Below are 57,671 nucleotides of genomic sequence, written 5' to 3'. Positions count from 1 at the left end.
AGCCCGGCTGGGACTGGCTGAGCGTGTTGCGCAGATCGTACCAAATGCGGCTGCGCCAGTTCCAGTCGGCGCGCAGGCTCACATCGCCGGCGGAACCCAGGTCAATGTCATATTGCGCCGCGACGGCATAGTTGAACGCCGGGGCGCCGACCGGCTCGCAGGTCGGGCAGGGGCCGTTCGGAACCGCTGCTGCCGCACCGAGATCGGTATAGTCGAACTTGTTGTAGCCGAGCATGCCGTTCATGGTCAGGCCCTGCGCAGGGCGCGCCGTTACCTCCGCCTCCACGCCACGAATGCGGGCGCTACCTGCATTGGTGCGCAGCGAGTTGGGGACACCGTTGAGGTCCGGCACGATGGCGGTGACCTGGCGATTGGTGAAGTTCGTCTGGAAGACCGCGAAATTGGCCTGCAGCAAGCGATCGAACAGATTGAGCTTCGCGCCCAGTTCGTAGGACGTCACCGTTTCCGGCAACACCGCAGTAACCTGCGCCGCGCTGAGCGGACGCGGATTGAAGCCGCCCGAGCGGAAGCCGCTGGAAACCGCGCCGTAAAGGAACACGTCTTCGCTGGCCTTGAAGTCCAGACCGACGCGATAGTCGACACGATCATAGGCGACATCGGCCGTGGTGTAAGCGAAGGGCCGCGTGCCGGTCTCGTAATAGAGACGGTCGAACACATAGTCCTTCTTCTCGTTGCTGTAGCGCAGGCCACCGTTCAGCTTGAGCTGATCGGTGAGCGCAAAGGCGACATGCGCGAAGGCCGAGTAGTTCTTGCTCTTCGAGATATCCTTGGTGAACTGGGTCAGGTTGAGCGTAGCGAAGTAGACCCAGCTGTCATAATTGCCGGTGGCGGTGTAATAATAGCCGCCCAGCGTCCAATCCAGCCGGTCATCGATCATCAGGCCCGACAGGCGGACTTCCTGGCTGAACTGGTGGTGGCCCAAAGTCTCCGCGCTGCCGCCCAGGTCCATCGGCGAGCCATCGCCATCGCGCCCGAAGAAACCGTCATATTTTCGCCACGCCGTGATCGAGGTGAGGCTGATATTCTCGCCGAGTTTCCAGTCGATCTTGCCGGTGATGCCCCACTGATCGAGATTGCTCTCATTGGGCAGGGCCAGACCGTTGCGGCCGGGCTGATAGGCGGCATAGGTCGTGTAGGGCGAGTTGGTGATGAAGCGGCTGTCGTAGGGAATCCCGTACAGCGGCACGCCGATGGTGGCATTGTATGACGTCAGCGTCGGGCTGATGGTGAGCAGCTTGTAAGCGCTCTGCGCCGTATGATCACGGGAATAATCGCCCGTCACGGTCACTTCGAGATCATCGCTCACCAGCGCGCGCAGAGAGGCCCGCGCCGCCTTGGTGTTGATGTTGCCGAGCTTGCCGACCTCACATCCGGATTCCGTCGTTCTCTGGCGCAGCAGGTAGGACAGCGGCGCCGTGCCCGCGCCGGTGCTGCCGGGGTTGGCGCAGGCGAAGTCCAGCACGGACATATAGCCCTCGCGGCTCAGCGACGCACCGGAAACGCGCAGGAAGACGCGATCCTTGATGAGCGACGCATCGAAGGCGCCGCGCACGTCCATGCGGTCGTAGCTGCCTGCGGTCGCTTCGACATAGCCGGTGTTGCTGCCGGTCGCCTGCTTGGAAACGAGCCGAAGCGCGCCGCCGAGCGAGTTCTTGCCGAACAGCGTGCCCTGCGGACCGCGCAGAACCTCAGCGCGCTCCAGGTCCAGCAGGCCGAGCACGCCGCCGAACACCGTGCCGTGATACACGTCGTCAACATAGACGCCGATCGCAGGCTCGATGGTGAACTGATAGTCGGACTCGCCGATGCCACGGATGGTCGACTGGAGCGACTTGCCAAAGGCAGCGCTGCCTTCCCGCAGATAGATGTTCGGCGTGGTGTTGGACAATGCGGTCACGTCCCGCGCATCGCGCGCCACCAGTTCGTCGCCGGTGACGGCGGTGATGGCGATCGGCACGGTCTGCAGGCGTTCCTCGCGGAAGCGCGCCGTCACCACGATGTCACCGTCGGTTCTGGCCGTCTCGGCCGCATCCTGCGCGATGGCAGGCGCCGTGACGCACAGGCTTGCCAGCACGGCTGCCGATGCAGAACAACCAAAAATCGTCTTGAGCCCCATATCACTCTCCCTTGAAATCGCTGCTACTCTAAGCGCCGCTCTTTGGGCGGTAGCTTGGCTGGCGCGTGGGCCGCGGCTGACGAGCCGGCGGCGTGTCGATCCAACGATGGGCGGATATCATCGCTCATGAACAGCGGCCATGAGGGCGCGGCGATAACCGTTATTCAGCTTGTGCATATCGACCCCCCACGGCGGCGCTGATCAGGTCCGCCGCGCCTCGATCGCTGACATTTCCTCGCCATATTCACAAATGGTCGAGCGACGCAGGTCGCGCTTCACACCGAAGTAATCGAACGGGCGGGCGCGATGCAGGGTGCACCGATTGTCCCAGATGAGCAGGTCTCCCTGCTGCCACCGGTGGCTGTAGATAAATTGCGGCTGGGATGCGAAGGCGACGAGGGCGTCCAGCAAGGCGCGACCCTCGGCTTCATCCATGCCGATGATATGGTCCGCATGCGAGCCGATCACGAGGCACTTTCGGCCGGACGCGGACAGGCCAACAATGTCATGGGTGACCGCCGGATACATCTCCTTGAGCGCCAGCGTGCCCTCAAAGCCGATGCGCTGGCGCGAGATCCAGACATTATGCTCGGCAATGCGCCCGTCGATACGGCTCCGTAGATCCTCGGGCAGCGCGTCGTACACGGCACGGGTGTCGACCAGCTCCGTCTCACCGCCCTCGCTGGTGACGCTGTGGCCGAGCAGGAGTGACCATTTGGTTGGCATGGCGTGGAAGGAACTGTCCATGTGGAACAGCTCATTGCCCTTGTTGTTGGCGACCGCCTTGTCGTCCGGCGCCATGATCTCTCCGTCCAGCCGAAGATTGGAGGCATCGTACAGCAATGGGCTGATCCGCTTGCGGGGAGCGGCGCCATCAGAGCGCGTGCCATGCGGCAATTCCAGCGGGCCGAACGCCCGGCTGAAGCGAATGTGATCCGCGTCATCGATGTGCGATTGCCCGCGGATGACGAGCACGGCATGTTGCGCCATCGCCTCTTCGACGAAGTCGACCAGCGCCTGATCCGGCTCGCTGGAAAGGTCAGCGCCGATAAGTTCCGCTGCAAACAGCGGATGAAGCGGATTGATCTCCATGCATCGTCTCCCGATATTTTTATCGAGACTTATGGCGTGGCCTGACGAGGGCAACGGTGTGGTGGCGCATGGGGCTTATCGGCTCCGTGCATAACGCCATCACGAAGTGGAGCTTGAGCCCGCCCCATTAGCCACTCGCCGTTACAGGCCGCGCCGCGGCTTTATGTTTGACTACAGCCCTTCGCTTGGCGCAGTTGCGCTGCGGGTGCGAAGAGAGATCTCATGAGAATCGTCATCGTCGATGATAGCGGCGCGCGCGCGACGGTCCTTGAGGAAGGGCTGCATGATGCCGGCTATGACGACATCCATGTCGTTCCCCCACGCGGCGCCTTCGTCGCGCGGCTCGAGCGCATGGCGCCGGACGTGGTGCTGATGGACCTCGGCAACCCCAGCCGCGATACACTGGAAGAAATGCTCACCGTCAGCCGTGCGCTGGCCAAGCCGATCGCGATGTTCGTCGACCAGTCGGATGACAGCATGATCGAGGCCGCGATCGATGCCGGCATCTCGGCCTATGTGGTGGACGGGCTGCGCAAGGAGCGGATCAAGCCGATCCTCGATCTGGCGATCCGTCGCTTCAATGCCTTCGCCCGGATGCAGGCTGAGCTGGACGATGCCCGCACGCAACTGGCCGACCGCAAGACGATCGACCGCGCCAAGGCCATCCTTATGGCCCAGCGCGGCCTCGGCGAGCCGGAGGCCTATGCGCTGCTCCGCTCCAGCGCGATGAACCAGGGGAAGAAGATGGTCGATATCGCCGCGGCCCTGATTACCGCGCATGACCTGCTGGGAGGCACGCCGTGACGCCGATCCGCATTGCTTTTTTGGGCCTGACCGATGCCGCCGTGCTCGTCGCCGCGCGCGAAAAGGGATTCGCGCAGGCCGAGGGCGTCGCGCTCGATCTGATGCGCGATACCAGTTGGGCGACGCTGCGCGACCGGCTCGTCTACGGCCAGGTGCAGGCCGCGCACATGCTGGCCCCGCTCGCGGTGGCGGTCACGCTGGGCTTGAGCCAGCAGCCTTGCGCGCTTTCCGCGCCCTACAAGCTCAACGTCAATGGCAATCTCATCGTCATGGCGCCCGGCTTTTCCGCCGCGCTGGAGCCGGGCACGTCCGCGCGCCTCAACGATCCGCTGGCGACCGCGCATGATTTCGCCACCGCCATCGGTCTGCATCATCGCAAGCCGATCATCGGCGTCGTCCATCGCTTTTCCAGCCATGCTCTTGTGCTGCGCTACTTCCTCGCCAGTGCCGGGATCGACCCGGACCGCGACGTGGTGATGCGCGTCCTGCCGCCTTCCTTGATGGTCGAGGCGATGCGCGCGGGCGAGATCGACGGGTTCACGGCGGGAGAGCCATGGGGCAGTGCGGCCATCGAGGCTGGGCTTGCCGAAGCCGTCGCCGCGAGCGAGCGTCTCTGGCAGCGCGGCGTCGAAAAGGTGCTCACCTTCCGCACCGACTGGATGGAAGCCAATCCGGATGCCGTCGATGCGCTGCTGCGCGCCATGGCCAAGGCGGCGCTCTGGTGCGACGATCCCGCCAATCGCGCGGAACTGGCCTTCCTGCTCGCCGGGCCGGCCTATCTTGATCAGCCAATCGCGCTGGTGGAGCGTGGGCTGGCCGGGCGCATCGTTGCGCGGCAGGGCGAGCCGCCGGTCGACCTGCCCGACTTCCTGCTCTTCGCCCGTGAGGCCACGCCCTTTCCCTGGCAGAGCCAGGCGCTGTGGATCTACTCCCAGTTCGTGCGCTGGCGCATGGTGAAGCCGAGCGAGGCGAGCCGCGCCAAGGCCGCGTCCGTCTTCCGCCCGGACATCTACCGCCGCGCGCTGGCCGACAGCGACGCGCCGATGCCGGGCGCCAGCAGCAAGGTGGAAGGCGCCCTCATCAGCCCACTCCCCATCGGCGCCCCGCGCGGCGCGATCACGCTGGGGCCGGACCGGTTCTTCGATGGCCGCAAGTTCGATCCGGATCAGATCGAGGCGTATCTGGCGGGGTTCGAGCGGGGGTGAGGGCGGCTTGATCGAAGTCGGACGCGAGCGACTTCGCGGCGGTCATCTTTTCCGCTCACCCCGTCATTCCCGCGAACGCGGGAATCCAGCAGCGAGCTAGCGATGAAGCGCAGCATCGAACCTTATGTCTACCTGCTGGCGTCGCGCCGCAACGGGACGCTCTATCTGGGCGTGACCTCCAATCTGATGCAGCGCGTGGCTCAGCACCGTACTGAAACCTTCGGTGGCTTTACGGCGGAACATGGAGTCAAGCTGCTGGTCTGGTTCGAGCAGCACGCGACGATGGAACACGCGATTCTACGCGAAAAGCAGATCAAGAAGTGGCGCAGAGCCTGGAAACTTGATCTGATCGAGCAAGCCAATCCCGATTGGCAGGACCTTGCAGTCAGCCTTGGTTTTGCGCCGCTCGACTGACTGGATTCCCGCGTTCGCGGGAATGACGAAGATATGGCGTAAGATGTTGGCTTCCCGCACCGTCTCGCATTACCCGCCTCAGCCTGGCCACGCCGAGAGCGCACCGCCGCCCGAAATTCCTCCAACATGCCTCGCGCCTCCCGCGCAAAATGCCCAACAAGAAGCGCCCCGACCCCATCCAAAATTGTGCCTTGCAACATGAGCCGAATCGGGAGATAGTATCCCCGTTACGCGATGAGGCGTGACCGCTTGGACAGGCGCTCCATTGAGGGAGCGGGCCGCGTCCTCCCAAATTTTGCAGCAAAGCCGCTGGCCAGACATGTGCATTTTTGTGCGCATCGTCTGCCGAGCGGCTTTTTTCGTTTCACCGCCCATCAAGGGGCTTCGTCACTAAGGGGACGTGACATGGCAACGATAATCCGTGACGTACAGGGCATGAGCGCCACACCGGCATCATCCGAGAAAAGCAATTTCTGGCGCGTGGGCCACAAGCCGACGCTGATCGCCTCGTTTCTCTATTTCGATCTCGCCTTCATGGTCTGGGTGATGCTCGGCCCACTCGCGCCGGACATCTCCGCCACGCTGGGCCTGTCGGCTGCGCAGAAGGGGCTGATGGTCGCAACGCCCACGCTGATGGGCGCCATCCTGCGCGTCGTGAATGGGCTGCTGGTGGACCGGATCGGTCCCAAGCTCTCCGGCGCGATCAGCCAGGTCATCGTCATCGTCGGACTGCTGACGGCCTGGATGATGGGCGTGGACAGCTTCGGCGGCACGCTGGCGCTGGGTGTGATCCTCGGCTTTGCGGGCGCCAGCTTTGCCATCGCGCTGCCACTGGCTAGCCGCTGGTATCCGCCCGAGCATCAGGGCAAGGCGATGGGTCTTGCCGGTATGGGCAATTCCGGCACGGTCCTCGCCGCGCTGTTCGCGCCGACGCTGGCCAAGCTCTTTGGCTGGAACGCGGTGCTGGGCCTCGCCTGCATTCCGCTCGCGATCGTCTTCGTGATCTACATGGTGATGGCCAAGGACGCGCCGAATCAGCCCGCGCCCAAGAAGGTCCTCGAATATTTCAAACCGCTCCAGATGGCGGACGCCTGGTGGCTGATGGGCTTTTATGCCGTCACGTTTGGCGGTTTCTCGGGACTTTCCGCCTCGCTCAGCATCTACTTTACCGATCAGTTCCTGCTCAGCCCGATCATGGCCGGCTATTGCACGGCGGCCTGCGTGTTCGCCGGATCACTGGTGCGGCCAATGGGCGGGGCGCTGGCGGATCGGGTCGGCGGCATCAACACGCTTGTGCTGGTGTTCCTCGTCGCCGCGCTGGCCCTTGCCGGGGTGAGCATGGCGACCACGCTCCCCGCCGCTCTCGGTCTCTTCGTGCTGGCCATGCTGGCGCTGGGCACGGGCAATGGCGCGGTGTTCCAACTTGTGCCGCAGCGCTTCCAGGCGGAAATCGGCATCATGACCGGACTGGTCGGCATGGCTGGCGGCGTGGGCGGCTTCTACTTGGCCTCCTCGCTCGGGTTTGCCAAGCAACTCACCGGCAGCTTCTCCTCGGGCTTCCTGATCTTCGCCGGCCTCGCGGTTCTGGCGCTCGCGGGGATGCTGGCGGTCAAGAGCAAGTGGCGCGCGACCTGGACGACCGGCGCGCGCATCTGATGACGTGACGATGGGGCGGGGCCGGTGGCTCCGCCCGTCTCATCAGGGGGAAAATCATGAAATACTTTTCTATCACGGCGGCCCTGCTGGTCGCCGCCGGGCCGGCTTGCGCCCAGGATCTCACAGTCAAGCCGCTCGCTGAGCTGCGCCTGCGCTATGAGAGCGTCGATCAGGACGGGCTGGCCCAGCCCCAAGCCGATGCGGCAACGGCCCGGCTCCGCGCCGGCGCACAAGCCAGCTTTGGCCCGCTCTCCGCGCTGGTGGAAGGGCAGGGCACGCTCCGCCTCGCAGGGGATGCCTTTGACGGGTTGAACGGCGCGGCCAACCGGCCGCTCATCGCCGACCCGCAAAATGTGGCGCTGTCCCGCGCGCAGATTGCCTATCGCACGCCGTCTTTTGCGCTTACCGCCGGGCGGCAGCGCATCATGCTGGATGACGAGCGCTTCGTCGGCGCGGTCGGCTTCCGGCAGAACGGCCAGAGCTTCGATGCCGTGCGCGGGGAATGGACCGGACTTCCGGGCGTTCGCGCGGATGTCGCCTTTGTCTGGCAGGTACGCACCATCTGGGGTGTGGATGGCGCCGGTGCCCGGCCGCGCAGCATCGACGGCGATAGCGTGCTGACCAACGTCTCGGCCAAAACGCCGCTCGGCACCGTTACCGGCTTTGCCTATCTGATCGATCAGGACGAGGCGGCGGTGCAGGGCTATCGGCTGTCGAGCCAGACCTATGGCGTCCGGCTCGCGGGGACGCGCAAGCTCTCGGCCTCCACGAAGCTCGGCTATGCGCTCAGCTACGCGCGGCAGAGCGATTATCGCCGCAATCCCAATGATTATGCGGCGGACTATTGGCTGGCGGACGTGACGCTGGATGTTACGGCCCTCAAGCTCAACGCCGGTTATGAAGTGCTCGGCGCGTCCGGCGGCGCCGCGTTCACCAGCTTCCAGACGCCGCTCGGCACCAATTTCAAGTTTCAGGGGTGGGCGGACAAGTTCCTCACCACCCCGCCCGATGGCCTGCGCGATCTCTACGCGGGCGCGAGCTACGGCCGGCGGGGCGTGACGGTGCAGGCCATCTATCACCGATTCGAGAGTGACCGGCTGGCGCGTCATTATGGCGACGAGATCAATCTCCTCGCCAGTGTGAAGCGTGATAAGGCCACGGTATCTGCGCGTTTTGCACGCTATGCGGCGGACAGCTTCGGGACCGACACCAGCAAGGTGTGGCTGCAACTGGATTGGGCGCTGTGACGATGACGCGCCGGAATCGCTTGCGCGGTCTCGCGAATCGCGCCATGTTGCAGTGCGAAGGGCAAGGACGCCCGACGGATTTCATAGCTGAGACTGGCCCGCGGATGGGCCGTCAGGGCGCGATGTGATGGCAAAGCCGCCATCCAGGCTTCGGTTCAAACACCGGAGCCCGGATGGCGGCTTTTTTTCGTTTTGGAGCAAGGCACATGGACTTCCAGGATTATCGGGGCGGAGGGGCAGCACCGGAGGCGGGACCATCGGAAGGGGCATCGGGCGGCAGCGCTGCGCCGCGCGAACATCTGGTGGTGATCGGCAATGGCATGGCCGGTTGCCGCGCCGTCGAGGAGCTGCTGGCGCGCGATGCCGGGCGCTACCGCGTCACCATCTTCGGCGCCGAGCCGCATGTGAACTATAACCGCATCATGCTCTCCCCGGTGCTCGCCGGTGAGAAGAGCTTTGACGAGATCGTCATCAACACGACCGACTGGTATCGGGAGAACGGCATCGATCTGATCGTGAGCGATCCGGTCATCGCCATTGATCGTGCCGCGCGCACCGTCACCAGCCGCTCGGGCCGGGTCGTCGCTTATGACCGCCTGCTCATCGCCACCGGATCGGACCCGTTCATCATCCCCGTGCCCGGGCATGACTTGCCCGGCGTCATAAGCTTCCGCGACATGAAGGATGTCGACACGATGGTCGCCGCAGCCGATGCCGGCGGCGAGGCCATCGTGATCGGTGGCGGTCTGCTCGGGCTGGAGGCCGCGCACGGGCTTTCCTTGCGCGGCATGAAGGTGACGGTTCTGCACCTGCCCGGCACGCTCATGGAGCGCCAGCTCGATGAAGCCGCGGGCTGGCTGCTCAAGACGGCGTTGGAGGCGCGCGGGCAGACCATCCTCACCGGTGCCGATACCGCTGAAGTCTTTGGGCAGGGCAAGGTCGAGGGCGTGCGCCTGAAAGATGGCCGCGAGATCCCCGCGAGCCTCGTCGTCATGGCCGTCGGCATCCGCCCCTCGGTGGCGCTGGCGCGCGAGGCCGGTTTGGAGGTCGGGCGCGGCATCAAGGTGGACGATCATATGGTCACCTCGGACCCCGCGATTCTCGCGGTCGGCGAGTGCGTGGAGCATGACGGGCAGGTCTATGGCCTCGTCGCGCCCTTGTGGGACATGTGTCGCAGCCTTGCGGACGGTCTAATCGGCAAGGCGAACCCCTATCGCGGTTCGGTCACCTCCACCAAGCTCAAGGTCTCGGGCATCGATGTCTTCTCCGCGGGCGACTTCTCCGGCGCGGGCGCGGGCTGCGAGGACATCGTGCTGCGCGATGCCAGCCGGGGCGTCTATAAGCGCCTCGTATTGCAGGACGACCGGATCGTCGGCGCAGTGCTTTATGGGGATACCGGCGATGGGAGCTGGTATTTCGATCTGCTCCGCAAAGGCGAGAGCGTCGCGGACCTGCGCGATCTGCTGATCTTCGGCCAGGCCTTCGCCTCCGGGGGTGGGCAGGCGGACCCTAAGGCGGCCGTTGCGGCGCTCTCGGACGATGCCGAGATTTGCGGCTGCAACGGCGTGTCCAAGGGCCAGGTCGTCTCCTGCATCGCCAAGGGCGCGCACAGCCTCGATGCCGTGCGCGCGACCTGCAAAGCCTCGGCCAGCTGCGGCTCCTGCACGGGCCTTGTTGAGACATTGCTGGCAATCACGCTGGGCGATGATGTCCAGTCCGGCCCGAAGACGATGTGCAAATGCACCAGCTTCACGCATGACGATGTGCGCCGCGAGATCGTCGCGCAAGGCATGCGGTCGATCCCCGAGGTGATGCAGAAGCTGCACTGGGGCACGCCGGATGGCTGCGCCTCCTGCCGCCCCGCGCTCAATTATTATCTGCTCTGCGCCCTGCCGGGTGACTATGTGGACGACCAGCAGAGCCGCTTCGTCAATGAGCGCCTCCATGCCAACATCCAGAAGGACGGCACTTATTCGGTGGTGCCGCGCATGTGGGGCGGCCTCACCAATCCGCGCGAGCTGCGCGCCATCGCCGATGTGGTCGAGAAATATGACGCGCCGATGGTCAAGGTCACCGGCGGCCAGCGGCTCGACATTTTCGGCATCAAGAAGGAGGATCTGCCCGCCGTCTGGGCCGATCTGAACGCCGCCGGCATGGTCTCGGGCCATGCCTATGGCAAGGCGCTGCGCACGGTGAAGACTTGCGTGGGCAGCGAGTGGTGCCGCTTCGGCACGCAGGATTCCACCGGACTTGGCGTGCGGCTGGAAAAGATGAGCTGGGGCTCGTGGATGCCCCACAAGTTCAAGATCGCCGTCTCCGGCTGTCCCCGCAATTGCGCGGAAGCGACCATCAAGGATTTTGGCGTGGTCTGCGTGGACTCGGGCTATGAGCTGCATGTGGCGGGCAATGGCGGAATCCATGTGCGCGCCACGGACCTCCTCTGCCGCGTCTCCACCGAGCAGCAGGTGCTCGATTATTGCGCGGCCTACATCCAGCTCTACCGCGAGGAAGCCCGCTATCTGGAGCGCACCGCGCCTTGGGTCGAGCGGGTCGGCATCGATTATGTGAAGCAGCGCATCGTCGAGGATGAAGTGGGGCGCGAGGCGCTGTGCGCGCGTTTCCTCTATTCGCAGAGCTTCAGTCAGGACGATCCCTGGGCGGCCCGCGCGGAGGGCGGCGAGCGCGAGCAGCACGCGCATATGGCGCAGTTCAAACCCGTCAAAGCGGAGGAAATGGCATGATCGGCGATTGGCTCGACATCGGCTGGGTGAACGAAATTCCCGTACGCGGCAGCCGCACCGTCACCGTGGATGGCGCGGGGGAGATCGCCGTGTTCCGCACCGGGGACGACAAGGTCTTTGCCCTGCGCAACCGCTGCCCGCACAAGGGCGGCCCGCTGAGCCAGGGCATCGTCCACGGCCACAGCGTCGCCTGCCCGCTGCACAATTGGAACATCGCGCTGGCAACCGGCGAGGCGCAGGGTGAGGACAAGGGCTGCACGCCGACGATTCCCGTGAAGGTCGATGGCGGTCGGGTGCTGATCTGCCGTACCGGCACGCTGCAGGCGGCAGCGTGATGGGGGCGATTGCTTCTCCCTCTCCCCTTCAGGGGAGAGGGCTGGGGAGAGGGGTATTGCGTCGTTGACCCCCGCCAATCCCAGTTCCCCTCTCCCAACCCTCTCCCCTGAAGGGGAGAAGGCTAACATCCGCACCACCTGCGCTTATTGTGGCGTCGGCTGCGGCATTCTCGCGACGCCCATCGGCCCGCGCAGCATGGCGATCAAGGGCGATCCCGATCACCCGGCCAATCGCGGGCGGCTGTGCTCCAAGGGCACGCATCTGGGCGAGACGGTCGGGCTGGAGGGCCGTCTGCTCCACCCGATGATCGGCGCCAAGCGGGCCGGCTGGGACAAAGCGCTCGATCTCGTGGCCCGCCGCCTCCGCGAAACGATCGCGCGCCACGGGCCGGACAGCGTCGCCTTCTACGTATCGGGCCAGTTACTGACCGAGGATTATTACGTCGCCAACAAACTGATGAAGGGGTTCATTGGCTCGGCGAACATCGACACCAATTCGCGCCTGTGCATGTCCAGCGCGGTGGCGGGCCATCAGCGCGCGTTCGGCGAGGATATCGTCCCCGCCAGCTATGAGGATCTCGATGCGGCCGATCTGATCGTGCTCGTCGGCTCGAACACCGCATGGTGCCACCCCATCGTCTATCAGCGGATCATGGCTGCGAGGGCCGAGCGCGGCATCAAAGTCGTCGTCATCGATCCGCGCCGCACCGAGACGTGCGAGGATGCCGACCTGCATCTTGCGCTCAAGCCTGGCACGGATGTGGCGTTGATGAACGGCCTGCTCGCGCACTGCCGGCGCGAAGGGCTGGTGGATGCGGCGTTTCTCGCCGATCATGTCGCCGCACCGGATGGTTTCTGGGAAACGCTTGAGCGCGACCATGATCTGTGGAGCATCGCAAAGACCTGCGACCTTCCCCCTGCCGATCTCCAGCGCTTCTACGACCTTTTTGCGGCCACGCCGCGCACCGTCACCCTATTCAGCCAGGGCATCAACCAGTCGATCCGCGGCACTGATCAGGTGAATGCGATCCTCAATGTCCATCTCGCCACCGGCCGCATCGGCAAGCCGGGCGCGGCGCCCTTTTCGATCACCGGCCAGCCCAATGCCATGGGCGGGCGCGAGGTCGGCGGGCTGGCGACGACGCTGGCCGCGCATCGCGGTTTTGGCGAGGAGGACGTCGCCGACGTCGGTCGCTTCTGGGCGGCGGAGCGCATGGCGACCAAGCCCGGCCTCAAGGCGGTGGACATGTTCCGGGCCATTGCCGAGGGGCGCATCAAGGCGCTCTGGGTGATGGCGACCAATCCCGCCGTCTCGCTGCCCGATGCGGCGCGCGTGCGCGAGGCGCTGGCTGGCTGCCCCTTCGTCGTCGTCTCGGACGTGATGGCCGATACCGACACCGCCCGCTTCGCGCATGTGCGCCTGCCCGCCGCGGCCTGGGGCGAGAAGGATGGCACCGTCACCAACAGCGAGCGGCGCGTCAGCCGCCAGCGCGCGGTGCTGGCGCTGCCCGGCGAGGCGAAGCCGGACTGGTGGATCATCAAGGAAGTCGGCCGCCGCATGGGCTGGCGTACGGCCTTTGGCTATGCGCATCCGGCGGAAATCTGGCGCGAACATGCCCGCCTCACCACCTACCGCAATGAGGGCGCACGCCTGCTCGACCTGCGGGACAAGGTGGCGCTGGGCAATGCGGATTATGACGCGCTCGAGCCTTTCCAATGGGGCGGCACGCCCTTTGCCGATGGGCGCTTCTCCACGCCGGACGGCAAGGCGCGGCTGGTGCCGGTCGTCCAGCGCGAGGCGGAGGCGCAGTTGCGCGACTGGCCGATGACCCTCAACACCGGGCGTTATCGCGATCAGTGGCATACGATGACGCGCACGGGCCTCAGCCCCAAGCTGGCGCGCCATCGCGAGGAGCCGCTGGTCGAGGTGCATCCCGCCGATGCCGCCGAACTGGGGCTGGAAGACCGCGCACTGGCGCGCGTGGTGACGCCGCAGGGAGAGAGCCTGTTCCGCGTCGCGCATATGCCTGGCCAGCGCCGGGGCGAGGTGTTCACGCCGATCCACTGGACCGATTGCCAGTCCACCGGCGGGCGCACCGGCTTGCTTGCGCGTCCGCTGGTCGATCCGCACAGTGGTCAGCCCGGCTTCAAGATGACGCCCGCTCGCATCGAGCCGGTCGCGGTCGACTGGCGCGGCTTCCTCATCCTCCACGGCTCGGCACTGAGCGCCCCCAGGGCACCGGATTGCCTCTGGGCGACGCGCATCGCCGTGCCCAATGGCGCGCTCTATGAGCTGGCCGGGGAGGGTGATCCCGCCGTGCTGGATGCAGCCCTGCCGCGCGGTCAGCGCATCGAGGCGAGCGATCCCTCACGCGGCACGCGGCGCGTCGCGATCCTGCAGGACGGGCGGCTGGCCGCCGTGCTGTTCGTCACCCGCAACGGCGATCTGCCGGCGCGCGACTGGCTCATCGGCCAGCTTGCCCAGCCGCAGGGGCCGCAGGTGCTCGCCGGTCGCGCGCCGGGCGCTCAGGTCGATCCCGGCCCGATCATCTGCGCCTGCTTCGGCGTAGGCCTCCACGCCATCGTCGCGGCCATTCGTGGGCAGGATGGCGTCGATGTCGCCGCCATTGGCGCGGCGCTCGGCGCGGGCACCAATTGCGGCTCCTGCCGCCCCGCCATTACGCAGCTCATCGCTGCCGAAACGAAGGAGGCCGTCCATGGCTGAGGATTTTCTGCCGGGTGCTGTCTGGCTCGTCGGCGCCGGACCGGGCAATCCCGATCTGCTCACCCGCAAGGCCCTGCGCCTGCTCGAACAGGCCGATGTGGTGTTCTACGATGCGCTGGCCGGGCGAGACATTCTCGATCTTGCCCCGCAGGCCGAGCATGTCAGCGTCGGCAAGCGCTCGGGCCGCCACAGCAAGGATCAGGCGACGATCGACCAGCTGATCGTCGCGGCGGCACTGGCCGGACGGCGGGTGTTGCGCCTGAAGGGCGGGGATCCCTCGATCTTCGGCCGCTCGACAGAGGAGCTGACGGCCTGTGCCGCGCATGGCATCCCTGTCTACATCTGCCCCGGCATCACGGCGGCCAGCGCCGCGGCCGCCAGCGGCCTCGTCTCGCTTACGCTGCGCGGGTCGGTACGGCAACTTACCTTCCTCACCGCCCATGCGCGCGGCAAGGAGCCGCTCGATGTCGATTGGTCACGCCTCGCTGCCGGCGAAGCGACGCTCGCCATCTATATGGGCCGCGACGCCGCGCCGGAAATTGCCCGCAACCTGATTGCGGCCGGACTGCCCCCGGAGACACCGGTCATGGTCACCGTCAATGTCTCCCGTCCGGATGAGCGCCTGCTGCGCGGCCGGCTCGATGCGCTGGCCTTTCTCGTGCGCACCATCGGGCGCGACGATCCCACCCTGCTGCTGATTGGCGATGCGCTGCTGTGCCCGGGGAGCGAGCGCAAGCGCGCCGCGGCGTTGGCGCAGATAGGACAGGCTACCACGCAGGATTGATCTATCGCTCAGATAACAGGGTCGAAATGGCAGCGTCCTTTCGCAACAGGACGCTGTGTCAGGCGATTTTTCCTGATCTGAACTTAAACGATTGTGTAGCATAACCAATGTCCAGACGCTTGATTTCTCAGGTGTCTGAGGGCGCAGTATCTTCAAAGTTTATGCGCTGCTGAATTTTGGTAGCGATGCAATCACGACGCCCGCCTTGCTTTCACCTTGCAATTGCAGAAAATGGGTTCCAACGAACTCCCGCATGCCAGTGGATCGAATAGCTGGCAGGCGGCCAAATCCTCCCTAAGGACTGCATCAGATGTTTAGAAGACTGTCGCTTGAGACGGGTCTGAAATCGATCGGTACCCGCGTTGAGGAGTATGCCATCATCGCAATAGTCTTAGCCGGCCTTAGCTGGCCGGCTTCACTTTTGGCGGCTCCAACTCCGACTCCGACGGCACCTGTTGAATCGGTCAGGCTTTTGCCGCGTACCGGGCCGTTCACGGTGACGATGGAGACGGTGCCGAGCTTGCCCAACCACGTCATTTACCGTCCTGACGGCGTCAAAGGCCGTATGCCGATCGTCGCCTGGGGGAATGGCGGCTGCGCGGCGGTGGGCAATCGCTACCGCAGGTTCCTGACGGATATCGCATCGCGGGGCTTTTTGGTGATTGCGGTCGGGCAGATCGGCGATGCGCGATACGAGACGGATCATGATGCCGAGCCCTACATGCCGACGGGCCCGATCGATTTCAACGCGCCTGGCCCTTCCGAATCCGTGGAACTGAGCAGGGCGATCGATTGGGCTACGGCGGAGAGCCAGCGTCGCGGTAGCGCCTATTTCAAGCGGGTCGACACGCGCCATGTTGCCGCGATGGGGCATTCCTGTGGCGGGCTGCAGGCGCTGGCAGTGACGGTGGCCGATCCTCGGGTGACGACGGCGGTCATCCTCAACAGCGGGGTTTGGTCCACCGGTCCGGGCGGTCTGCCGGGTGCGCGCGTGACCAAAGCCGATCTGGCGCGAGTCAAAGTGCCCATCGCCTATTTCAGCGGCGATCCGTCCGATGGCGCCCATGCGAACAGCAAGGACGATTTCAGCCGGCTGGGCTCTGTGCCGGCGGTGTGGGCTTATCGCAGCGGCGTGGGGCATACCGCGCAATATTGGGGCCCGCAGGATGAAGACGAATATAGCCGGGTGACCGGCGCTTGGCTGCAATGGCAATTACAGGGCGACAAGAAGGCGGCCCAGGTGTTCCGGGGCGCGGATTGTACGCTTTGCAGCGACAGCAAGTGGACGCTGGCGCGACATGATATTCCCTAGGCGGGACTGATCATCAGTCAGCGCTGATGGCTGCTATAGCGGCTTCTCGTATATGACGAGGAGCCGCTATTTTTTATCCCGGTTTCACCTGGAAGGAGATCGCTCCCGAGCATCTCGCCATCTGGCGTGATGGCTAAGAATGGCCGCCCCCGGGGTGCGCGACGGCATCAACCGATGCCCCCGGGAGCAGCGGCGCCTCGTTATACCATCGCCCAATAAGTGAAGATGGATTGAGACTCACGGCGGTCCGCCTTGCCGACGAAAATCGTGCGGCTCAGCCAGTCGTGCGGGCCAACCGGCGCGTCGAAGCGCGGGGTGAGGCCCATATAATATTCGGAAGGGTCGACCGGCTCATATTTGCGCATCCGTTCCAGCACCTCTTTGCTGCCATAGCGAACGCCGGTGTTGTGCAGCTCGATAATGGTGCCGTCATCGGCCTCGATCAGGTAGCGGGCGTCGAACCGCACCGTGTCGTCCGGCTTCACCGTCGGCCAATCGCCACCGCTGTGCGGGATGATCTTGCCGTTCAGCTTGGGGCCTTTCACGGTGCCGCCGAGAACACCGACATAGCCGCGATCCATGCCCCAGAAGGTCGGGCCGTAACGCAGGCGCTTGCCCAGCTCGATCTTGATTTCGAATGCGAATTCGAAGCTCGGCGGCGTCAGCGCCTTTCCGGTCATGTCGGAGATCTGCTGCTGCCGCGCGGCCGCTGCGCTCGTTTGGGCAGCGGACATGGCCGGGAATGCAGTGGCGACACCAGCAGCGCCGATGCCGGCAGACAACAAGCTGCGGCGCGAAAATGACTCATTACTCATATAGACTTCCTCTCTATCGCCCGAAGGCTCGCAGGCTGACGATGGGGATGCAGAAACACGGGTACCGCAGAATTGTCAGACCATAAACACCAGTCGGGGACCGGTGAGGCGGAGCTTGGTCGCAAAAAAACAGATCATTGGCAAGATTGGCCGTCTTACCCACGGCATGATGGCTCCAATTTCGTGTCCGGTTCCCGCACGGACAGCCGCGCGCAGCGGAAAACGGCTATTAAGAGCCCATATTCCAATCTTCTTAGAGCGTGACGAACGCGGGGACGCCCGGTTCCGGCCCCGCCGCGCCATCGCAGATCGGCCGAGACTTCGTCGTGCCGGCGCATTCCGCATAAGCGGCAAAGGCATAAATTCGCTGCATAATCTGGCAGCTTGTGCGCGCCATGCTGGCTTTCAGGCCGCAATCCGGCTAGCTGACGCTGCAAAACTCGGCGCAACCATGGGTAGGCAATGACAAAATCCGCAACGAACAAGGCGAGCCGCCGGCCGGTGCAGCTGAAGCGGCAGAAAACGAGCCTGCACCGTCGGATCGCGCACGATCTCGGCGTGGCGATCGTAACGGGCAAGCATCATCCCGGCGATATCCTCGCGACCGAGCTCAATGCCAGCGATGAGCTGAGCGTTTCCCGCAGCGCCTATCGCGAGGCGATCCGTGTGCTTGCCGCCAAGGGCCTGGTTGAGTCCCGCCAGCGCACCGGCACCGTTGTCATGCCCATCACACGCTGGGCGTTGCTTGACCCGGACGTGATGGAGTGGATGTTCGAAGGCGGTGCCTCGACATCCGTGCTCGAGGGGTTGGTCGAGATGCGGCTGATCATTGAGCCCGCAATTGCCAGCCTTGCGGCGCAGCGGCGCACGCTCCAGCAGATCGCAAGAATGCGCGAGGCTTTGCAGGATATGGAACGTTTTGGCCTGACAAGCGAGAAGGGACAGGCCGCGAACCGCCAGTTCTATGAAGTGCTGTTGCAGGCGACGGCCAATCCCCCGCTGGTCAATCTGGGCAACAGTCTTGGCACTTTTGTGCTGTGGTATACCGAATTTCAGGGCGGTAGCAGCACGCCGCGCGAAACCGTGCGCGAACATTGGGCGCTGTTTGATGCCGTCGCGGCGGGCGCGGCCGAGGAAGCATCCGCTGCCATGGAAGGCCTGATCCGCAGCACCTGACCTGCGACGCGGGCTACCGGGCCCTGCCAATCATAAAGCGCCCTGCCCGTAGCGCCCGCTGTGGCGCAGTATATGCCATGAGCATTCTGCGTGTTTCCCTGAATTGTCTGTTTTTTTGTAGCCCCGCCCGCGCGATGTTGGTATCGGCGCCGGCGCGTCATGGCCAGACGATCGGCCGGACGGTGAATATTTATAGGGCTGAAGCATCTTAAGATGCTGAAAAGAGATAGATGTGAGGGGCTTGGGATGGCGGGCGGTCAGATAATCGGCGATTCGCTAGATGCGGACCAACTGCGGCGGATTAGCTCTGCCGGAGTCCTGTCATGACCGCTTTTCCTCAGACCATTAATTTCACGGGCCTTAATACGCCTGTTCGCACCGAAGCGTCTGTCCGCAACCTGCTGGTGGAAGGCGAGATCCCGTCCGAGATTGAAGGCGCCTTCTTTCGCGCGGTCCCGGATCCGGCCCACCCGCCCATGTTCGATGACGATCATATCCTGTCGGGAGACGGGATGATCGCGCGTTTCAAGTTCGACCATGGCGCTGTGGATTATGACATTCGCTATGTCGAAACCGCGCGTTATGCGGCCGAGCGCGAAGCCCGGCGCGCGCTGTTCGGCCAGTATCGCAATCCCTTTACCGATGACCCCAGCGTTGCGGGGGTTGATCGCACTGTCGCGAACACGACGCCGCTTTGGCATGCAGGCCGGCTGTTCATGACGAAGGAGGATGGCCGCGCCTATCGCGTGGATCCGACGACCCTGGACACGCTCGGTGCGTGGGATTTCGGCGGCGCCCTCAAATCGGAGACGATGACGGCCCATTCGCGGATCGAATCCGAAACCGGCGAATTGTTCTTCTTCGGCTATGAGGCCGATGGCGAATGTTCGCGGGCGATCGCCTATGGGATTGCGGATCGCGACGGCAACCTCGTTCGCGAGCAGTGGTTCGACCAGCCCTATGGCGGCATGATCCATGACTTTGCGATCACGAAGAGCCGCGCGATTTTCCCGATTTTTCCGACCACCACCGATCTTGAGCGGCTGCGCGCCGGCGGGCCGAAATGGGCCCATGAGCAGGACCTGACCTGCCGCGTTGGAATCATGCCGCGCGATGGCGATGTCACTGCGATGCGCTGGTTCGAAGGCGCGGCTGGCGCGTCCGCTTTTCATATCATGAACGCCTTCGATGAAGGCGATCGGGTTCATCTCGACATCTTTGTATCCGACACGAACGCATTTCCGTTCATGCGCGAAGCGGGCGGAATCCAGCGCGGTCAGCAGGAGATCCGCGGTGCCTTCGAACGCTGGACGTTCGACCTCACCAAGGATGGCTCTTCCTACGAGGTGCGGCCGCTCGGCCCCCCGGGCGACATGCCGCGCATTCGCGATGCCGATACCGGCCTGCCGTACAGCTTCGGCTGGTATCTGACGGTCAATCCAAATGGGCCGCCTCCGCTGCCCGGCGGCCCGGTCGGCATGACCTTCAACATGCTTATCCGCATCGATGTGGCGCATGGCGGGCTCGACGCGCTCGCACTGCCGCCCGGTCACGCAATCAGCGAGCCCGTTCACGTGCCCTCGGCCGCGCCAGGGCATGACGGGTGGCTGCTTGCTGTGGTCGATCGCCAGGTCGGCGATCAGGCCTTCGCCTCGCAGCTATGGGTCATCGATGCTGGCGCGGTCGGGGCGGGGCCGGTTGCCAAGGTGCATGTGCCGCTGCCCTTGCGCGCTCAGGTGCATGGCACATGGGTGCCAGCCACCCAACTGGCGCTGGCAACGACCTGAAACCAAAGCAGTAATTCCGGGCGCCCGGCGCCTTCTTTTTCATTCAGTTTTGCAATCGATTGAAATTCAATGGTTCGGCCCACTCGTCGAGAGCGGTGCTTCTAGGAGGGAAAGAATGAAGACCATGAGCATCTGGCAAATCAACGGCGCGACCTGGTTGCGCAACTCCGTCGCGGTCGGCGCGATGGCAATCGCTTGTGCGGCACCCGCCTTTGCGCAGGAGGCGGCTCCGTCGACGGCACCCGTCAATCAGGCGGAACCGACTGCGCAGGCCGAGGACGGCATCAGCGAAATCGTCGTGACCGCGCAGTTCCGTGGCCAGAGCGCCCAGAAAACACCGCTCGCGATCACGGCCTTGTCGGCTGAGACGATCGCCGCGCAGGGGCTGACCACCGTCAGCGATATCGCAGCCCAGGCCCCTAACGTCGTGCTCCAGCCGGCTCCCGCTGGCGCCGGTCCGTCGGTTCAGTCCTTCATTCGCGGCGTGGGCCAGGTGGACTTCAATCCCGCCGTTTCGCCCGGCGTCGGCACCTATATCGACGACGTCTATTACGGCACCATCGCTGGCGCGAACTTCGATCTGGTCGACCTCGATCGCATCGAGGTCCTGCGCGGTCCGCAGGGCACGTTGGCCGGGCAGAACTCGATCGGCGGCTCGGTGAAGCTGTATTCCAAGAAGCCGACCGGCAATGGCGGCGGGTTCATCTCGCTCTCTTACGGAAGCTACAATAACGTGCGCGTGAATGCGGCAGCGGACATGACGCTGGTGCCCGATCGCCTGTTCATGCGGATCACCGGCGTGACCGACCACAAGGATGGCTATGTCACGCGGTACGATTATGCCTGCACGCATCCGGGTACGCAGGTTCCGTCCTTCGCGCGTGATGCGAACTGCAAGCTCGGCACTGAAGGCGGGAAGGCCGTGGCAGCCGGGCGCGTCCAGCTGCGCTGGGTGCCCACTGATGCGCTCGAGGTCAACCTTGCTGCGGACTATGTCAGCGACAAGTCGGAAGGCACGCCGCAGACGTTGCTTTATGCCCGCAATGACAGCCTGACGCCCAAGAACAGCATCAATGGCGTCAGCGTTGGCACCGCGACCGGCGCGTCGCAATTCATCAGCTATTCCCCGTTCGGGGCGTTCGCTGGCGACAGCTTCAGCACGAGCCCCTATACCAACTACGCGACCTATTGCGACCCGACCCCGAGCAGCCGCTCCGGCGCCTATTGCCTGGATTCAAGCTCGGCGACCAAGGGCGGCGGTGTCTCCCTGACGATCGACTACAAGCTTGCTGACAATGTCTCGTTCAAGTCGATCACAGCCTATCGCAAGCAGAAGATGGAGTTCTCGCAGGATAACGATGCGACGCCGGTCCCGCTGGCGCAGAGCTTCAATGCGCTGACCTATCGCGAGGTGACGCAGGAGCTGCGCGTCAATGCCAGCCTGATGCAGGATGCGGTTAATCTGACGCTCGGCGGCTTCTTCATGGATGAGTTTACTGCGCTGGATTCGCGCATCGACATCCCGCCCTTCGACTTCATCGGGCGGGATCGCGTGCCGGCCAAGACCTATGCCGCGTTCGGCAACGTCGACTGGAGCGTGACCGACAATCTGCAGCTGATCGGCGGGCTGCGCTACTCGAAGCAGGAAAAGACCTTCAAGTTCGGCCGCCTCGGCGTACCGGGCACGCAGCTCGGCGGCCATCCCGATGGCCCGCCCTATCTGCCCTGCCCCGAAGCGGGCGGGACGATCGTTAATGTGGCGGTCTGCCCGGTGAATGGCGCCTCGGGCACCTTCAAGGGCGACAATGTCGATTATCGCATTGCAGCGCAGTATCAGTGGACCCCCACGATCATGACCTATGCGTCGGTCGCGACCGGCTTCAAGGGCGGCGGCGTCAACCCGCGGCCGTACAATATCTATCAGGTCATCCCGTTTGCGCCGGAAAAGCTGACCTCCTATGAGGTTGGCTTCAAGAGCGACCTGTTCGACCGCAAGCTGCGCGTCAACGGCAGCTTCTTCTATGGCAACTACACCGATCTCCAGCTCCCGGTCAGCGCGTGCCCGGCCAACCCGGCTTACCCGGATGTGCCTCTGGCAAGCTATGCACAGCCGTGCAGCGCGCTGCTGAACGTCGGCAAGGCGGTGACCAAGGGCGGTGAACTGGAACTGACCGCTCGCCCGACCAGCAATCTCACGCTGCAAGCGGCGGTCGGCTACATCAACATCGGCTTCAAGTCGCTGCAGGCGACCGCGATCAGCGCCGGCACCACGCTGGACTCCAAGTTCCCGCTGATCTCCGACTGGAAGGGCAGCGCGAGCGCCCAGTATCGCATCGATACGGCCAATTTCGGCACTCTGACGCCACGGCTGGACATGACGTTCCAGTCCAGCTTCCAGACGTCGATCCCCAACACGACGTTCAACAAGGTGCCGGCCTACACGCTGCTCAATGCAGGCCTGACCTGGGATGCTCCGGGCGGCGATTGGCAGGTGATTGCGAACGTCATGAACCTGACGAACAAGCTTTATTACTACGCTTATCTGGATAACCGTGCGACCAATGGCACGGTGAATGGCTTCCCGGCCGCGCCGCGGCAGTGGCGCCTGACTGTGAAGCGTTCGTTCTGATGATCGGCGGCGGGGCTGTGGTTGCGATGCGATCTCTGCCCCGCCGCGAGAACCATAAGATGAAATAGGGTGGAGGCGGCAGGGTGAAAGTCGGTCGGAGAGCGATATTAACGGGCGGCGCCGCGATCGTCGCTGCCAGCACCCAGACCCCTCGCATGGCAGCCGCCGCTGTTGCTCCCTCGCGCACTGGCGGGCAGGCGGTATCCGCAGGCCGGGATACGGCACGCGTGGAAACGCAATCGGGGACGTTGGCCGGCTATCGGCAAGGCGACGTTCTGACGTTCAAGGGCGTTCCCTATGCGGATGACACGGCCGGGCCAAATCGCTTCCTGCCGCCACGTCCGCCCCGTCCGTGGTCGGGCGTGCGTAGCGCACTGAGCTTCGGGCCGGTCTGTCCGCAAGATCGCGGATCAGGTCGGGCCAATGACGAAGAAGCGTTCATTTTTCAATGGAATGACAGCTACGAGCGCGAAGACTGCTTGCGGCTCAATATCTGGACGCGCGGCGATGCCGGTCGCCCCCGACCCGTGATGGTCTGGCTGCACGGTGGTGCATTCATCGCCGGATCGGGCCATGACCTGCCCGCCTTCGATGGCCATAATCTGGCCAACCTGCACGACGTGGTGGTGGTCACCTTGAACCATCGGCTCAACGCGCTCGGGTTTCTCGATCTGTCGACGTTCGATTCCACCTTCGCGGACTCCGGCAATGTCGGCCTGCTTGACATCGTCGCCGCACTGCAATGGGTGCGCGACAATATCGCAGCGTTCGGCGGCGATCCGGCCCGCGTCACGCTGTTCGGCCAGTCCGGCGGCGGACGCAAGGTCGCCGCGCTGATGGCCATGCCCCAGGCGCGCGGGCTGTTCCACCGGGCGATCGTTCAGAGCGGCTATGTCCCCACCGGCGTGACGGTAGACGAGGCCGCGAGCCTGGCCGCCGCAACGCTCGCTGAACTGGGCATTGCGAGAACGTCGGCGCGCGCCGTGCAGGATGTGCCCTATCCGCAATTGCTTGCGGCATCGAATGCGGCAGCCCGGCGGCTCAATCCCAAGCTTGCGGGAAGCCCCATCGATCCGCGAAATTTGCCGCGCTTCTCGTTCGGACCGGTTATCGGCGGGGCCACTCTGCCCGGCGGCGTGCTCTCCGATGGCGCGCTGGCGAATTCCGCGCATGTGCCCCTGATCGTCGGCACCACGCTCAACGAATTCGCAACCGGCATCAACGACCCGGCGTTCGAGGCTTTATCGGCAGCGCAATTGCGGGAACGGGTCACCGGCCTGTTCGGCGATCGTGCGGACGGCATTATCGAGGCCTTCAAAGGTCGCACGCCGCACGCTTTGCCCTGCGATCTATGGTCCCGCATCGCGACCGCTCCGCTGCGCCTCAGCGCGATGGAATTCGCCCGTCGCAAGGCCGCCATCGGCGGAGCAGGCGCATGGCTGTACCAGTTCGCACGCCCTGCGCCGGTGCTAGATGGCCGGCCACGCGCATTCCATTGTGCGGATATTCCCTACGCTTTCGCCAATGCCGAACGCTGCGCCACCATGACCGGAGGGGACGGGGCCGCCCTGAAGCTGTCCAATCTCATGGCCGGCGCCTGGACCCGATTTGCCGGGACCGGCGACCCCAACGGACCGGGTTTGCCGCGCTGGACGCCTGCAAATCGGGACCGACCTGCGACCATGATCTACGACGATCAGACCCGGCTCGACACCGGCAGCGACCACGCCGAACTAGCAACCGTCGCAGCTGCCTTGCGTGACTGAGCAGTCGCGGGAATTCTTAAGGCGGCGCGCGACGGAGCCATCGGGAGCGAGGGCGAAACAGTTGATCAATACTCTGGTTTTTATGGTCGGCGTTCCACGCGCAAAGCCGCTTTCGCTCAAAGATGGTAGAAATCGTTCGCTGCTGGCGCAGATTATCGTCTTTTCATAACAGAGCGTTGCCTCGCCATCCGATCTCTAAACGAGAGGAATTGGCGGCGCTTAAAAGTCCTACCTTTTTCCGCCTCTGTCATGCTAGGCTTCTCCCATGATATCGATCCTGCTCGCTACCGCTTTTGCCATGGCCCCGGACCCAACGCCGGCTGTGGCCCCGCCCTCATCGCATGAAGCGCCGGCAGGAGCGCCGTCCGTTCCCACGGATCACGCTGCCTTGCTCGCCAGCAAGGACCCCAAGCTCGCGCGGAACAAGCGGTTGGTGTACGACATGTATCGGATCGTGCTTGTAGCTGGTCAGGTTGATCGCGCGCACGAGTTCATCGCGAAGGATTACATCCAGCATAATCCCAATGCCGCCCAGGGTTTGGCCGGCGTGATGGATTATGTCCGCTCCTCGCGCCCGCAGCGGCCTGTGGAGGCAAAATTGAGCCTCCCCATGGTCGACATCACGGCGGAGCGGGACAAGGTGGTCATTGCATTTGTGCGCCCCGAAAAGGATGCGAACGGGCAGACCTATTACACGACCTGGTTCGACATGTTCCGGATCGAAAACGGCAAGATCGCGGAGCATTGGGATCCTATGCTGAAGGGCGAGCCCAAGATCGACCCAAATCAGAAGAAGCTCTGACTGCTAAAGGGAATCCCGTGAGCTGCGAGAAGCGCGCGGGTAGCGTTCGGCCGCAATGTCAAGTGTCTCAACTGCGCCTATTGCCCTGCGTCATTTCCAGAGCTTGGAGAACCAAAGCGATAAAATCCTGACACATGATCCGCCGCTTGCAGTTGAGCGACGTCAGCTCAATCAGCCGCGCCCTCCTTTGCGCTGACGGCTCGGCTCGCGCAACGGCGCGGCGGCTGGCACTTCAGCCGCATCGCAGGGCAGCTTGGCGAGACCGATCTCAGCGGCAGCCTCACGCTCGATCAACGCGGCGCCCGTCCGCGCGTCGTCGCGTCTCTGGCGTCCGGGGCCCTGCATCTGGCGGACGGCATGGCTGTGCTGGGGCTGCGCACTGCGACGTCCCCATCCGATGGCGAAGGTCCTCAACCCGTCGCCTCATTGCTGCCGGATGCCACCCTGTCTCCCGAGGCGCTGCGCAGTTTCGATGCTGTGGTCGACTATAAGGCCGAGCAGATCGAGGGCGTCGGGGACGCGGGCTCCGTGCTCAAGCCCGCGCATCTCGCCATGCGGCTCGCGCTGATCGATGGGCGGTTCATGCTGTCGCCGGCCAGTGTCGATCTCGCCGGCGGGTTCGTCTCATCGGATATCTACATTGATGCGCGGTCCGGCCCGGCGCTTGCCCGCTACGATATTCGCCTCTCGCCGACGCCGATGGGGCCGCTGCTGGCCGGCTGGGGCCTCGCCCCGCGCGAGACGACGGCGCTGGCGCGCGGGCGCATCCAGTTGAGCGGGCGCGGCGAGACCCTGCGCGAGACGCTCGGTCATGCCGACGGCCGCATCGCCCTGGTGCTGCCTGCTGGCCGCGTGGGCTTGGCACGGGCGAGCGCGTCGGAGCTGGATATGACGAATCTGCGTGCTGCGATGTTCGGTACGCGCAGCGGCAACGGGGTGGATTCGGCGGGAGGCATATTCTGGCGCCTCGGCCAGCGCCTCGGGATCGGCGGCGATAAGGCGGCGGTAGATGACGCGACCCACCTCAATTGCGGGCTGATCGCCTTTTCGGTGCGCGACGGGCTGGCGACGGCCGACCCGATCCTGATCGATACCGATGGTCATGTCGTCACCGGGCGCGGCGAGTTCGATCTGCGGGGCGAGCGGCTCGATCTGCGCTTGCAGGCACAGGGCAAGAGCCGCGAATGGTTCGGTCGCCCCGCGCCGATCCTGATCGGCGGCACGCTGGCCGCGCCGACCGTGCTGCGCGAGCCGGTCGATCTGTTCCGGCCCCAGCGCCTGTTCGGCTTGTCTATGATGCTGCCGGATGTGCGGGCTATCTTCGGCTTTGTCGACCCGGACGAAACGCAGGCCCCGGCTTGCGGGACGCTGCTGCGCGGCGGAGCGACGGCCGACGCGGCGGCGGCTGGCCCGGCGCCGAAGCCTGCGGAACTGGCCTTGCGCTAAGCGGGCGGGGCGGCTGTGGCGTGGCGCCGGTCTGCCAGCCAGAGCGACAGGCCGGTCAGGCCGTGCAACAGAACGATCATCGTGAGCAGGAAGAAGGTGGCGCTGACAAAGCGCGGGAGGAGCAAGACCTCGACCGCGCATAAAAGAAACACCGCCATGGTGAGACGTTCAATCCTCCTTCCCCCTGTGTTGCAGGCGGCCCGCGTAAGCGGACCGCCTGTCGTCTTCAGAATTGGACGCGGACGCCGCCGTTTACGCGGTAGCTGCTTTGCGAGCCGGCATTGCCGTCCAGGTTCAGCTGGACCTTCTGGCTCAGCCGCATCTGGAGACCCAGGCCGCCGAAGACGCGGTCCTGCGCCAGGCCCGGCGTGCCCACGGATACGACGATCGGGTCGAACGCGCCATCAGCGACCACCTTGGTGAAGTCGTCGCCAAAGTCGTGGACGTAGCCAACCTTTGCGTAGCCGGTGAGCGCCGATGCGAACGCATAACCCAGCTTCGCGTCCAGCTTTGCCACAGCATCGTGGCGTTTCATCCGCCGGATGTTGAATTGATCCAGGCCCGCAGTCGACACCCGCTCGGAAAACGCGTCGCGCAGCTGCCGCAGGCCCAGCACCTCGGCCGTTGCATCGAAGCTAATGCGGCCTTGGGTCGTCACGTACTGGACGCCACCGCCATACATCATCACCGAACCGCCAACCGACGAGAAGGCTGCGCTGCCGCCCAGGATCGACCGGTCGCCCTTGGTCTTGAAGTCACCATAGACGAACCGACCCAGAACGCGGAACGACTGGTCGCCGTCCAGAGGCAGCGATACGCCGAGGCCGAACTGGTTGCCGTCCAAGTCCGCGTTGATCGTTTCGTTCTGGAAGTCGCCCGTGTTGTGGCCGTACCACAGGCTCAGCTGGGCAAAGGGCAGGTCGCGGGCAAAGCCGATGTTGAACGCCGTGTCGTTGAAGCTGTTGCGCTGGTATCCGGTAGCGGTCGTGCCCTTGAGGCTCTGATGCTGGACCGACCCCGTGGCGATCGTCTTGCCGGGTGACAGTCGATCATAATCGCCCAGTTCAGGCAGATTATTAAGAGCCGCCACCTTCATCGCGTCGGCAATGCCGCCATAGCCGCCGGGCGACCAGCGGGTCAGCACGGCTTCCAGGGCAGCTGTTCCGCCGGTCGCCAGGGCAGACGTCAGCGATCCGAGCAGATTGCCGCCATAATATTGGGACACGCCGCCATTGTTGCTGACAAGGATGCCTTCCATTGCTGCCTGCCCGACAGGGCTGGCAGAAACGGCTGCGGCGAAGCTGGCAGGGGTATAGCTGCCAAGGCCGTAGAGCGTGCCGTTCGACAGGTTGAACATCAGATTCTCATTTGCATCGAGGCTGGTGACCGAACCGAACTGGCCGCTCACGCTGCCCGGCGCAAAGCTGAACAGACGGACACCCTTGCCAAGAGGAAGGACAAAGTCGTCCGACCCGCCCGAGTTTCCGACGACCATCGCTGCGCTGCCCTGAATGGTTAGTTTGCCGCGCACGATGAGTTCATCGTGGCCGCCAGCGACGCCCGCGCCGGCCAGACCGTCGACCTCCATCAAGGTGGACGAGTTGTTGGCCAGCGTGAGGTCGCTAAAGGTCATGACGCCCGGGGAGTTGCCGGGGGAGAGAATTCCCGCGCTGGCTCCACCGATGATGGTTTGACCGTTGATCGTGCCATTGCCGGTCAACTGGCTGCCGCCATTGACGTAGATGACCTGACCGGTCAGCGTGCCGCCTGTACCGCCCGCGCCCATGGCGAGGCCATTGCCCAGATGGACGACGGCGCCACCGCTGGCCGTCACCGTTTTGGCCGTTGCGGTTCCTTCCAGGTTCAAGCGGCTCTCGGTGATCTGGAGGTCGGTCGTCGTCACCGAACCGGTGGCCGCAACATTGAGCGTGCTGTCCGGTTCCACGACGAAGGAGCCATCCGTTGAGTTCACTGCGCCCTCGATGGTGAGCGCGCCGCTGGCCAGCCGGATATTGCCGGTGCCCTTCATCTGGCCAAAGAAGGTGCCGCCCGTCGCCAGGGTGAGATAGTTGGCACCCAGGTCAAGCAGGCCCGACCCAGTGAGATTGTGGATGGTCTGGTCAGCCTTCAGGGTAAGCGTGGCAATCGCGGCGATGTCCACGGTCAGTGCATTGTCGAGGATGCCTGCATTCTGGACGGTCAGGCCGCCCTGCTCGATGCTGAGCATGATCGGTGCAAATGTGTTGACACCACCTGCGAGCGTCAGCGTTGCCGCACCGGTCTTGGTGACCGTGCCCGAGCCAAAGATGGAGCCGGCATAGGTGCCATCCTGGGCCTGGTTGATCGTCATCCCGCTTGCGCCGATTTCGATCTGCCCGCCCTCGCCCGAAAGCGAGCCGACTGAGAGGCCGTGCAAGGCCGTGAGGCTGCCGGCGTTCTGCTGGTAGCTGCCGGCCACCACCAGATTGGTGTTGGCGTTGATGGTGCCTGCATTGCGGAGGCTGCCGAACTGTGGCGTGGAGCCGGCGTTCAGGGCGATCTGGCCGCCAGCATTGTTGGCGACGAGACCAGTCACGGCGAGCGGCGATGAAGCCGTCACGACGCCGGCATTGTCGAGGCTGGCCAACAGGGTCGATCCGGCGCCATCAAACGTCATGGTGCCGCCGGCCTGGTTGCTGACATCGCCATCCACCTGCAAATTGCCGCTGCTCGAGAAGCTACCGCTATTGGAGAGCTTGCCGGCAATACCGGCATTCGCGCCTGCGGAGACGGTAAAGCTTCCTTGGGCGCTGTTGCTGACATCGCCATTGGCGATGAGAAGCGCATTGATCGTGGCGCTGCCGCTGTTGTCGATCGTGTTCAGGCCGATCGTTGCATTGGCGGTGAGCGTCCCGGCGTTGCTGATCGACGTGATGACATCGTCGGTGCCGAGGGTGAAGGTGGCATTCTCACTCACAGATACCGCCAGCGTGTTGGCAAGAGTGCCGCCCCCGGTGGTGTCGATTTCGCCGGCCTCAATGGTGAGCGGACCAGTGAAGTCGCTCACGCCGGTCAGGGCAAGCTTCCCCGCACCCTGCTTGGTCAGCGCGCCCGCGCCGGTGATGGCGCCGGCGTAGCTGCTGTTTCCGGATTGATCGAGGATCAGCACATTACCGACCGTGCCGGCCAGGCCGCCGAGCTGGATCACGCTCTCATCGCCGCCGGTCAGGCCTGCCGTGACGATCTTGCGGGTCACCGCGCCTTCCGTGGCTTCGGGCGTTGAGCCCACCACGAAGAGCAGCCCATCGTTGTTCAACGTGCCCGCCGTAGTGAGGTCGGCCTGCATTGCAAGGACGCTGCTATTGTCCACGCTGGCTGCATTGACGTCGTTCGACATCATGAGCGTGCCGCTGTTGGCGATGGCGCCCGTTGTGGCGCCGCCGGCCAGCAGCAATCGTCCGGCGTTGGTGATCGCGCCGCTGGTGACGGCACCCTGCGTCGTCATGGTGCCATCGGCCGAGACCTGAACGGTGGTCAGCGTCTCGTCGCCTGCGAGCAGCAGTGAGCCGGCGTTGACGGTAACCGACCCGCCAGTGCTGGCGTTCATCAAGCGACCGACCTTGCCATTCAGCTTGGTCGAAACTGTGCCGCCGCCAACGGTGATGCCGCTGAGCGTGTTGGTGGCGGTCAGATAAAGGGCGCCTGTGAAGCCATCGCTGTTCACGTCGAGCGCGCCGTTGGAGAGGACACCGTTCATGACAGCATAATCGCTGTTCGCGACATTGTCATAGACGGCAATATTGCCGGTCCCGCCATTCATGTTGATGCTGTTGCGGAAGGTGACGATGCCGGTTGCCTCGACCGCATCGGAGCCGAACATGAGTGTTTGGCCGTTCGCGAGGAACCCGCCCGCGTTCCAGTACAGGGTCGGGCCAACGCCGGAGTTCAGCGAACCCAGGTTGACGGTCAGGCCCTCCGCGGTTGCGGCAAAGCCGCCGCTGCCCTTGGTCGCACCCGTCGAGTCTGTCCATGAGATCTGGCTCGGGTTGAACCCGACCGAGCGGATGAAATTGCCCGAGGTGAGGAGCACGCCGGCGTTCGTGAGGCTGAGGTCATTCTGCCCCGACGCGCCGATCGTGCCGGCACCGCTGAACAGGATGTGGCTCGATGCATGGATGCCCACGCCATCGTCGGCCCGCAATGTGCCGCCATTGATGTCGGTGGTGCCGCTATAGGTGTTTGCCGCCTGGAACTGAACCAGACCGCCACCCGCAATGCGGATGCCTGCGCCGTTCCCGGCCGCAAGGCTGGTTCCGGAGATGCTGGTGGCGCTGTCGTCCGCAATCGAGTCCCGGAAAGTGATGGTGTTTCCGACACCGGGGGACAGCGTGACGGAGGAACCGCGCATCATGAAGAGCGCGCCACCCGCGGACTGGCCTGCCGCACCACCATTGGTGCTTGAGCCGCCCACAGACGAATTGTTCTCGAAGATCGAGTTACCCTGAATGAACAGCGTGCCGCCCTCGCGGACGAAAATGGCACCGCCGAAGCCGGAACCGCCGCCGCCGCCGACACCAGCCGACGAGCCATTGCCGGCGCCGAACCCGCTCGTGCCGCCATCGCCATCAGATCCTTCGATGCTCTGGCCGTTCTGGCCGCCAGCGCCACCCGCGCCGCCGGAACCACCGCCTGCGCCGAAGCCTCCCGTGCCGCCGTTGCCGCCGGAACCGCCTTCGCCGCCGTCCGTGATCCCGGTCGCGCCGGCACCGCCCGAGCCGCCCGAGCCGCCGGCCCCACCGCCGAAGAAGGTGCCGCCGTTGCCGCCTTTCCCGCCCTGGCCGCCACTGCCGCCATGGCCGACCTTGCCTTGCGCGAGGTCGATATTCCAGGTGACGAGATTGGCGGTGTTAAGCGCAAGCTGCACGCCGACTGCGGCGACTTCGACGTAGAATGACGCCGACAGCGCTGCTGCAGGCGGAAAGTTGGCAAGAGCCGCGGCCCCTTGCGCAATCTTCAGCCCCAGGTTGATGCCGTCCTGTGCAACGGCATTGATGAGGCTGGTGTTGAAGGGCTTGCCACTGCTGCCACTGCCACCTTTGCCGCCATCGCCGCCGGCACCGTTGGCACTTGCGCCCCCGTTATAGCCATTGGTTCCGGCGGACCCTTCGCCATCGACGAGGATGGAGTTGAAGGAACTGCCCGACTGACCGTTGCCACCGTTGGAGCCCGCGGGCGCCGAGGCGGTCAGGCCGTTCATGGCACCGCCCTTGTTGAGATTGGCTGCCTCCGGATCGATCCGGTAGGAGACGGTATTGGTTGCGGTGTCGATCGCGGTAATCACCGCGTTGGCCGGAATAGCCGAATCCCCGACCAGCAAGCTGCCAACGGTGAGGCCGGAAACCGAGGCGAGGCGGATGGTCTTTGCCCCGCTATTTACGCTCAGCACCGGATCGCTGGTGAGCACGAACTTGCCGGCGGTGATCGCCGAGACGCCGTTGGCGCCAATGACGTTGCTCAACGTCACCTGCTTGGTATCGGGGTCGATCCCGGTGATCGTCGTACCGGCTGGAATGCCGGTTCCCGAAACGGTCTGACCCACCGCGAAGCCCGCGATGGAGCCCACCTGGATGGTCGCGCTGCCGCTCCCGTTCGAGATCAGGGGGCTGAAGGATGCCTTCAGCGACGTCACCTGCTGGAGGTCGATCGCGTTCGAAAGGGTGACGACACCGCTGTTCAGATCGACAGCCGTAACGACGGTGTTGGCCGGAACGCCAGCGCCCTGGACGGTCATGCCCACGGCAAAGCCGCCTAGCGGTCCGGTTGGCGTAATCGTGTTCGAAAGCGTCGAGCTGGAGGCCGACTGGAAACGTGTTACCGCGAAGGCCGATACAGCCGGCGTGTCGATCGGGCCGTTCGCGGAAATCGACTCATTGAGCACATAGGAAGTGACTTTGTTGTCACTGTTATAGTTGACCTGACTGACCGTAGCAGTCCGCGTGACGTTATTGGTGTCCTTGTAATAGACCGTCTGGCCCCTCATCACATCGGCAGCCGCCACCGGGGCGTTCAGAGTGACGGTGTTGCCGCCGCTCAGCAGGCCGCTGACGACGTTGGAGGAATCGATCGCGATGCCGCCTGACAGACTTATTTCATTAAGCGTCCCATAAGCGTTGCTGCCCGCGGGATTGATCTCCGTGATCGTCGCGTTCACCTGGCCGACCGAGCCGTCACCGAGCTTTTGGGCAATACCTGCGCCGGCCTGAATGAGCGTATTGTCTCCGATAGAAATGATCTTGTTGACGACGAACTGCCCGTTTCCATTGTAAGTCACGTCGCTCAATGTCGGCTGCAGAATGCTGGCAGCGGACGCATCTGCCGAGGCGCCGACGACTGAAACCGCGATCGGCGCGACCGACGACGTGGCAATTCCACCGCCTTCGCCGCCTTTGACGTGATTGTTCGCAAAGCTCACATTATTCAGCGTTAGGGTTGCGCCGCTATCAATGAAGAACACGCCGCCAAGACCGGCACCACCGCCCGAGCCGGCGCCGCCTTCGGTGCGGAAGTTGGTGTAAACCGTCTGGCGATCAGCCTCTCCGACAGCGACGCTGTTCCCGACCACGTTGCTATTGCCGGACAGCGCCGCGTTGCCGGAGACCACTTTTCCGGTGCCGTTCTGCCCATCGACGATGATCGGATCACTGCTCTGAGCAGACGCGGCGGATGAAGCCGCCACCAACAAGGCCGTGACACCGGCCGACACGAGAAACTTGGCTTGCTTATTCATGATTTCCCCCAAAGTATTGAAAAATCTAGATGTAATCGTTGCGCGCGGCAGCAGCAGGGCGTAGAGCGCCGCTTCTGCCCCGTTGGTTTTTCAGCGAGTGCTGTGGTCGATTGGCCAAGGCTTTGGCCTCAGCGCCCCCGCTGAGGCTGCCCGCCGCGTTCCAGTTGGCTGCGTGGTTGCCCAATCCGCTGTGACAGAAAGGCCAGTCTCCCTCCGCGGAAAGACTTGGGTGCTCAGCGCGATCGCAGGCGGGGCCGAGCGATGCAGGGCGCGGTGGGCGAGCGGACTGTGGCCGAGATATGTGGCTGAGGCATTGGCGCTTGTCACGCCTACCTTAGAAGGCACGGCGTATATAGTATCGCGCTGCCCGCTGCACGAAAATATGCAGGAAAGGCTGAACTCATATTTTTGTAGAGCAGGGCGCTGAAGTCTAGAGAGAGATGGCGCAACTACACGACAAGATATGTCGGGCACTTTTTGTTCCTTCGGCATCCCCGCTATCTCTTTCGAGACCGGAAGCTTTGCGTCCCATCGTCGCCGATGGTTTGCCATTGTCGGGTTTAATGCTGATTTTCTTTCAAGAAGACTCGCATTAACCGGCCCTTAGATGCAATTTACGAAAATTAACAGCAATAAAATCATCTCGTAGGAAAAAGAGATGGTTAATGCGCTGCGGTACCGCGTTGATTGTTAAGGAAGCGGCCGCTCGCGCTAACGTGGCATCGGCATTTGGGGCCTGACAACGAGCTGCGCCTAGCGGAATATGGCGGAACTCAGGAGCAGCCTTGGCGGGTCTATTGGAACTGAAGGCGGCCATGGATGCCGCCGCTCGACCAATCAGTTATCCGTCTCAATGGCGTGAGCATGCTAGGGAAGACGGCTTAAGTTCACAATGGCTGTGGAAAAGGGCGCCCTCGTGTCACACAAGAATTTAGCCGCACTGATTCCAGCTTTTGCGCTGACATTGTCCGCGGCCCTTGCAGCGGAAGAAAAGCAAGCCATGCCCGCCGATCCCGCCCAACAGATGCCCGAGCAAATCATTGCGGAAGCGGAGACTGTGCATCCCGCCGCCTTGTACATTCTTGCGACGAAGCTGATGGCCGAAGGCCGAATGGATGACGCGGTACGCTGGTTCTACATCGGCCAGCTTCGCTATCGTTTCCTTCTTGCCGCCGAGCCGGAACGGCTGGCCGAGAATCAGCCTCTCTTTTCCGCACTGAGCGAATCCGTCGGCCGGCCGATCAATGAATATGCGTTCGGCGATGTCGACGCGGCCGTAGCGCACATCGATTCCGCGCTCGCCTGGGACGCCGCGCACGCCAACGGCGTTACGTCCAAGGAGCGCCCCGCCGAAGAGTTGGCCCAAGTCCGGGCAGGGCTGCAAAAGCTGCGGGATGACATGATCGCCGGCAAAGACCAAATCCGAGAGACGAGGACACGCAATGGGTTGGACAATCGGTAGCATGTTGCCGGTGGTATTGAGGGGCCGCACGCACGCGGTGAGACGGGTGCAGCTTGAATGGATCGCACTGGTCGGCGCCGTATGCGTTATGCCCGCCGTGCCCGCTGCGGGGAACGAGATCGCTCAGCGTTGCGTAAACGCCACCCGCCCAGACGCTCTCGTCACCGTTGCCGGTAAGCTGACGCTTCAGAGCTTCCCCGGCCCGCCCAATTATGAAAGTGTCGCTCAGGGCGACGCCGAAGAACAGGTTTTCATACTGGAACTGCCGCGCCGCATATGTCTGGAAGATGGCGAATTTGCCGATGGCAGCGAGCGGTTCGACCGGGTGCAGGTTCATGCCATGGAGCCAGCGCTTCTTCGCGCGCTCCAGCACGCTGTCGGTCAGGACGTGACCGTGGCGGGCAGAGCGGTCGGCGCCCATACCGGCCATCACCATGCGCCGATGGTGGTGTTCGCGGGATCCGTTGTCGTCCGCGACAGCAGCGCGGCCGGCATGGACGATCAGCAGGACAGGAGATAAGATGAGCGCCCCCCTTATTGCCATGCTCGCCCTTGCCGGTGCCCAGGTGGCGCCGCCACCTCTGGTGGCGAACGACGATCAAGCGCACGCGGCGCGCCTGCACATCGGCGATACTGGCGTCCGCTGCGTTCGCCAGCCGTGCCCGAGCCGCGCCCTGTTCGACCCAAAGGGACAGGCGGGTCAGACTGATCGCCAGGCTATGCTCTATGTCGACCTCGACGGCAGCAAAACGTCGCCGCCGATGATCGGCGATCCAACTGCGCTTGCCGCGATCAGGACAGCGTGGAACGAACGGCAATGTCTTGCCATCGAAGGGCGGCTGATCCCGGGCGAAGATGATCGGCCTGTGCTGCGTGTGGATCGCGTCGTGGGGCCGTGCCACCAGTAATGACCGCTGCTGGAACGAAAGCATGGACATCGATCGCAATTGCTGCCGTTGCTGCGCTTGCGCTGGCAGGGTGTGGCGACCGTCCGGGGTCAGAAAAGGCCGGGGTCGCACTGGCCGAGGCGGTTTATCCCGGCGCGTTCGTCCTTCACGACAGCTATCTTCAAAAGGGCCATTATGACGTCGCGCTCGTGAAGAGGGGCGATTCGTTGACACGCCTGCGCTTCGCGATCGATGCCGACCCGGCGCAGTGCCGCGTGGGCACGGCCTGCGAGCAGCGCCTGCACCGCGCCTATGCAGAGGCTGTGGCGACGGGCATCAAGCTCAAGGCGCTCAATGCGGGCTTTGCGGCTTGCGATATCCCGATGTTGGGGCTCGACGACGCGGAGAGCGGATCCCGTTTCAGGGTGATCGTGGAACTTGGGCTTGATCCAGCCGACCAACAGCCAGCGCTTGACCGACTGGTCCCATGCATCACGACCTATCGGCAAGCTTTGCCGGCCAAGGCAGACGAGCATTTGCAGGTGTTATCCTTGCGTATTCTGCGTCCGGCGCAGGGAGGGCCGACCGCCCCGCAGTCCATGACGCTCGACAGCCGCCTGCCGGGCGCGCGGGCAGCAGAGCCGAGCTACCAAGTAACGATCGCGGCCGGAGATGATCGGCCGCGTGCGGCTGACCTGCGGCTCTATGTGCATTACGTCCGGGAGAGCGGCCTTGGCGACAAGCTGGCGGACGTCGCCCGGGATGCGCTGGCGAAGGATTCGATAGGCGGGCATGTGCCCAATTACGCGCTCAACTGGCAGCTCAAGCTCGACCCTCAGCGTCTGGATGTGGTCCGCACCTATGTGTTGGCGTGCAGCGTCGACCGGCCGGGGACAGGACCGTGCCGGACCGACATTGCCGTGCGCATGCGCTATGATCTGATCAAGGATGAGGCGTCCGAAGTGGGGGTCATCCACAATGTTCGGGATGATCGCGGGTCGTCGACATTGGCCAAACTGCCCGGCCGCTGATAGTCCGGTCGAAGTCAGTCGTCACCGCAATCAGGCACCATTGCCATCGTCATGGGCGCGCCGCCCAGACCGGCGACTGGGCGCATGACCATGTCACAACCCTTCTGGTCCGGCTTGGCTCGATTATTCGCTGCGGACCGTGTGTCGGCCTCGGGATCGGAGCAGACGCCCTGCGCGATCAATTTCAGACGGAACTGCTTGCCTTGTTCGCGAACCCAGGCATCCGCACTGACTTTACCATCCGCGCGCGCCCGGCGGACATATTCTGCCTCCAGATGGCGACGATCGGCGGCAGGCAGCGCATCGGCAGAGCATGTCTGCAATTGGGGCTTGGAACTGGCTTGCGCTGCCTTCTTATCCCCGGGGCTCATTGTGCGGGACTGGTTCTGGTGATCTTGCAGACGTTGCCACTGCTGATGCTCAAGGTGGCGGTCGAGCGTGTTGCTGTCCTGAGCCTGGGTCGCGGGGGCACAAAAAATCGATCCAACGAGCGTCGCCACAAAGAGCATGGTGCTGGATTTGTGCATCAGCACACGCCCTGCGCGGCCAGTTTTTGGCGGAACTGCATGCCTTGCTCACGCACCCAGACGTCGGCGCTTGCCTTACCGTCGGATCGGGCGCGGCGGACATATTCGGTTTCCATGCGACGGCGATCTGCGGTGGGCAGTGCGTCCGCCGAGCAGGTGCTCGCCCGCTTGCCTGGTGCCGCGTCATCGTCGCTGGTGCCATGCGTCTCGTCATAATGGTCGAAGGTGCTGCGCAACGCCTGCTGCCCGAGAATGCCGTTGCTCCAGATCGGCACGTCAATCATCACCTGCGCGACACTGGGCGCCGTGAATGAGAGGGTGCCGAAAGCGGCCAAAAGAACGAGGCGCACAATGTTCTCCTTTGTGGGCACAGTTTGAGCATGTCGTAGCTGAACAGTAGCTGGCATATGTAAGATATTGAAACGGCTCGCCGATCTAATCCATCGTCTGGCCGAGGTGATGTTCGTTTGATGGAGGATTTGCGAAATGGTCGCGGCGTGTCGCGAATGAGGAGGGTTTTGAGTTGAGGCATTATCGGAGTGCGAAAGACGGTGCTGCGGCTCTCCTTTTGCTTCTGGGCACGACCGGGTGCTCGAAATCCAGCGAGGCGGATAATGCGGCCGAAATCGATTCGGCCCGCGTTACTCGCCTCTTTACGGAAGGCTTTAATAGCGAAACGACCGGCGCATCTGCCACGGAGCAGACATCCCAACATGGGAGCCAGATAGCCGATCCCCGCGCAGGCATTCCCTTCGATCGTTCGCGCACCGTGACGGCGAAGGTGGAAGAGGCGGTGAGCAAGAATCCAGGCAGTTTGTTGTCGCTCCGCTTTGCGCTTGTCGCTCCTGGCGATTTTCTAAGATCCGGAAAGGCGCGAACCGTTTGGGCCCGCGAGTTGGCCGCGCGAAGCTATCCGGCGGACACCGTCGCCGGCGCGACCGCGCTTATGTTCGGGGTTGCCTGGGAACTGGCGAACGCGCGCAAGCTGTCCGCCGCTGATAATGCTGCAATCCTGCGCCAAGTCACGACCAAGCTGCGTGGCGATCCGCTGGAGCGTCAAAATGATGAGCGACGCCAGATCCAGGTCGATTTGCGGCTGATCACAGCCGGCTTGTGGCTGGAGGAGGCGTATCTGCGCGAACGCTAGCCCGAACAGATGCGAGACCTGTCCGATGCCGTCCATCGCGACATGCAGAAAATGACCAGCAACGACATGCGCAAGATTGCTGTCACAGCCGATGGACTCTCGGATTGAGGCAAAGCCCGGCAGGCCGTTAGCAGCAATGGCTTCCATCGGTCGTATCCGCACTCGCCACGGCCGCGTCGGTTTGCGTTACCGCAGCCACGAAAGCGCTCAGCTTTTCCGGGTCGAGCTGGCCATCGGTCCGTACGCCTGAGCACAGGTCCAGCCCAAAGGGCCGAACCTGCCGTATCGCATCTGCCACATTCGCCGCCGACAACCCGCCCGCCAGAAACACGGGCCTGTCGGTCGATCGCACAAACGCCGCGCTGACGGCCCAGTCATGGGCACGGCCGGTGCCGCCCAGCTCCGCGATCTTGGCGTTCGGCCGCCCTGAATCCAGCAAGAAGGCGTGGATGTGGGGCGCGTAACCGGGGATCAGGTCGAGAGCCTCAGGGCCTTCCACGTGGATCACCTGAACACGGCGGATGTGGGGCTCAAACATTGCCAGTTTCTCGGACTCGGCTGGATCGATGTGCGACACGATCTGGACCGTGGACGGGTTGGTCGCACGGATATGCGCCGAGATTGCCTCCGCCGTCGTCTCCGACGTCAGAAGGAACGTGGCGACCGGCGGGGGCACCATTGCGGTGATTTCGGCGATGCGGGCGTCCGAGATCGGGCCGGGGCCGGACGGCATGCGTGCCACCAGGCCCAGTGCATCGGCGCCTGCTCGAATTGCTATGTCTGCTTCCTGCGGAGATGCAATACAGCACACTTTGATACGCGTTCTCATGATTTTCCTCCTGCTGCCGTCCTAGAGCGGCAGCAACCTATCCTATGTATTCGCACACTTGTCCGACTGAACCGTGAAGGCGATCTCCTGCCCAAAGGAAAGCTCGAGCGTGTTTCCGTCGGGATCGGCAATGTACGTCCATAGCCCGACGGGCGGCCCGTCGTTGCGGGGCGCGGAGCGCAAGATGCCGCGAGCACTGGCTTGGGCCGCGCGCCGGAAGACGTCCTCGGGCTGGGCGCATGTGATGCCGAGATGCCCAAATGGCCCAAGCGACGTGTCGCGCAAACGGGCTGAAGCCACCAGCACAAGCGCGAACGGGCGGACTCCATCAGCCATCCATGCCACCTCGTCCACATCGCCGCCGGCCACCCTACGATGAACGACATGAAGGTCGGCGAACGCCTCGTAGAAGCTGATGCTTCGATCGAGATCGCGGACGACAAGGGCAACGTGGGAAAATCCCAGATCCGTTTTGGCTGACTGCATCATGCTCCGGCTCCTTTGTTGAGGAACGTGCATCATTGACAGATGGAATGAAAATTCCTCATTGATATGATGAATATGCAGAATATGGATGAGTTGACCCCGGCCGACCTCAGCCTGCTTCCAGTGCTGGAAGCCCTGATCGAGGAACGACACGTCTCGCGCGCAGCTTCGCGGCTTAACCGCTCGCAGCCGGCCGTCAGCCATGCACTGGCGAGACTTCGGGATGTGTTCAACGATCCGTTGCTGGTGAGAGGCAAGGGCGGTCTGCAACTGACCGCGCGTGCGCAGCAATTGGCGGAGCCTCTTGCGCACGCGTTGGCCACCATCCGATCGATGACCGATCAACCTGCATTCGATGCCACGACATGCAGCCGTCATTTCCGCCTGTCCTTGTCCGACTATGGCGCAGCGATCCTGCTGCCGGAACTCGTTGCACGGCTGCGCAAGTTGGCACCACTGATGGATCTATCGGTCATATCCTACGGCCGGGAGCGCGCTCGCTGCGCTGGCGGATGCGGAAATCGACCTTGCTGTTGGCGTTTATCCATTGCTGGGGCGAGCAAGGCGCAGCGATCTGCGAAGTACAACACTCTTTGGGGAGACATTTGCCTGCCTGTTCGATCAGCCGAGCGATGGCGACGCGCTGACGTTGGAAGAGTATCTCGCGCGTCCTCACGTCCGCGTAACGGTGGCTCTGCAGGACGATAGCGAAATCGACGATGCGCTGGCGCGGCTTGGGCACAAACGTCGCATCGCCGTGCAAGTCCCGCATTGGTCGACAGCGCCTGAGTTGATCATGGGGACCGATCTCATACTGACCGCAGCGCGCCGGAGCATCGAGCATCTGGGATACGGACACTGCAGCGCTCTACCGTTCAGGTTGAACAGCTTCCCATTCGTCCAGACATGGCACCGGCGCCGCTATAATGATCCTGCACACCGCTGGCTGCGCGCGCAGATTGAGGCGATAGCAGGCGGACCGGAGGGGGGAGAAAGGGCGTAGTCGTGGCGAGAGAGTGCTCACTTTTGCCGGCAGGGACATCGGGCTCAGGTGCTGCGCCGTTCCACAAGCGTGAAGCCGATGTCCACGCGCGCTGCTTTGGCGCGATCACGCTGGTTCTTGGACAAGGCCTTGAGCATGAGGGCCGCTGCCTGACGCCCCATCTTGGCGCCGTCGATCCGGACGGACGTCAAGGATGGCTCCAACTCCTGGGCGAAGTCGAAATCGCCGAAACCCATCACGGCAAGATCATCGGGAACGCGGACGCTGCGGACGGCGGCCTCGATCAGCACGCCTTGCGCCAGCCAATCAGAAGAGCAGACAATCACATCCGGTCTCTCGCCCGCCTCCCATATACGGCCGAAGCTGCGCCGGCCTTCGCCGATGGTGCCGGGCAGGCTGTGGTCGATACTGCGAGGCTCCGGCCGCCCTGCTTCCATCAACACCCTCGAAATTCCATAGCGACGGATGTGCCCTCTGCTGCTGTCCGTTGAGAAGATCATCGGGCGCTGATAGCCCTTGCGCATCAGGAAGTTGCCCACTGCGATGCCGATATCATGGTGAGAAATTCCCGCCACCATATCGATGGGACTGATCGGGGTTTCCCACGTCTCGACGATCGGCAGGTTGGATTCGACCAGCAAAGCGCGCACGTCTGGCGAAATGGGGAGGCCGATGAGAATGAGACCGCCAGGGCGGCGGCTCAGAATTTGGGTCACGATCTTCTCTCGGGTCGCATCTCTCTCGTAAATCCCGAGCAACGTCTGATAGCCGCCATCATCGAGCGCCGCGACCGCAGCCCGCACCGTCGTGTCGAACAGTTCGAGCGGGGTCGGCGGCGCCATGATCGCGATGAGCCGGCTGCGGTTGGTGATCACCGTCCCGGTCGTCAGCGACGGGATATAGCCCGTTTCCGCAATGGCGGCATGAACACGCCCGAGCGTTTCCTTGGTGAGAAGATCGGGGGTATTCAACGCCCTTGAGACGGTGGCCGTCGAGACCTGCGCTGCCCTGGCGACGTCGGCGAGGGTTGCGCCCGCGCGGCGGCGGACCGTTCCTTCACTCGACGACGTGACCATCTATTCCGTTACTCCTTGAACCGGCTCTGCCGAGCGCGAAGCTTGAGCGATCCGCGCCGCTTAGGCAATGGCCCAGGACCACAGGACTCCGTTGCGCTTTTCTCTGTCTCGCTCCCGTAGGCGGCTGTCAATTGGAGCGTTGGTATGGGTGCTCATCATGGTCCAGAGCGCTTGGGGCCATTGCTCACCGGCAGCCTCCAACACATCCGCTTGCGCGGCCGGACCGATCGACACGCGATGTGCAGCACGCTCACCCCCTGTTTGATGGGACATGCAAAATCGCAGCGAGCCGCGCATCTCTGCCGCGATACCAAGGGCGACGACCATATCGGCATAGCCGGTCAAACCCATCAGGCTGCCATATGATGCCTCGCGCAACGCCCCATACCAGAGCGTCGCAAGATCGCCGTGGCTGTGCAGAAGCTGAGCCTGGGCATCGATTGCCGCCGCGGCAAAAGCGCTCGTTCCAGCGAAACGGGGGTCCACGATCACATGTCGCATCTGCGCTGTGGCCTGCGCCGCCCGAAGATGTGGCGGGAGGATAAGGCCAGCGGCTGCAAGGCCGCCGAGCTTCAGAAGGTCTCGCCTTATCATCGTGCCTGCGCCTTGTCCTTGTCGGGCGTGGCAAGAAATGCCGCGAGCCTCTCCAGCTCCTCGTCCGTCACTTCAACCCGCGTGATCGGCGGCATGCTGAACACGCCGTGGCGTGCGACCACCTTCACATAATCCGCCGGAAGATCGGTCCGTTCGGCAAGAAGCGCGCGCTCCTTGCCCCAGCGCCGTTGGAGCTGGATGGTACCTGTGCCTCCAGGTAAATGACAGTAGCCACAATGTTGGAGGAACAGTGCTCTCCCGTCTTTCCCGGGCGAAGCCGTAGCCGATGCCGTGGTTGATGCCGGGACAGGCGTGGCCGCGTCAGACGATGCAAAGGCAGCCGCTGTGCTCGCGATAATCAGCGCCGCAACGGCACTACACTGGATGGCAGTCACGCTTCCTCTCCCTGGCCGTGGGCTTTGTAGGCTGTTGGCCAAATGCCGTTTTTACCGGGTGCAATGATGCCATTGGGATCGATGGCATTCTTCACGGTCTCGTTGAACCGCGCCAAGGCGCCGCCGTTGAAATCAAAGCTCTTCGCGACCGGATCCATGAAATCGAGATGGGTGCGGTATTCTCCGAATCCGGCTGCTTTGGCGTCGGCGATGAGCACGTGGAACAGCCTGTTGGCCCGAGCCACCATGTCGGCGTCGTCACGGTCATAGAGCAGGATGTTCACATTGTTGATGTGGCGATGACCCATGGTGAAGGAGGTATAATAGTCCAGACCATGTTCCTCGAAGCGCGCCTTCATCGCGCGGAAGGTCTTGCGGGCCAGGGTGCCATCGGGCGGCATGACCGGGGAGAAGCCCATATGGCCGCCGCGGCCGCCCCACCAATTAACGATCTGGAGAGACGTCGCGCTCGGCGCCCGCGCGGCCGCCTTGTCGAGAGGATCGCCCCGCTGCCATACCTCGAACTCGATGGCCTTACCGAGATGGGGCTCAAGAGCTTTGCGGATCAGTTGCTCCTTGGCGCGGACAATGCCTTCGTGGCCATAGACGCCGAGATTGAAGCGCCACCATCCGATGTCATAATGCTTCATCATCTTCTCGGCGATGGCATCGGGGAGGGCGCCCTTGCCGTCGTACCACTCGCTGCGCTGGGACAGCACGGCCGCGTCGTGAAGATAATTGCCGAACACGAAATTGTGGTCGACGACATTGTTCACGCGCAGTTGGTGGAGTTCGCGAATGGCCCATTCGATGTCGTCGGCCTGAGGTAGCTCGACTTTCGCTCGCAAGGTCATTTCCGGTTCGGGCATCAGCCACAGGCCCATCTTGGTGACCACCCCGAAGTTCGACTGAACGAAGGCCTGATCCCAGGAGGGACCGAAGCCGTGCTGATAGGCCTGCCAGGTTTTACTCCCGGCCATCGCGCCCATACCGGTCCGGAGCAGATCGCCTGTGGGCGTAACTACCTCCATACCGCAGATTTTCGCCGCGTGATCGCCATAGGGGGTGTAGCCCAAGCCTCGCTCCAGGGCGTTGCCCATCACGCTGCCCCAGGCATTGCCTGGCGTCGACATCCAGAGCGGAATATTGTTCTGCCGGAGGTAGTTGTAGAGATCGTAGAAGCCTACGCCCGGCTCGAGAAGGCAGTGGCCATATTTCACATCCACATCCAGGATGCGGTTCATGCGGCCGAGGTCCAGAACGACCGATCCCGGCATGGCCGGCGCTGCCCAGCCATAGCCCAGATTTTTCCCACGGGCGGTGGGCCACAGCGGGACGCGATGTTCATTGGCGAGCCGGACAAGGGCGCGCACTTCTTCCGCGCTGGCTGGCGCAACGGCGGCGGAAGCTTCATGGTTCAGCCCATCGCCGAGCGCATAGGGGTCTATATAGGTTGCGCGGTCCTCATCGCTGGAAAGGACCCACTGCGATCCCACGACTGCCTCGAACGCGCGCAGGGCCTTGGAAAAAGCGGCATTGCCAAGATTTGGGGGGGCTTTGACGGACATCATTCTCTCCTTGGTAAGAGAATAACCTGGGGCGAATTTCAATGCAAGAATTACATTCTATATGCGACTATGTCAGCAATTATTTGAAATAGTTTCATTCAGCCCATGTCGGCGCTAGGCGTTCTGCAGAAAGGCCCAGACGTCGTACGCCTTACGGTTATCCTTCCCTTGGCTGGGCCGATCGTTCGAAGCGGCTTCGAAAAGGGGGGATGCCGCTTGGGCGACATCCCCTTGAGCGAAGGAAGCGTTCAGAAGGGAGCGTTCAGAAGCGGCGGCCCACCGTCACCGCCCATTCACGCGGGCGACTGGGTTGGCCGGTAAAGATGTAGCTTCCCGACTGGATAAACTTGTTCACATAATAGAACTGATCGAACAGGTTCGTGACCGAGACGGCCGCGTACCATTCGTCATCCGGGGCATTATAGCCAAGGCGGGCGTTGGCCACTGCATAGCCTTCCTGCACCGCACGGGGATTGTTGGTCCACTCGTTGAAAACCTTGGACTGGTAGTAGACGTCGAAACGCGGCGTCAGCGTGCCGCCATTGCCCAGATCGGCGCGGTACTGGATGCCCGCATTATACTTCCACTCCGGCGAACCGGGCGCTTTGCTGGCGAGCGACGGGCCGCCTGAAACGCCTGCCGCAGCGCCGAGATCCTTGATTTTGAAGTCCGTGTAACTGCCGGACATATCGATTTGCAGCCCCCGCGCCGGCCGGATCTCCAGTTCAGCTTCCAGGCCGTTGATGCGCGCGCTGCCGGCATTGGCAACAACGATGCTGGGGACGCCATTGATATCGTACCCATTCGCGCTCAACTGCAGGTTGGAATAGTCGCTGTGATAGGCGGCCAGGTTGAGCCGAACCAGTCGATCGAACAGGTCGCTCTTGAGGCCGATCTCGTAAGCATTCAGCGTTTCAGGCCCGAACGGCACTGCCGTGGCGGGCGTGAAGGGGCGAGGATTGATGCCGCCGCCCTTGAAGCCGGTCGAAAACTGGCCGTAGACCATGACATCGCTGGTCAGCTGGTAATCCATCCCGAGCTTGTAGTCGACGCGTTCCATCTCCGACTTGGGAGAGGTGAAGGGGCCGCCTGCAAAGAAGGACGTGCCCGACGGCACATTGACCCGGTCAAAGCGATAGGTCTTGGATTCCTTGGTGTACCGCAGGCCGGCCGTCACGGAAAACTGCTCGGTCAGATGCAGCGTACCATGCGCGAAAGCGGAGCGGTTGGTGGCGTGGGTGCTGTCATTCTGGTCAAAGGCGATGTTGGAGGCCGCAAGATAGGCGCCGCCCCCCAAGGAACTGTCGCCCTCGAAATAGAAGACGCCCGTCGCCCAATCCAGCATGTCGTTGAACGAAGTCCCGACTAGGCGGAATTCCTGGGTAAACTGATCGAACCCCGCCAGATTATCGGTCAGTGCGACCGGGAGCGGCGCGTTATTGGCGTTCTGGGTGAAGCGGCCGCTGAACGTCTGATAGGCGGTAATCGATTTGAACTGCACGCCCTCTGCAAGTGTCCAGCTGATATCGCCCGAATAACTCTCCGAATGAACGGTGTTCACGGCCGGCACGGCTCGCCCGAGGAACTTGCTGTCGTAGCTCGCGAAGGTCACATAGGGGTCGACAATGAACCGCTGATCGAAGGGGATGCCGAACGCCGGGATTAGGCGATTATTGTTATGGTTGACCAGCGCCGCCGCTGCCGTGTTGACATAAATGAGCGAGTCAGCCGCACCCTCCGAATTATCGCGGATGATTTCTGCAGCGACATTGACCTCGATGTCGGGCGAAGGCGTCCAGCGCAATGCGGCGCGTCCTGCGCGCACGCTCTCGCCGCCCAAAGTCCCGAGCTTGCAACTATTGCCGTGAGTAGAAACTGTCGGCTTGAGATTGCCGGCCAGGGCCGGATAGGCGCAGGCAAAATCCACCCGGTCCACATAGCCGTTCCGTTCCTTTGACGCGAAGGAGACGCGCAAGGCCAGCTTGTCCGCGACAAGCGGCACGTTCAACATGCCCCGCAGATCGATGCGATCATAGCTGCCATAGGTGCCTTCGACGGAGGCGCCGAACGAGTCCTGCGGTTTCTGGGAAATCAGGCGAACAGCGCCGCCGATGGAGTTCTTGCCGAACAGAGTCCCTTGCGGGCCGCGCAGGATCTCGACCCGCTCAAGGTCCAGCAGGTCGAAGGAGGTTCCGAACAGCGACGCATGATACACGTCATCGACATAGAAGCCCACGGCAGGCTCCAGCGCAAAGTTGAAATCGGACTGGCCAATGCCGCGAATATAAGCCTGCGTGGACTTGCCGTAGCCCGAACTCCCAAGGCGCAAAGTGACGCTGGGTGCGGCTTTTCCGACATCGGCGATGTTGCCGAAGCTGCGCTCGCTGAGCTGTTCGCCCGTCATCGCGGTGATCGCGATCGGCGTGTCCTGCAGATTGGTTGATCGGAACTGCGCGGTCACGACGATGTCCTGCGCGTCTTCGTCCTGCGCATGGGCTGCGGTCGCAAGCGCACCTAAAGCGAGCAGCGATGCCCCGCTCAGCGCGCTTCTCTTCAGCATTTCACGAAAGATCATGTCGTCTCCTCTCCCTGTTGATGATGGCCTCCTCCGGCGAGGAGGCGCCGGATTCACTCCGGCCTGATGCGCGCTGATACATCTCGGATGCCGACAAATGCAATATACAATGCAAACTTTACATATTGCGTTGATTCTGCTTGAAAGAGCTCTGGAGACGAAAATCGTCAAAATACAATGGTGATCACATAGCGACGCTGGAGGGCGAATGCCGACAAAAATGAAAATATCTCAGTGGTCCTACCATGGGGTCACTGCGGCATGAGCGGCCAGTTTGATGGTATTTCCATTCGCGACCGGCTCATGATTTCAGACCGCATGGCGCGCTATTCATGGGCGATCGACTCGGGCGATCTGCCTGCCTATCTGGATTGTTTTACGCGCGATGGCGTGCTTCGCCATCCGCTGCGGGATGGTAGCCCGGGCGTGTTTACGGGCCGAGAGGGGATTGAGGCCTTCATCGGTGGCAGCATCAGTCAGCGCGCCACCCAAACCTATGGTCATCAACATCAGTTCAATGCCCCCCAACTCAGCAGGGAAGGGGATGACATCCGCGTGGCGGCGTATTGCATGATCTTCCGGCATGAGTTCCACCGGCAATACTGGCCTCGCGGTGCCTCCTGGAGGATGGGCACATGGCATGCCCTGTTTCGGTTTGCCGACGATGGGTGGAGGATCGCGGACCTGGATGTGCGGATGTGGACGGATACCGCACTTGGGGCCGGCACTGCATTGGTGGAGCGTGGACCGGGGATGCCGGGCACGAAGGACTGACAGAGAAAAGAGACGGACTGGGAGGGGAGAGGCAAGATGGACGATGAAGAAACGCAGGCGACAGACCATTCGCCCTATCCATACTGGATGATGTTCATCCTTCTGCTGGTTGCGCTGTCTTGTTTCATCGACCGGGTGATCGTCGCCGCGCTCGGCCCGGCCATTAAGGCCGACCTCGGCATCAGCGATGCACAGTTCGGCCTGTTGACGGGTCTGGCCTTTGCTTTGCTTTACACGACTGCGGGTATCCCGGTGGCCCGCTTGGCCGATCAGGGCAGGCGGGTAACGTTACTCGCCGTCGCGACGACCATCTGGTCGCTCATGACGATGGCAAGCGCTTACGCGGCCAGCTACTGGCACCTGCTCCTGCTACGGCTGGGCGTCGGCATCGGTGAGGCGGCCGCCAGTCCCTGCACGGTGTCCATGGTGTCGGACAAATTCCCCCGCAACAAGCGGGCGACTGCGCTTGCCGTGGTGGCGCTCGGGGCTTCGTTCGGTTCGCTCATCGGCGGTTTCGGCGGGGGCTGGCTTGGCGAGACCGTGGGGTGGCGGCACACCTTCCTGATCGTCGGTGCTCCCGGCCTGCTCCTCGCACTCCTCATCCTCACCGTCAAAGAGCCCATCCGTGGCCGTTTTGACGATCCTGCCAGCATGACTCGGGAAATGCCCAGCTTTGTGGCGATGCTGGGTATTTTGGGGGCAAAGCGCACATTCCTGCATCTCGGTATGGCCTGCGGTCTCAACAGCTTTGTGAACTTCGGAATTCTGTTGTTCCTGCCGATGTATTTCGGCCGAGCCTATGAGATGAGCATGACGCAGGCCGGCCTGCTGTTCGGCATCGTCACCGCCATTTCAAATGGCACCGGCACGTTGCTGGGTGGCATGGGAGCCGACTGGGCAGGCAAGCGGGACGAGCGCTGGTACGCCTGGTTGCCCGCGCTCTGCCTTCTGTGCGCAGCGCCGCTCTACATGATCGGGCTGTCGATGCCGAACTGGCAGACTGCCATGCCCCTGGTGGTGATCGGCGCGACGCTCGCCTTCACCTATTACGCGCCCACCTTCGGCGCGATCCAGAACATGGTGGAGCCGCGTATGCGCGGGACCGCGTCGGCGATCATTATATTCTTCCAGAATCTGGTCGGAATGGGGATTGGCCCCCTATTCGTCGGATTTCTCAGCGACACCTTTGCCGCCCGGGCTTATGCTGGCAATTATGCGGCAGAATGCCACGGCGCAGTCGGGCAGGCCGCTATCGATTGCGCGTTGGCCGGAACCGTCGGCATCCGCTATGGGATGATCATCTGTGCGTCCTTCGCCATTTGGGCTGGCTTTCATTACTGGAGAGCATCCCGCACGCTCAAAAACGACGTTCTCTGACGCTTGTTGTGCTGCCTAGGTTCAAAGAAGTACGGCGACATGCGCCCTGATCGCGGAAGTTCCGTTCCTAGCGTAAGAATCCTGAAGGCCGCCGTCCGTTCAGTGGAAGCAAGTCGGGGTTTCTTTGAGTAGAGGTGTTCCGAACATGCCGGCGCGAGCTTTAAAACTTGCCGCTCATGGCGTAAACTCAAAAGCGCTGTTTGTCATTGGCTCGCGGTAGAAGTCCGCGCGAGATCCGTTCTAGCGATAATCGAGGTGTTGCCATCACACAGGGTTGCCAACGCGAATCGGGGTAGAGGAACGCCGCGCATTTGGTACCAGTCGTATCTGCGGCTCGGATAGGCGAGACATATGAGCAAATCGCTCGAATTCCAGTGCCGGACCGGATGGCGCTGGAATTCGAGAAGCCAATAGCAAAGAGAACATGTAGGACTGAGAAATGCCCTGCCCGCGCAACTGAAGAAACGCTCCTTCATTGCAACTTCTACGGACTACGTCGGCTTCTACTAGCCCGGCCGAATCGGAAGTGGGAGGGCTTTTGATCTACACGTAATCTAGATCTAAAATTTCACCCGCGCGCCCATCGTAAACCTGCGGCCGACCAAGTCGAACAGGAAGGGGTTGGTGCCCGAGCCGCTGTAGACATTCACAGGAGGCGTGGGATTGGTAAGGTTCTTGACCGCGCCATAGACCTGGAGCGAACGGCCGCCGATGTCGAAAGTATAGCTGGCGCCGACATCGAGATAGAACATGGCTTCGATGTGATTGTCGCTGATGCTGTTCGGCAGATCGGTATCGTAGCCGGCGTCGGTCGGCCCGACCAGCGTCACGTCCATCATGCCCGCCGAGATGAAGCGGCCTTGGACGTTGAAGTTGAACGGGCCGCTGTCGAGGCTGATGGTCGAATTGACCGTCCATCGCGGCAGGCCCGGCTGCGCGCCGGTCTGAACGCCGGTCTGGCCTGCACGGTTGATCGAGCCGACCGAGTCCACCGTGATGAGATCGGCCACATAGGACGCCAGCACGCGGAAATTCAGGCTCTGCCGGTCGCCCAGCCGCAGACGATAATCCCCTTCAAGGTCGATCCCGCGCACGATCAGCGTGTTGAGATTGAGCCAGGGATTGCGGACCTCCACGATCTCATTGGCATTGGTCGCGCCGAAGGTGATGAGACTGCAGAATTCGGACACGTTTGCCAGTAAGCAACGATCGACGATGGTCTGACCGCCGACCTGACTGATCGCTTCCTGAATCTCGATATCGTAATAATCGGCGGACAAGCGAAGGCCATTGAGGAAGCCGCGCGGCGTCAGCACCACGCCTGCGGTCCAAGTATCCGCGATTTCCGGGTCCAGCGCGGTGTTGCCGCCGGAAAAGACGCGCGGCAGATACTGCACGCCGGATGCCCCGACCACCCGGGAGGAAACGGATGTTGTTGATCCGAACAGTTCCAGCAGATTGGGCGCCCGGATGTCGCGCGACCGCGTTCCACGAAGACGCAGCCAGTCGGTCACGTCCCAAACGGCGCCGACTTTCCAAGTCGTGACGCTGCCGCTGGTGCTGTAGTCCGTCAGGCGGATGGCACCGTTCAGCTCGAGATTCTGCGCCAAGGCCATGTCCTTGGCGAGCGGTACGATGGCTTCGAGATAGCCCTCCTTTACGCTCACTCTGCCGGACACGGCGCTGCCGTTGCCGACATACCAGCCGTTGGCTAGCGAGATTGGATCGGCATCGCCCGAAATTGTGTCACGGCGATATTCACCGCCCGCGGCGATGGAGACAGGACCTGCCCAGGTGCTGAATGGCTCGCCCTGGATATTGGCGGCAACCACATGCTGCTTGATCGTGGAATTCTGCCAACCCACGCCATAGGTGAAGACCTTGGCGGCGGGGTCCCACTGATTTTCACCGAACGGGTTGATGGCGATGCAGCCCGGCGCGTCATTGGCCGGGTTTGCATCCGCATTCACGCGGCAGACGATGTCACCGGCGCTGTTGCGGACAGCGTCGATGGCTTGGGCAAACCGCGCATTGATGCGGTTGTTGGCCATCTGCTGCTCATATTTGTTGTGGCCGAACTGATAATAGGCGTCCCACTTCCAGCCGCCGCCAAGCTCGCCCTGAAGTCCTGCGACAGTGCGGAATGTGCGGTTCTGCCCACGGTATTTGGCGACCCCGAAATCATCGCCGTCTCGCGCCAGTACAATGGACGCCTGGCTGGGGCCCATCAGCGCAAGAATCTCGGGCGGCAGAAACGGATTATCACGACGGATCGTCAGGCTAGTCTCCCGAAACTGCGCGCCATTCTGCGTGCCGAGGACATTACCATAGGACAGTTCGGCGAAGCCCTTGATCGTGTCCGTGAATTCATACTCGCCATGAACATAAGCTGCCCAGCGGCGGACAGGCGACTTCATCAGATGCGCCGAGGTGAACGGATCCTCGAGATGGCCGTCCCCGCCAACTTGAGCGAAGGTGGACGGCCACTGCCCGTAGTCCCAGCCGTTGATGACCGGCGTGCCATCCGGCCGGAAATATGTGCCGCGCAGGAGCGGGCTGCCGCCCGCGCCCGGCGAATTGATGAGGCCGGGGGTAATGAGCGTTGGATGCTTGTGCGGTAAGGTCACCCGGTTCGGCAGAGGATTGTTGGGGTTGGGATTCGCGGCAGTCGGCGCGATCCAGTCGTTGTTGGTGAAGTTGCTGTACTCCATCGCGCAATAGTCGATGTCGAAACAGCCACCCATGCCCTTGTTGCTGGCATATTCGAACGCGGCGACGATATGTCCTCGCCCGCCGCCGAACGAATTGCCGCCCGCGAATGCGAACTGAAAATTCTCGTCATCTCCGCGCTCGGAGATGCCATATTGCCCCTGCGCGCGAAATCCGGTCAGCTTGGTATCCAGGATCAGGTTGACTACGCCCGCCACCGCATCCGAACCATAAGCGGCCGAAGCGCCGCCGGTGACGACCTCGGCACGCTGGATGAGCATGGTAGGAATGAGATTGAGGTCGACTGTTCCTTGCGGCGACGAGGGAATGAAGCGTCGGCCGTTCACCAGCACCAGCGTGCGTTGCGGGGCGAGACCGCGCAGATCGAGCGTGCGCGCGCCGATATTGCCGGTGATGGTGACAAAGGAGTTTTCCGGCGTCTGGCTCGGCCGGAAGGCCGGCATCTCATTGAGAACCTCGGCGATGTTGGTGTCGCCTTGCGCCTGAATGCTATCCTGACCGACTACGGTCACAGGCGTCGGCGCGTTGAAGCCCTGCCGTGCGATGCGAGAGCCGGTGACGACGATTGCTTCATCGTTCTGGGCCGTACCTTCCTGCGGATCGATGCTCGCGCTCTGGGCAAATGCGTTGCCCGTCGTGAGCACCGCCAGACCGACGGCCAGCGCCGAACGGCTCAGGCCATGGTTGAAAGCCTCAAACATGCGGATCGAACGTGGCATTCTCATATTTTCTCTCCCCATCGCCATGATGCGTTGCATGGCTCTGTTCTTGGTTATGTTCGCCGGTCTGGTGGAGGGCGGTGATGGGCCCCATTTTGCCCGGCGACTATGACTGCGTCCTACCGTCGCGCCTGCTCCGCCTCGTCTTTAAGAACGCGGGTCACGGCCTCGCCATAGGGTCGCATGGCCAGCCAGGTGAGCAGCAGTCCCAGCGGCCCGAGTACCGCTGTCGTCGCCAGCATGGCGTAGCGCAGCATGCTCTCGTCGACGAAGACGAAGTCCGTAATCAGCGCCACGAACAGCGGCCCCAGTCCCGCGCCGACTACGCTGATCGTGAACAGATAGATGGCACTGAGTTGGCCTCTCATCTCATTTGGCGTGATGATCTGGATGGCCGAATTCTGCCCGGGTGAACCGATCGCATTGCCCACGCCGCTGAGTATGATCAGACCTAGCGACAGCCACGGGGTGGGCATCAGCGGCATGGCGATGGCCGCAGGAACCGTGATGAAGTTGGAGTAGAGGCACAAACGGATCATCGCGTCCGGGATCTTTTGCCGGTCCAGACGTTCGGCAATCAAGGTGCCGATTACCAGCCCGATGGGCGTCGTGAGGAGCGCCGCAAAACCCAGCAAAGGCCCAACCTGGTTGGGCGTCCAGCCATGGGTGCGCTCGAAGAAGGCGACACGCCATGCCGACATGCCGAAGGATTCGATTGCACCGATGGCAAGGCTGAGGAGCAGGGGCACGTAGACGCGCTTGTTCGACCACACGAAGCGGGCGACCTCTGGCAGCGGGACCGAGCCCTTGACCTTGCGGCCCTTGCGGGTCGGTTCCTTGACCGTGAAGAAAAAGACCAACGCGACGAGCAATCCGGGCATGCCGCAACTCAGGAAAACGAACTGCCAATCGCGTAGAAGACCAAAGCCCGGGACATGGATCGGCGTGATGTCCTTCACCAGCTCAAGAAGAACGCCCCCGATGATCATCGAGGCGGCCATGCCGCCGGCAATACCCATCGAGTAGATAGACATGGCTCTGGGCAATTTACTGCGCGGCACGATATCGGAAATCATCGACATCGAGGTTGGCCCTTTGACGGACTCGCCCGCGCCGACGATCCCCCGGGCGATAAACAGCGTGAGATAGCTGTAGGCCAGCGCCGACAGCGCGGTGGCCATGCTCCAGATGCTGAGGCCGACCGTCAGGATGTTGCGGCGATTGCGCACGTCCGTCACGCGCGACATGGGCAGGCCCACGATCATGTAGAAGAACGAGAAGGCGAAGCCGATCAGCAGCCCCATCTCGGTATCGCTGACTTGCAGATCCCGTTTGATCGGTTCGACAAGCAGGGAGATGATTCCGCGGTCGATGTTCGAGAGCACCGAAATGAACGAGATCATGCCGACCGCGTACCAAGCGGATCGCGGCTTGGGCCAATCCTGTACACCCGCCGACGATACGCCGCTATTGCGCTGGTCTACCGTTCCGGACGACGCCGTGCTCGCCATGCCAATCCCCTCCCGTGCCAACCGATCGCGCCGGTCGCTGCGAGTGCCATCCAATCGCGATTCGCGACGGGCAGACAAATTGATAGCATAGCTAATTATATGTGCAACTAATCACATTCTCGGTGGAAGAATCCCGCTCATTCCTGCGCAGTGGGAGCAGCCCCGAACTTGTTCAGCATGGCAATGCCGGCATGCAGATCGGCTTCCGTCCAGCCATCCAGCAGGCGCGCGCGCACCTCGTCGCTCCGCTGGACCAGCCGCTTTGCGAGAGCTTTTCCCTTGCTGGTCGGCTTAATCATTTTCGATCGCCGATCCTCCAAGCCCGGAACGCGCTCTATGAGCCCATCCGCTTCCAGCGCGTCTAGCAACCGAACGAGCGTCGCACCTTCGATCCTCAGCCGGTTGGCCAAAGACTTTTGCGTGCTGTGCCCACCGGAGAGGACAATCACGAGAAGCGCTTCCCACAAAGCGCGGGTCTGCCCCTCGGCGCGCAATTCCTCTTCGAGCATCACGCGCATCATGCGCATCGCCTCACGCAGCCGGCTGGTGAAGCGAAACCTTAGGTCTTCGATCGAACCTTGCTGATACCATTGGGCGTAGTGCGGCAAGGCGCTGGGTGGCGTGCCCTCTCCTGGGCCGCTGGTTCCCTCCGCAGCACGATCGATATTCGCTCTCTTGGGTATTTTCATCTGCTTCGCTCTGCACGCCGTCGCTGCCCTTGGCCTCATTCGCATCGATTGCGAAAGACGCAAGTGGCACGAAGGCTATGGATCGTATTACTTATAATTAGTATTGCAAAGTAAATTTGCCTGATTATCTTCTCCTGCGAGGATATGCGGCGAACGCGCCACGCCCCATGATGGGATATGTCTCGGAAAAACGGCGGAAAGTCGTCTGTTGGAGAATGGAATGGCAAGCGCCGTATCAGATAGCGTTCGTACTAGGCAGTCACATATGATCGTACATAACCCCGTCGGTTACCCGCCGATCGTCACGAAAAAGGCGCTGGCTCCTCGTTTGGAAACCTTGCAGGGCAAAACGATATTCCTGATCGACAGCCGATTCGACGACTCCACGCGGCTTCTTGAACAAATCCAACTCTGGCTGAATGAGAATCTGCCGGACGTTCAGACCCATCTGGTGCCCATGTCCGGCTATTATGGTCGGGACGATCCGGAATTATGGGCTCGGGCGCAGTCTGAAGCGGATGCTGTAATCTTTGGCGTGGGCCATTGCAGCACCTGTGCGCCCGCCGTAGCAAAGCACGCAGTGACGCTCGAAAGCAACTACGGGCTGCCCACCGTCTCGGTCCATACGGACAAGTTCGCGGCCATCGTCCGCTCCACGGTTCGCATGGCCGGGCTCGGTCTCGCACCGCGGGCATTTGTCCCCCAACCGGTCATGGGGAAGAGCGCAGATCAATTGCGCGCTTATGTAGAGGGCGAAGATCCTGTCACCGGCCTCTCATTCATGCGTGAAATAATCGATGCCCTGACGTCGGACATCGCCGCTGCCGGCGATGAGCCGGTCCAGTTCGCGCGCACACCGCGGCTGCTCGATCCGGCGAACGAGGATGCGCTTCACAAGCTGTTCCTGGACAATGATTGGACCGACAAGCTGCCGATTGTCCTCCCAACCGAGGAACGCGTCGCTGCTATGCTAGCGCATACCAGCCGCAAACCGGACGAGATCGTCGGACGAATGCAGCCCACTGCAAACCGCGGCCTCTGGGAGTACACAGTGGAGAAGGTGGCGGTGAATGCCGTGATGGCCGGCTGCCTGCCCGAATATTTTCCGGTCGTCCTTGCCATCGCCTCTTCCGGCCTCAGCGCGCGCAGCAGCACGTCCAGTTCCGGTGCGGCCATGGTTGTCGTCAACGGCCCCATTCGCCAGCAGATCAACATGAATTGCGGTGTGGGGGCACTCGGGCCCTACAACCACGCCAATGCCACCATCGGCCGCGCTTACGGGCTGCTGTCCCAAAATCTGCAGGGCGGCTCGGTTCCCGGTGAAACCTATATGGGATCGCTCGGAAACGGCTACACGTACAACAACCTCACATTTGCCGAGAATGAGGAGCGGTCGCCTTGGAAGCCCCTGCATGTCCAGAAGGGCTTTGATCGCGAGGACAGTACCGTCAGCATCTTTTATGGCGGCCGAACCACGACGTTCAGCCTTGGCCTGCGGGAAACCTTCTGGCGCGAACATGTGCAGGACATGCTGCGAGCCACCGACGTCGTCGGCCCGCCGACGCTGGTGCTGGACCCGATCGCGGCTCGGCAGTTCATTGATCGCGGCGGATTTGACACGAAGGAAAAGCTGATCCGCTTCGCCTATGAAAGCGCTCAAATGCCCGCCGCGCGCTACTGGGATCTGCAACTGGTGCAGAACTACATCTATCCTAACGCCACGCTTGGCGCAGAGCCGGCCGCCGCCAAGCTCAAAGCTGCGCCGGATGCGCTTGTTCCGATGTTCAACGAACAGGACATCAATGTTGTGGTGGTGGGCGGCGAGAGTAATGGCTATTGGCAGATATTCGGTGCGGGCTACCGCACGACCATATCGGTCGACGATTGGCGCTGAAGAACGCGACCATGAGCGAGACCCTTGACCTAGTAGTGATCGGCGCCGGCGTTGCCGGGCTCAGCGCTGCCGCAACCGCCGCGGAATGGGGGCTGGAGACGGTCGTCATCGAGCATCTGGCAGCGGGCGGACAGATCGCGACCGTAGACCGCATCATGAACGCGCCAGGTCACCCGGAGGGTATCGCGGGCTACGAGCTAGGGCCGGCGTTGCAAACTCAGGCGGAAAATGCCGGCGCGCGCTTTCTTGTCGACACGGTTGAGGCCGTCTCGCTGAGCGACGGCCACTTCCTCCTTCGTTGCGCTGAAACGAAATTGCGATCCAGAACGGTGATCGTGGCGACGGGGTCGCGCCGAAAGGCGCTCGACGTGCCCGGAGAAGCCTCTTTCTTGGGCCGGGGCGTTTCTCACTGCGCTTCCTGCGACGGGCCGTTTTTCCGCGGCAAGGATATGGTCGTCGTTGGCGGAGGCGACTCGGCCTTCGATGAAGCGGCCTTGCTCGCTGAGCATGCCGCGGCGCTCACCATCATCCATCAAGGACCTCGGCCTACGGCGCGTCGCTCGCAGGTCAGACGCATCGAAGCGCTGCCGAATGTGAAGATCTTTGCCAATAACCGGGTTGTAGCGATTGCGGGCGATACTGAGCTGAGGTCGGTGATCCTGGAAGGTGGACGGAACATATCCGCCGCCGCCGTCTTTCCTTACATCGGTCAAGCGCCGAATACCGACTGCGTCCAAGCCTTTGTTGAACTGAACAAC

The 57,671-nt window shown here is 62.9% G+C and carries 44 protein-coding genes, 1 pseudogene and 1 riboswitch (2 of these 46 cut by a window edge); of the genes and pseudogenes, 27 read left to right on the top strand and 18 right to left on the bottom strand.

The annotated features are described in order from the left end of the window. Both M2333_RS11670 and M2333_RS11665 read right to left on the bottom strand, forming a co-directional pair. Positions 1–2,137: the 5' portion of a TonB-dependent receptor gene (locus M2333_RS11670; protein WP_264611870.1), read on the bottom strand. It extends 185 nt beyond the left edge of the window; the window shows 2,137 of its 2,322 coding nt (coding positions 1–2,137); the start codon lies at positions 2,135–2,137; the stop codon falls past the left edge of the window. A 201-nt stretch (positions 2,138–2,338) separates the two neighbouring features. Further along, the gene (locus M2333_RS11665; RefSeq protein WP_264584132.1) at positions 2,339–3,229 is read right to left on the bottom strand and encodes a TauD/TfdA dioxygenase family protein; all 891 of its coding nucleotides are present in this window, start codon (positions 3,227–3,229) and stop codon (positions 2,339–2,341) included. Between the two features lie 222 nt (positions 3,230–3,451). Here M2333_RS11665 and M2333_RS11660 point away from each other — a divergent pair, with 222 nt between their 5' ends. The 10 genes from M2333_RS11660 (at position 3,452) to M2333_RS11615 (ending at position 16,452) form a co-directional block, all read left to right on the top strand. Next, positions 3,452–4,033 carry an ANTAR domain-containing response regulator gene (locus M2333_RS11660; protein WP_264578074.1) on the top strand — a complete coding sequence of 194 codons (582 nt, stop codon included), beginning with the start codon at positions 3,452–3,454 and terminating at the stop codon, positions 4,031–4,033. Next, complete coding sequence (locus M2333_RS11655) at positions 4,030–5,238, top strand: CmpA/NrtA family ABC transporter substrate-binding protein (protein ID WP_264611869.1); 1,209 nt, start codon at positions 4,030–4,032, stop codon at positions 5,236–5,238. Before M2333_RS11660 ends, M2333_RS11655 begins: the two co-directional genes overlap by 4 nt. Before the next feature lie 102 nt (positions 5,239–5,340). Next, positions 5,341–5,652: a GIY-YIG nuclease family protein gene (locus M2333_RS11650; protein ID WP_264605878.1), complete on the top strand. Its 312-nt coding sequence runs from the start codon at positions 5,341–5,343 to the stop codon at positions 5,650–5,652. 405 nt (positions 5,653–6,057) lie between these two features. Next, on the top strand, positions 6,058–7,308 hold the full coding sequence (locus M2333_RS11645) for a nitrate/nitrite transporter (protein WP_264611868.1): 1,251 nt from the start codon (positions 6,058–6,060) through the stop codon (positions 7,306–7,308). Between the two features lie 56 nt (positions 7,309–7,364). Beyond that, the gene (locus M2333_RS11640) at positions 7,365–8,555 is read left to right on the top strand and encodes an alginate export family protein (RefSeq protein ID WP_264611867.1); all 1,191 of its coding nucleotides are present in this window, start codon (positions 7,365–7,367) and stop codon (positions 8,553–8,555) included. A gap of 206 nt (positions 8,556–8,761) precedes the next feature. Next, positions 8,762–11,296 (top strand): nitrite reductase large subunit NirB, encoded by a 2,535-nt coding sequence (nirB, locus tag M2333_RS11635; RefSeq protein WP_264611866.1) that lies wholly within the window; start codon positions 8,762–8,764, stop codon positions 11,294–11,296. Next, the gene (nirD, locus tag M2333_RS11630; protein WP_264574324.1) at positions 11,293–11,631 is read left to right on the top strand and encodes a nitrite reductase small subunit NirD; all 339 of its coding nucleotides are present in this window, start codon (positions 11,293–11,295) and stop codon (positions 11,629–11,631) included. Before nirB ends, nirD begins: the two co-directional genes overlap by 4 nt. A 127-nt stretch (positions 11,632–11,758) precedes the next feature. Continuing rightward, positions 11,759–14,356 (top strand): nitrate reductase, encoded by a 2,598-nt coding sequence (locus M2333_RS11625; RefSeq protein ID WP_264612615.1) that lies wholly within the window; start codon positions 11,759–11,761, stop codon positions 14,354–14,356. Next, a complete protein-coding gene (gene cobA / locus M2333_RS11620) occupies positions 14,349–15,140 on the top strand; it encodes a uroporphyrinogen-III C-methyltransferase (protein WP_264611865.1) in 792 nt (263 codons plus the stop codon). The genes M2333_RS11625 and cobA overlap by 8 nt, the downstream gene beginning before the upstream one ends. 472 nt (positions 15,141–15,612) lie before the next feature. Then, positions 15,613–16,452, top strand: a complete 840-nt coding sequence (locus tag M2333_RS11615) for a dienelactone hydrolase family protein (RefSeq protein WP_264611864.1) — start codon at positions 15,613–15,615, stop codon at positions 16,450–16,452. Between the two features lie 200 nt (positions 16,453–16,652). On the opposite strand, the gene M2333_RS11610 is transcribed toward M2333_RS11615, so the two are convergent. After that, positions 16,653–17,267, bottom strand: coding sequence for a DUF3237 family protein (locus tag M2333_RS11610; RefSeq protein WP_264611863.1), 615 nt, complete (start codon positions 17,265–17,267; stop codon positions 16,653–16,655). Between the two features lie 253 nt (positions 17,268–17,520). Continuing rightward, positions 17,521–17,664, bottom strand: a complete 144-nt coding sequence (locus M2333_RS11605; protein ID WP_264611862.1) for a hypothetical protein — start codon at positions 17,662–17,664, stop codon at positions 17,521–17,523. A gap of 65 nt (positions 17,665–17,729) precedes the next feature. Between M2333_RS11605 and M2333_RS11600 the strand changes: the two genes are divergently transcribed. The 6 genes from M2333_RS11600 to M2333_RS11575 all read left to right on the top strand — a co-directional run bounded on the left by M2333_RS11600 (position 17,730) and on the right by M2333_RS11575 (position 26,873). Continuing rightward, positions 17,730–18,443: a FadR/GntR family transcriptional regulator gene (locus tag M2333_RS11600; protein WP_181560778.1), complete on the top strand. Its 714-nt coding sequence runs from the start codon at positions 17,730–17,732 to the stop codon at positions 18,441–18,443. Between the two features lie 323 nt (positions 18,444–18,766). Beyond that, positions 18,767–20,230, top strand: a complete 1,464-nt coding sequence (locus M2333_RS11595) for a carotenoid oxygenase family protein (RefSeq protein ID WP_264611861.1) — start codon at positions 18,767–18,769, stop codon at positions 20,228–20,230. 115 nt (positions 20,231–20,345) lie between these two features. Further along, positions 20,346–22,859, top strand: coding sequence for a TonB-dependent receptor (locus tag M2333_RS11590; RefSeq protein WP_264611860.1), 2,514 nt, complete (start codon positions 20,346–20,348; stop codon positions 22,857–22,859). 155 nt (positions 22,860–23,014) lie between these two features. Then, positions 23,015–24,625 carry a carboxylesterase/lipase family protein gene (locus tag M2333_RS11585; protein ID WP_264611859.1) on the top strand — a complete coding sequence of 537 codons (1,611 nt, stop codon included), beginning with the start codon at positions 23,015–23,017 and terminating at the stop codon, positions 24,623–24,625. Between the two features lie 298 nt (positions 24,626–24,923). Next, the gene (locus M2333_RS11580; protein WP_264611858.1) at positions 24,924–25,427 is read left to right on the top strand and encodes an ester cyclase; all 504 of its coding nucleotides are present in this window, start codon (positions 24,924–24,926) and stop codon (positions 25,425–25,427) included. A gap of 192 nt (positions 25,428–25,619) precedes the next feature. After that, entirely contained in the window at positions 25,620–26,873 is a 1,254-nt protein-coding gene (locus M2333_RS11575) for an AsmA family protein (protein WP_319801322.1), read from the top strand. Here M2333_RS11575 and M2333_RS11570 read toward each other — a convergent pair. Together M2333_RS11570 and M2333_RS11565 are read right to left on the bottom strand one after the other, a co-directional pair. Further along, positions 26,870–27,031: a hypothetical protein gene (locus M2333_RS11570; protein WP_264611857.1), complete on the bottom strand. Its 162-nt coding sequence runs from the start codon at positions 27,029–27,031 to the stop codon at positions 26,870–26,872. The two genes, M2333_RS11575 and M2333_RS11570, sit on opposite strands and share 4 nt — an antisense overlap. A 68-nt stretch (positions 27,032–27,099) precedes the next feature. Next, complete coding sequence (locus M2333_RS11565; RefSeq protein WP_264611856.1) at positions 27,100–33,639, bottom strand: autotransporter-associated beta strand repeat-containing protein; 6,540 nt, start codon at positions 33,637–33,639, stop codon at positions 27,100–27,102. A 484-nt stretch (positions 33,640–34,123) separates the two neighbouring features. Beyond that, positions 34,124–34,199, bottom strand: a riboswitch (cyclic di-GMP riboswitch). 332 nt (positions 34,200–34,531) lie between these two features. Here M2333_RS11565 and M2333_RS11560 point away from each other — a divergent pair. From M2333_RS11560 to M2333_RS11545, 4 genes are all read left to right on the top strand, one after another. Then, a complete protein-coding gene (locus tag M2333_RS11560; protein ID WP_264611855.1) occupies positions 34,532–35,101 on the top strand; it encodes a hypothetical protein in 570 nt (189 codons plus the stop codon). A gap of 88 nt (positions 35,102–35,189) precedes the next feature. Then, positions 35,190–35,621 carry a DUF4431 domain-containing protein gene (locus tag M2333_RS11555; protein ID WP_264611854.1) on the top strand — a complete coding sequence of 144 codons (432 nt, stop codon included), beginning with the start codon at positions 35,190–35,192 and terminating at the stop codon, positions 35,619–35,621. 1 nt (position 35,622) lies between these two features. After that, a complete protein-coding gene (locus tag M2333_RS11550) occupies positions 35,623–36,009 on the top strand; it encodes a hypothetical protein (RefSeq protein ID WP_264611853.1) in 387 nt (128 codons plus the stop codon). Further along, on the top strand, positions 36,009–37,019 hold the full coding sequence (locus tag M2333_RS11545; protein ID WP_264584149.1) for a hypothetical protein: 1,011 nt from the start codon (positions 36,009–36,011) through the stop codon (positions 37,017–37,019). The genes M2333_RS11550 and M2333_RS11545 overlap by 1 nt, the downstream gene beginning before the upstream one ends. Positions 37,020–37,033: 14 nt before the next feature. Here M2333_RS11545 and M2333_RS11540 read toward each other — a convergent pair whose 3' ends face one another. Next, positions 37,034–37,546: a hypothetical protein gene (locus tag M2333_RS11540; protein ID WP_264584150.1), complete on the bottom strand. Its 513-nt coding sequence runs from the start codon at positions 37,544–37,546 to the stop codon at positions 37,034–37,036. Continuing rightward, positions 37,546–37,896 (bottom strand): hypothetical protein, encoded by a 351-nt coding sequence (locus M2333_RS11535; RefSeq protein ID WP_264611852.1) that lies wholly within the window; start codon positions 37,894–37,896, stop codon positions 37,546–37,548. The genes M2333_RS11540 and M2333_RS11535 overlap by 1 nt, the downstream gene beginning before the upstream one ends. A gap of 173 nt (positions 37,897–38,069) precedes the next feature. Between M2333_RS11535 and M2333_RS11530 the strand changes: the two genes are divergently transcribed. Then, positions 38,070–38,693, top strand: coding sequence for a hypothetical protein (locus tag M2333_RS11530; protein ID WP_264611851.1), 624 nt, complete (start codon positions 38,070–38,072; stop codon positions 38,691–38,693). A 127-nt stretch (positions 38,694–38,820) separates the two neighbouring features. Here M2333_RS11530 and M2333_RS11525 read toward each other — a convergent pair whose 3' ends face one another. After that, a complete protein-coding gene (locus tag M2333_RS11525) occupies positions 38,821–39,522 on the bottom strand; it encodes a phosphoribosylanthranilate isomerase (RefSeq protein ID WP_264611850.1) in 702 nt (233 codons plus the stop codon). 42 nt (positions 39,523–39,564) lie between these two features. Beyond that, positions 39,565–40,008 carry a VOC family protein gene (locus M2333_RS17010; RefSeq protein ID WP_413716527.1) on the bottom strand — a complete coding sequence of 148 codons (444 nt, stop codon included), beginning with the start codon at positions 40,006–40,008 and terminating at the stop codon, positions 39,565–39,567. A 66-nt stretch (positions 40,009–40,074) separates the two neighbouring features. Between M2333_RS17010 and M2333_RS17005 the strand changes: the two are divergent. Beyond that, a pseudogene (locus M2333_RS17005) lies at positions 40,075–40,236 on the top strand (LysR family transcriptional regulator); the annotation flags it as partial. Positions 40,237–40,555: 319 nt separating this feature from the next. After that, entirely contained in the window at positions 40,556–41,011 is a 456-nt protein-coding gene (locus M2333_RS17000) for a LysR substrate-binding domain-containing protein (RefSeq protein WP_413716491.1), read from the top strand. A 44-nt stretch (positions 41,012–41,055) separates the two neighbouring features. Here the strand turns inward: M2333_RS17000 and M2333_RS11510 are convergent, their stop codons facing one another. From M2333_RS11510 to M2333_RS11490, 5 genes are all read right to left on the bottom strand, one after another. Continuing rightward, positions 41,056–42,087: a LacI family DNA-binding transcriptional regulator gene (locus M2333_RS11510; protein WP_264611847.1), complete on the bottom strand. Its 1,032-nt coding sequence runs from the start codon at positions 42,085–42,087 to the stop codon at positions 41,056–41,058. A 60-nt stretch (positions 42,088–42,147) separates the two neighbouring features. Continuing rightward, a complete protein-coding gene (locus tag M2333_RS11505) occupies positions 42,148–42,588 on the bottom strand; it encodes a hypothetical protein (protein ID WP_264611846.1) in 441 nt (146 codons plus the stop codon). 89 nt (positions 42,589–42,677) lie between these two features. Next, a complete protein-coding gene (locus M2333_RS11500) occupies positions 42,678–43,076 on the bottom strand; it encodes a c-type cytochrome (protein ID WP_264611845.1) in 399 nt (132 codons plus the stop codon). Continuing rightward, the gene (locus tag M2333_RS11495) at positions 43,073–44,686 is read right to left on the bottom strand and encodes an FAD-binding oxidoreductase (protein ID WP_264611844.1); all 1,614 of its coding nucleotides are present in this window, start codon (positions 44,684–44,686) and stop codon (positions 43,073–43,075) included. The genes M2333_RS11500 and M2333_RS11495 overlap by 4 nt, the downstream gene beginning before the upstream one ends. A gap of 220 nt (positions 44,687–44,906) precedes the next feature. Beyond that, complete coding sequence (locus M2333_RS11490) at positions 44,907–47,219, bottom strand: TonB-dependent receptor (RefSeq protein WP_264611843.1); 2,313 nt, start codon at positions 47,217–47,219, stop codon at positions 44,907–44,909. A 261-nt stretch (positions 47,220–47,480) separates the two neighbouring features. Here M2333_RS11490 and M2333_RS11485 point away from each other — a divergent pair, with 261 nt between their 5' ends. Both M2333_RS11485 and M2333_RS11480 read left to right on the top strand, forming a co-directional pair. Beyond that, a complete protein-coding gene (locus M2333_RS11485) occupies positions 47,481–47,993 on the top strand; it encodes a nuclear transport factor 2 family protein (protein WP_264584161.1) in 513 nt (170 codons plus the stop codon). A gap of 36 nt (positions 47,994–48,029) precedes the next feature. Further along, a complete protein-coding gene (locus M2333_RS11480; RefSeq protein ID WP_264611842.1) occupies positions 48,030–49,370 on the top strand; it encodes a spinster family MFS transporter in 1,341 nt (446 codons plus the stop codon). Positions 49,371–49,930: 560 nt separating this feature from the next. Here M2333_RS11480 and M2333_RS11475 read toward each other — a convergent pair. The 3 genes from M2333_RS11475 to M2333_RS11465 form a co-directional block, all read right to left on the bottom strand. Further along, entirely contained in the window at positions 49,931–52,825 is a 2,895-nt protein-coding gene (locus M2333_RS11475) for a TonB-dependent receptor domain-containing protein (RefSeq protein WP_264611841.1), read from the bottom strand. A gap of 113 nt (positions 52,826–52,938) precedes the next feature. Next, positions 52,939–54,330 (bottom strand): MFS transporter, encoded by a 1,392-nt coding sequence (locus M2333_RS11470; RefSeq protein WP_264611840.1) that lies wholly within the window; start codon positions 54,328–54,330, stop codon positions 52,939–52,941. Positions 54,331–54,467: 137 nt separating this feature from the next. Continuing rightward, on the bottom strand, positions 54,468–55,019 hold the full coding sequence (locus M2333_RS11465; RefSeq protein WP_264611839.1) for a MarR family winged helix-turn-helix transcriptional regulator: 552 nt from the start codon (positions 55,017–55,019) through the stop codon (positions 54,468–54,470). Between the two features lie 265 nt (positions 55,020–55,284). On the opposite strand from M2333_RS11465, the gene M2333_RS11460 reads away from it, so the two are divergent. Together M2333_RS11460 and M2333_RS11455 are read left to right on the top strand one after the other, a co-directional pair. Further along, positions 55,285–56,913, top strand: a complete 1,629-nt coding sequence (locus M2333_RS11460) for a hypothetical protein (RefSeq protein ID WP_264611838.1) — start codon at positions 55,285–55,287, stop codon at positions 56,911–56,913. Between the two features lie 11 nt (positions 56,914–56,924). Next, positions 56,925–57,671: the 5' portion of an NAD(P)/FAD-dependent oxidoreductase gene (locus M2333_RS11455; RefSeq protein WP_264611837.1), read on the top strand. The gene runs 156 nt beyond the window's last position; only the first 747 of its 903 coding nucleotides appear in the window; its start codon is at positions 56,925–56,927; the stop codon falls past the right edge of the window.

The sequence above is a fragment of the Sphingobium sp. B11D3B genome (assembly GCF_025961735.1).
GTDB lineage: Bacteria > Pseudomonadota > Alphaproteobacteria > Sphingomonadales > Sphingomonadaceae > Sphingobium.
Note: the sequence above shows the minus strand (reverse complement) of the source record. Positions and strands in the feature narration are given on the sequence as shown.

Excerpts from the sequence above, each read along its gene's own strand:
- M2333_RS17010 (WP_413716527.1), bottom strand. The coding sequence starts at position 40,008 with ATGCAGTCAGCCAAAACGGATCTGGGATTTTCCCACGTTGCCCTTGTC.
- M2333_RS11650 (WP_264605878.1), top strand. The coding sequence starts at position 5,341 with ATGAAGCGCAGCATCGAACCTTATGTCTACCTGCTGGCGTCGCGCCGC.
- nirD (WP_264574324.1), top strand. The coding sequence starts at position 11,293 with ATGATCGGCGATTGGCTCGACATCGGCTGGGTGAACGAAATTCCCGTA.
- M2333_RS11550 (WP_264611853.1), top strand. The coding sequence starts at position 35,623 with ATGAGCGCCCCCCTTATTGCCATGCTCGCCCTTGCCGGTGCCCAGGTG.
- M2333_RS11560 (WP_264611855.1), top strand. The coding sequence starts at position 34,532 with ATGGCTGTGGAAAAGGGCGCCCTCGTGTCACACAAGAATTTAGCCGCA.
- M2333_RS11465 (WP_264611839.1), bottom strand. The coding sequence starts at position 55,019 with ATGAAAATACCCAAGAGAGCGAATATCGATCGTGCTGCGGAGGGAACC.
- M2333_RS11585 (WP_264611859.1), top strand. The coding sequence starts at position 23,015 with ATGGCAGCCGCCGCTGTTGCTCCCTCGCGCACTGGCGGGCAGGCGGTA.
- M2333_RS11590 (WP_264611860.1), top strand. The coding sequence starts at position 20,346 with ATGAAGACCATGAGCATCTGGCAAATCAACGGCGCGACCTGGTTGCGC.
- M2333_RS11505 (WP_264611846.1), bottom strand. The coding sequence starts at position 42,588 with ATGCGACATGTGATCGTGGACCCCCGTTTCGCTGGAACGAGCGCTTTT.
- M2333_RS11605 (WP_264611862.1), bottom strand. The coding sequence starts at position 17,664 with ATGGCGCGCACAAGCTGCCAGATTATGCAGCGAATTTATGCCTTTGCC.
- M2333_RS11470 (WP_264611840.1), bottom strand. The coding sequence starts at position 54,330 with ATGGCGAGCACGGCGTCGTCCGGAACGGTAGACCAGCGCAATAGCGGC.
- M2333_RS11600 (WP_181560778.1), top strand. The coding sequence starts at position 17,730 with ATGACAAAATCCGCAACGAACAAGGCGAGCCGCCGGCCGGTGCAGCTG.
- M2333_RS11460 (WP_264611838.1), top strand. The coding sequence starts at position 55,285 with ATGATCGTACATAACCCCGTCGGTTACCCGCCGATCGTCACGAAAAAG.
- M2333_RS11660 (WP_264578074.1), top strand. The coding sequence starts at position 3,452 with ATGAGAATCGTCATCGTCGATGATAGCGGCGCGCGCGCGACGGTCCTT.
- M2333_RS11555 (WP_264611854.1), top strand. The coding sequence starts at position 35,190 with ATGCCCGCCGTGCCCGCTGCGGGGAACGAGATCGCTCAGCGTTGCGTA.
- M2333_RS11570 (WP_264611857.1), bottom strand. The coding sequence starts at position 27,031 with ATGGCGGTGTTTCTTTTATGCGCGGTCGAGGTCTTGCTCCTCCCGCGC.
- M2333_RS11485 (WP_264584161.1), top strand. The coding sequence starts at position 47,481 with ATGAGCGGCCAGTTTGATGGTATTTCCATTCGCGACCGGCTCATGATT.
- M2333_RS11640 (WP_264611867.1), top strand. The coding sequence starts at position 7,365 with ATGAAATACTTTTCTATCACGGCGGCCCTGCTGGTCGCCGCCGGGCCG.
- M2333_RS11540 (WP_264584150.1), bottom strand. The coding sequence starts at position 37,546 with ATGCACAAATCCAGCACCATGCTCTTTGTGGCGACGCTCGTTGGATCG.
- M2333_RS11610 (WP_264611863.1), bottom strand. The coding sequence starts at position 17,267 with ATGAGTAATGAGTCATTTTCGCGCCGCAGCTTGTTGTCTGCCGGCATC.
- M2333_RS11645 (WP_264611868.1), top strand. The coding sequence starts at position 6,058 with ATGGCAACGATAATCCGTGACGTACAGGGCATGAGCGCCACACCGGCA.
- cobA (WP_264611865.1), top strand. The coding sequence starts at position 14,349 with ATGGCTGAGGATTTTCTGCCGGGTGCTGTCTGGCTCGTCGGCGCCGGA.
- M2333_RS11595 (WP_264611861.1), top strand. The coding sequence starts at position 18,767 with ATGACCGCTTTTCCTCAGACCATTAATTTCACGGGCCTTAATACGCCT.
- M2333_RS11565 (WP_264611856.1), bottom strand. The coding sequence starts at position 33,639 with ATGAATAAGCAAGCCAAGTTTCTCGTGTCGGCCGGTGTCACGGCCTTG.
- M2333_RS11480 (WP_264611842.1), top strand. The coding sequence starts at position 48,030 with ATGGACGATGAAGAAACGCAGGCGACAGACCATTCGCCCTATCCATAC.
- M2333_RS11475 (WP_264611841.1), bottom strand. The coding sequence starts at position 52,825 with ATGAGAATGCCACGTTCGATCCGCATGTTTGAGGCTTTCAACCATGGC.
- M2333_RS11525 (WP_264611850.1), bottom strand. The coding sequence starts at position 39,522 with ATGAGAACGCGTATCAAAGTGTGCTGTATTGCATCTCCGCAGGAAGCA.
- M2333_RS11665 (WP_264584132.1), bottom strand. The coding sequence starts at position 3,229 with ATGGAGATCAATCCGCTTCATCCGCTGTTTGCAGCGGAACTTATCGGC.
- nirB (WP_264611866.1), top strand. The coding sequence starts at position 8,762 with ATGGACTTCCAGGATTATCGGGGCGGAGGGGCAGCACCGGAGGCGGGA.
- M2333_RS11490 (WP_264611843.1), bottom strand. The coding sequence starts at position 47,219 with ATGATCTTTCGTGAAATGCTGAAGAGAAGCGCGCTGAGCGGGGCATCG.
- M2333_RS11545 (WP_264584149.1), top strand. The coding sequence starts at position 36,009 with ATGACCGCTGCTGGAACGAAAGCATGGACATCGATCGCAATTGCTGCC.
- M2333_RS11510 (WP_264611847.1), bottom strand. The coding sequence starts at position 42,087 with ATGGTCACGTCGTCGAGTGAAGGAACGGTCCGCCGCCGCGCGGGCGCA.
- M2333_RS11580 (WP_264611858.1), top strand. The coding sequence starts at position 24,924 with ATGGCCCCGGACCCAACGCCGGCTGTGGCCCCGCCCTCATCGCATGAA.